This window comes from Pseudobutyrivibrio ruminis (genome assembly GCF_015057245.1).
GTDB classification, from domain to species: domain Bacteria; phylum Bacillota; class Clostridia; order Lachnospirales; family Lachnospiraceae; genus Pseudobutyrivibrio; species Pseudobutyrivibrio ruminis_E.
Window position 1 is genome coordinate 1 of record NZ_SVET01000002.1, and the last position, 57671, is coordinate 57671.

Consider the following 57671-nt stretch of genomic DNA (forward strand, 5'->3'; position numbering starts at 1 on the left):
GTAGATGTACGGATGCACACTGCTGGGAATGGCTTGCCGATGCTTGTAAAGAAGCTTGACTCCTCAGGAAGTGTACCTGAATCTGAAACAACTGCGAATGCATTCATCTGCAAGTGGTTGTAGTCGTGGAAGCCAAGTGGCTCGTGCATGCGAACACGTGGGTCGAGCTTGAAGCCGGTAGCTTCGAGACGCTTGCGTGAACGTGGGTGGCAGCTGTAAAGGATTGGCATGTCGTACTTTTCTGCCAATGCATTGATAGCTGTGAAAAGGCTTGTGAAGTTCTTTTCTGTGTCGATGTTTTCCTCGCGGTGAGCTGAAAGAAGGATGTACTTCTTTGGCTCAAGGCCAAGTGTCTCAAGAACGTTGCTAGCCTCGATTTGCTCAAGGTTTGCATGAAGAACCTCTGCCATAGGAGAGCCTGTTACGTATGTGCGCTCCTTTGGAAGTCCGCACTCTGCCAAGTAGCGGCGAGCGTGCTCTGAGTATGCCATATTTACATCTGAAATAATATCTACGATACGACGGTTTGTCTCCTCTGGGAGGCACTCATCCTTACATCTGTTTCCAGCTTCCATGTGGAAGATTGGAATGTGAAGACGCTTTGCAGCAATAGCTGAAAGGCATGAGTTTGTGTCGCCAAGAATCAAAAGGGCATCTGGCTGAATTTCAACCATGAGCTCGTATGATTTTGCAATGATGTTACCAACTGTCTGACCAAGATTGTCACCAACAGCTTCCATATAAACATCAGGATCATCAAGCTGTAAATCCTTGAAAAATACTCCGTTTAGATTGTAGTCATAGTTCTGACCAGTGTGAGCTAACACACAGTCGAAATACTTGCGGCATTTCTTGATTACAGCTGCAAGTCTGATAATCTCAGGTCTTGTACCTACTATAATTAATAACTTTAATTTTCCATTATTCTTAAACATTTATACATCCTCTCTATATGTATCTGGTCTGTCTGATTCTAACAGTTCGTTGGCCCACATAAGGGTTACCAAATCCTGAGAATCGGAAAGATTGATGATATTGTGGGTGTAGCCAGGAAGCATGTGTACTGCCTGAATCTTTTCCCCTGAAACTTCGTATTCAATCACTGGGAATGAGTTGCCGTTTTCATCCACACCCACGCGGCGCTGCTGGATAAGACCATGGCCGCTGACAACGATGAAGAACTCCCATTTTGTGTGATGCCAATGCTGGCCCTTTGTTATGCCAGGCTTGCTGATATTTACCGAAAACTGACCGTGGTCAGTAGTCTTTAAAAGCTCTGTGAATGAGCCGCGGTTGTCCACGTTCATCTTTAAATCGAAGCACGCCTTTTCCTTTGGAAGGTATGAAAGGTATGTGCTGTAAAGCTTCTTTGCAAAGCTGCCATTTGGAATGGCTGGCATGATGAGTGAATGAGGCTCTTCCACAAAGCTATCAAGAAGCTCCACGATTTCGCCGAGTGTCACTGTGTGTGTGACTGGCACGTGGCAATAGCGACCGTCTGCCGCCTCTACCACCTGGCCCTGATCATCGTAATTGCAACGATGCTCCTGGCCGCGAAGTGCTGCAACCATTTCGTTAACCAAATCATCAATGTAAACAAGTGTAAGCTCTGTGGCTGGGTCGTTTACTGTGATGTCCAAGCCGTTTGCCTTGTTGTGGCAGAATGTGGCAACTGCTGAGTTGTAGTTTGGACGGCACCATTTTCCAAAAAGATTTGGGAAGCGGTAAACCAAAACCTTTGCTCCAGTCTCCTGCTGATATTTGAAGAAAAGCTCCTCACCTGCAAGCTTGCTTTTTCCGTAATCACTGCCGGCATATCTGCCAAGAAGTGTGGCCTGGATAGATGATGAAAGCATAACCGGGCAAGTGTTGCCGTGCTTTTTCAAAGTATCCAAAAGAGTGCTGGCAAAGCCGAAGTTGCCTTCCATAAATTCCTCTGTGTTCTGAGGACGATTGACACCTGCAAGATTGAAAACGAAATCGCAATCGCTGCAGAATCGATTCAACTCCTCTAATGAAGAATTTCTGTCATATTCATAAATTGTCAGGTCCTCATCAACAAAATGGAACCTATCTCTTCCATCTGCTGCACACTTAAGAGTCTCTACAAGATTCTTTCCAACAAAGCCTGCAGCCCCTGTAATTAATATTTTCAAAATTGTTCTCCATTTTTACATAATTAAACTCATTAATTATAGCACAACAATAAAATAAGTGCATTAAACTAAAAAGAGTTCGAAGACAAACTTAATCTGCCCTCGAACTCATGTAAATTAGATTGTAAAGAACTGTACGCTTTCGTTGATTGAATCTGCTGCAACCGCAACTGATGAAGCTGCGTTTGAAACAGTGTTACTTGATTCTGCAACGTTTCTTGAGCTTTCAGTTAACTGGTTAACTGTCGCTGTGATTTCCTGGCTTGTAGCTGACTGTTCTTCTGATACGGCTGCCATGTTTGCTGCCACATCGTTTACAGTTCCCATTCGCTCAGCCATCTTTGATAATGTGTCACTTGCATCTGACAGTGCAGCTGTGATGGTCTGGAATGTTGTTGCCGCATTATCAACTGCCTCTGAGCTATCATGAATCATCTTTGTGTTAGATTCTGAACGCTCTGCAAGGTCGCGAACCTTCATAGTCATCTCATCGATGATTTCACCGATTTTTCTAGTTGCCTCGGCACTATCATTTGCAAGCTGACCGATTTCGGAAGCAACTACTGCAAAGCCTCGGCCGTATTCTCCTGCACGGGCTGCCTCGATTGAAGCGTTCAATGAAAGAAGATTTGTCTGGGATGCAATACCGCTAATCATATCGATAATCTGATTGATTTCTGCTGCTGCCGCATCTACGGACTGAACTGCCTCATTCATACCGTTCATAGAAACAACTACATCTTCCATTCCCTTGCGAACATTTGTCATGTCCTCTGCGCCAACATTTGCTTTATCAACAAGCTCAACCATGCTTGTCTCAATCTGATTTTCAGACTCTGTAAGCTCTGAAACAGTCATTGAGAGAGATGTGGCATTTTCAGCTACCTCTGTAACTGACTCTGCCATGCTTTCCATGTTTGCAAGAATTGTTTCCATGGATCTAGACTGCTCGTTTGCTTCTGTATTTAAAACTCCAGCTGTGGACTGAGAATTCTTTGAATCAGTTTCAAGCTGAGTTGAAATGCCCTGAATGTTGCTGATAATTCCGCGCATGCTTTCGATGAATTTGTTCATGGACTTGTTCATGTAAGCAATTTCGTCGTTACCTCTGTCATCGATTGTAACTGTGAAATCACCCTGGCTGATATGCTCGATATTATCTGTCAAAGCAGCCACTGGCTTACGAATCATTTTATTCAAAGTTACATTGAATAAAACTGCTAGGATAATCATCATTGCTACTACTGCCCCGATGACAATAAGAAGCATGTATAACACATCTGCTAAAACATCTGTTGCCTTAGCATAATTTATAACTTTCCAATCAGTGCCTTCTACTGTGTAAGTTGAAACGAAGTATTGTCCGTCTGCACCATTCACCTTGGCAACCTGACCATCCTCATTTTCAAGGACAGCTGTCATGTTGTTAAATAATTTATTATCAACATCTGCTAAATTCTGACCGCACATCGCTGTATCCTCAGCACTTAGAATCAAGCCCTGTGAAGTAGCCATCATGGCACGGCCGGTGTTGTATAATGTGACGCTGTTTAAGTAATCCTGAGATGCAGACATCATAAGATCTGCGGCGATTACACCTTCTCTTCCGTCTTTTAAATGAACATGACGAAGAACCGTTGCACACAAGTTTCCTGTGTTCAAATCGAAATATGGAACATCATAGAAATAATAGTATGAATCCGTATATGCGATACCTTCTTGATACCATGGCTTTTCACGGATATCCATTCCTGGATCCCAACCTGTCAATTCAATGAAGGCGCCATCTGATAAAGATAGATATGCACCAGTTGGAATCATATCGTAGCGTCCCTTTGTCTGCTGCAAAAAGGCGCGAATCTCAGTATCGTCCTCGAATTGCTGAACCTCAATTGAATCTGCAATAGCATTCAAATAATAGAAGGTCGATTTTAACTCGCTGTTGATTGCCACAGCATCTGATTTGACGGATTTTTCAAATGATGTGTAAAGAAGCTCATGGATGAGTTTCGTATCAAAAACACCTACAAGTAGTACTAGTAATGCAATTCCGCCTGCCACAACAGGTAGAAAGATTGAAATCAACTTCGTACTTAGTCGTTTAATTTTGTTGCCTTTTCCTATACCATTCGTTTTCAAGTTCTTTCCTCCAGTCAGTAAATCTTGATGTCTCACGAACTCCCCGGTATAAAAAACTAGTTGATTATTCTACAGTTTCCACACAAAAAATTAAGTTACCACTTTAGTTTTCAAATTTCAACAGCAATTGCTCTATAAATTTATATGTACTGGCTTTTGTTCATAATCTGCCACGTTGATTGTGTAAGTTCTGTTGCCTTCAGCGTCCTCGCTTTCTAGAGTGAAGCCATAGTCTCCATAGAAATTCTTCACCATTGAGTTTTTAGCAGTTGGATAATAGTGGGCCACAATTTTATCAACGCCTTTTCCCTTGCAGCGGCTGACAAATTCGTTCATCATCAAATCTTCCATGCCACGCTTTAAAACTCGACAGCTCATAAGCCACAATTTGATATCTACAGTGCTGCCATCAATCTCTCCTGCAACAACTGTGACGATACCGTTGTCGGCGAACTTATCAACAAGCTTGCCTGCCATGCAGATGTGTTTTCCACCATCCTGCATCTGACGGATGTCGTCCTCGCTGCAGCGAAGTGTGGTGAGATTGAACTGGTTGGATTTATTTGTAAGCTGTGCCACGCGCTGAATCATGATTGGCTCGAAGCCTGTGATGTAGGCTGTCATATCCAGGCTATCAAGATACTGGCCATAGTCGGCGAAAGCTGCCTGAGCTTTCTTAGCCTCAGCCTTGGCGTGGTACATCTGAGTCTTTTTCATATCCTCGCCGGAGAAGTTGGTAACCTCGAAATATCCGCCGTGGTCAAGAACCTTGATGTAGTTTTCTGCCCCATCCATAGCAGGAGTCTCCACACCAAGCTGACTGTGGACAATCTCTCGCTCCGCAGGATTGTCATCCGCAAATACGAAGCTATCCACACCAAGTGTGAGCTCATCAGCCATCTGAGAAAGATTCAAATCCTTTGGGTCCCAGTTGGCCTTGATTGAAACGAAATCATCTGGGCGAAGAATGCCGTCTGGATGATTGAGGCCGGCGATTGCATTTGCCTCGTCGTTTTTAGAATCGATGGCAAGGACTACACCGATGTCCTTGAGATTCTTGCAGTAGCTTTGGAACTCGGCATACACCTGTCCTGCTGGAACCTCTGGGCCGATGGCAATTCCTTCCACTCCGTCGTCACCTACAATGCCGCCCCAAAGGGTGTTGTCCAAATCAAGGGCAAGAACCTTTTTGTTGCGTCCGTAGATGGACTTTATAATAGAAGCAACGGACTGAGCCACGTAAGGAATGGCGTCCATATTCATGGCGCACTTGTACATGTGCCAGTATTTGGCGTCATTCCACTGAGAAAGGCCGTAGTCCTGTGCCAGATAATCAATATCGTTGATATAAAAGCCAGTGTGATTATTTGCATAATCATAGAAACGCTGATTCAATCTTGAGATGAAATTGCTGCGACCTCTGTAGTCCCAGATGTCACGGTTGCCCATCAATCTGTAGTTTGGTCTATCGAAATTGTTCTGGATGATTGGACAATGGAACTTCTCCTCAAGGGCTGTCCACATAGCCTCAAAATGCTGATACTGATTCTCAAGCAAATCATCAACTGTGGATTTGTCCATATCCATCTGTGGAAAATCAGTGATATTTCTCCAGCTTGTGTGGATATATATGATGTCCGGATTCATTGCATCAAGCTCAGGGCTGCCAAACATGGCATCCTGCCAGTACTGACCGTACTCAGACTGATAGAAGCTGGCCTTGATTCCATGATTCAACAAAAAAATAGAAAGCATATCTACCACATCGTTTGTAGTGGAACCGCCCAGCACTGCAACCTTCTTTTCGATGAGTCCTGGCTTTTCAGATAGCTCTCTGTAAATCTTGGCGCGCTTTCTGCGCAATGTTTTTGTATCTAAAGGATAATTAAAACAATCCATTTTTACTCCTTTGTTTATACACCTGTTTATTAACGGCTAGCCACCACATCCACAATGCTGCCTACATTTTTAAGACCAGCAACTTCGTCCATTGTGAACTGGAATTCAAATTCATCCTCGATCATTTCGATGAGGTTCATCTGCATAAGTGAATCCCATCCTTCGATGTCGTTTGCTGTAGTAGATTCACTGATTTCAAGGCTTTCGTCATCGAAGGCATCCTGAAAGATTTCGTTTATTTTAGATAAGATTTCTTCTCTGTTCATGGTAATCTCCTTTATTCTAATCCTTTTACTTCGTAAGGAAGGGTCTTTGGCTTTGACCAGTCCAAGGTGTAGTTTTCGAATTTCAATGTGTTGGCACCATCGGCACGCATATCTGCAACGATGACTGGATAAGCTGCACCAAGGTCGCAAACGCAAAGGCCAAGGCTGTGGCTTTCGCCGGCTTTTGCTACACCATTTGAAACAAGCCATTCGTTGGTGATGCTGATTTCCTGGATGACGTCCAAATCACGGACGTACATGCAGTAGCAACGCTTTTCTGTGACGCCATTTTTATCTGTGTAGTCCCCAAAGAAATACTTTGGATGACGATAAGGAACATCAACGCACTGCTCTACATAGTGACCAAAAGTGATACCCTGGTGGGCTTCAATATCAAAGAACAGCTGCTTGCCGCCGTTGTCACGAAGATAGGTGAATGGGCCTGCATCGCCCCAGGCATCCTGATTGCTCATAGCTGCAAGACGATGTGCGTTCTTGCCCCAAACCATGAAGGAATACATTGGGTGCTTGGTGCGGATAAAGTCGGTTCTGTTTTTAAGAATCCAATTGTTTAGAGCGCCAACCTCACCTGGTGTGTTTAGATAATCGAAGCCATTGCCTCGGCAAAAGTCCCAGGAGAAAACTGGAAACAGAAGTGTGCCTTCCTCTCCAACTAAATCCTGTAACGTATTTACGAATTCATTTAAGAAATCATTTCTCTGCTTAACCTTAACCTGGCATTCGTTTTTGGCAACGAATAAAAGGTTTGTGATATCGCTGGCAACGTAAACCATGTCGCCACGGGCAATGCCAAGAGATGCGATTTCATTTTTTATATCATTTAATAATTCTTGTGATGTCATTTTATCCTCTTATTTTACTTCTACCAAGCCATTTTCATGAAGCTTGTGGGCGATGTCGATTAGCTCTTTTACTGGAACTCCTGTGATTTCGGAAATGCCAATCAAATCGTTGCGACCATCGGCGTAAGTCATGAAATACATCATGGCCATGACTGCATCGTAGCTTCCCTTTTTGCTGACTGTTGGGAAGAGACCACGCTTGCCAAGCTGTGGTTCGCAAGGTACTGTCATGACAAAAGTCTTGTTGTTTTCAAGAGCATCTACCACCTGAGTGACAACATCGTATGCTCCCTGAAATCCCTCTGGGCTAACGAGAGTCATATCATCAGCACTGGTGTGGTACTCTGGGTACTCGCCAAACTTACTGCGGCAGAAGCAAACCACTGGAAGGTCCACGCCTGCGGAATTGTACTGACGCTCGTCTGAACCGCGCTTCAAAAAGCTATAGTCGCTATATTTTCCTTCTGTATGAGTTTTTAGAACATTCGTAAGAACTCTGTCAGCAAGGGTATCTGCGTATTTACTATGTACAATTGAATAATCTCTGTCGTCGCCAACGCAAGAAAGATTAAATCCTGCAACGATATGCTGCTTCATGTGCTGCAAATGGTCGTCTGTGGCGATGTATGTGATGGAACCGATTGTCTCTGGAATGATTATGAATCGGTATGTGTAATGACGATTCTGTATCGTTTTTACGTATTTGATAAGCTCACACATCAGCACTGGGCCAGAGACCTCGTTGTTGGCCATAGATGGGTGGCAGTCATATGTGGAGAAGAAAATCTCCTCATCTGATTCACCTGGAAGGACCAGCTCTGCGTATGTAAGGTTGCCTTCGAAAAGCTCAGAATCGATGTACATGTGATACTTGCCAGGCTTGAGGCTATCCAGCTGATTCTGGCTCATGCAAAATCCGTAACGCTCCTTGTAGTAGCTGGTTACGTATGGAACGATGTCCGGCTGATCTGGCAAAGTGAAAATGTGCTGCTTTAATTCTTCCAAATCAACCCACTCATCAATTGGGGTAGAATAGCCCATCACGTGGAGATTGCTAACAGCCATATCTACGATGTGATTGCCTGCCTCATCCTCGATGTAGGCTGCGTTTATCTTCCATTCCTTTGGCACATTCCAGTCGAAAACCTGGGTGCCGCTGGCAACATTTTTTATTTCGAAGGTGATGCCATCATCGCCTGCAATCCTATCGGAACACATCTTTAAAGTCTGGCGAACGCCCTCGCCGGTGATGCTTCTGTTGATAGGAAAAAGCTCTGTGGCAAAATCATACATGCTCTGTCCGATTGAACTCATGAATTACTCTCCTAGCTTAACAATTACTTTTCCGTCAATCACTGCGATTGAACCGTCATTTGGATATGTTGGCATAGCCTGAACCTCAGCACTATCAGCGTATGTGCCGTCGTCCTCAATGAGGAGGTCGTTGCCAAATCCAAGGTGCTCCTGCATGAAATATCTTGAGCCGCCGTAAGTGATGATGTCGGTGAAGCGAGGATATTTTTCAAGCTGAACTGTCTCAAGCTGGTCTACTGGATCCACCTTTGCATTGGTGCCGTCGGAAAGATTTTCCCAACCAACGAAGACGATTTCCATATCATCGGAAAAGCCCTCTGTAGCTTTGATGTTTGCTACAAGCTCTGTGTAGTAGGCAGTGGCCTGCTCCTCTGCGATTTCTGCCTTCATGTAGGCAGCGTTATCAAGATATATATAACCCACAGTGAGAACTGCAAGTGAAAGAATCTGAATCCATGTGGCGATTGATGTAATGCTGCGGATGACGCCTGCCTTAAACTCCTGGGCATCCAGCATCTCAATCAAAAATACTGGAAGAAGGAATACGAAAATGTTGCCGTAAACCATAAGTGAATCTACGTGATATTCCTCACTAGTAGAAAGAAGGTAAACCACGTTCATTCCAATTGGAAGGAAAATGAGACCTACTAATGAGACGATTTTTACGGCTGCTTTGTTGGAGCTACGAACAAGCATCACTACAAGCTGGATGATAGTTACGACAACAACTAGTGCTGTGAAAGCTCTGAGATAAAGGAGCGCGTTGATGCCAGCCTGACGGAATCCAAAGAAAGCTGAAATGCTTTTGATAATCTGGTTTGGAAGAAGTGAGAGGCTATAGCCATCGTCCATTCCCTTGTAATTAACAGCTTCGATGCCCTTGATGTGCTGAGTGATGAAGCGCATTACGCCCCAGATACCAAGTCCTGCTATGAGCTCTGCCAAATATGTGAAACCGCGTTTTGCATACTCACCGATGGAAGTGATTTCATTTTTCAAAACGCCAAGTGTAAGTGACACAAGAAATGCTGCGATTGTAACAGCAAAAAATGCCTGGTAGATACCAAGGCTAAGTGATAAAACAACAGCGGAAAGGATGAAGTTTTTCACCGATAAAGACTTAAGCAAGATTTTTGCTGCAAGAACCGCAAGAAGGAGCGCCAGGAAGTATTCCCATGCTGTAAACATGAATGAGAAGATGCTGGTGACTACCGGATATACGGACATGATTGCGCCGATGAAAGCAGCTGCAACCTTTGACTTAATCTGGAACATATCCACAATAAGCATCGCTGCAAAACCGATGAAAATCAAAGACAAAATGCCATTGAATACAGGCACTGAGAAAAGCTTTGTGGTCATCATCTGAATGTCGTAGATGAATCCAAGAACCCATCTACCGGATTCGTATGTGCCGCCAAGTGAAAACAGGCAGGCTGCATTGTCATGATATGAAATGCGGTTGAACAAAACATATCCATGGGCCACAAGACCAGCCACCAAAACTGAGATTAGGGCTGTGATTTGTGTGCCAGTGAAATGATTTTTGATTTTCGAAAATGCTGTCTCTATCTGAGATGTGAAATTCATATTATTGCAATTCCTCTCCATCTTTTGTGATTATGCTATCAACGATATAAATTGGACGATTCTTCACCTCGGCAAAAATGATTGCAAGGTACTCTGAAACAAATCCAAGAATGATGAACAATACACCAAACATAAAGCAAAGTAAAACGATGATTGTTGAGTATCCATCAGGTGCAGTGCCAAGGAAGTACTGAACGATGGAATAAATCATAAGGATGAACGCAGCCACAAGTGATATAAGGCCTGCGTAAATTCCCATCTTAAGTGGCGCATCTGAAAAGTTGCAGATAGCATTAAGTGAAAGGGCGATGAGCGACTTAATGTTGTAGTTGCTTTCGCCGGCGATACGTGATGACGCCTCAAACTCAAGTGTTGTCTTTCTAAAGCCAACATTCTGAACATATCCACGAAGGAAGCGAACTCGCTCGCGGTAATCCTTCTTTAAAACAAGGGCAACTCTGCGGGAGATGCCGAAGAAATCTGATGAGTTGTTTTCGAACTTTGTCTTGCCTGAAAGCATATTCATGACTTTGTAGAAGCCCCAAGATGTGACGCGCTTGATAAGACCTGCGTCCTGGCGGGCTGTACGAATCATAGAAATAACATCATATCCCTCATCAAACTTGCGAGCCATATCTGCAAGAGATTCTGGTGGATGCTGCAAATCTGCATCCATGCAAACAACTGCATCGCCGGTAGAATAATCGATGCCGGCAATCATAGCAGCTTCATGGCCACGGTTGGCTGCAAAATTTACAACCTTCACATGATCATCCTGGGCAGCAAAATCACGAAGGATATTGATGCTGTCGTCACGACTGCCATCGTTTACAAAAATGAGCTCGTAGTCCCAGCCAGTCTGAGCAAAATCAGTGGCAAGGACCTGATTGGTATGCTCATAAAACTGATGCAAACCAAGGGCCTCATTATATACTGAAACAACAATTGATAATTTCTTAGCCATTTTGGATTAATCCTTTCAGCCTTTGAATGTAGGCACTGTTTCTCTAATCTTCTGTACAACCTCTGGAGCCTCGTTGCTGTATGCAAGAGTCATGAGGCACTGAAGATTCTTTATGAATTCCTCTGAATCAAACTTGATTGGCTCTGCCACGTGAATCAGATGATTTTCTGTTTCTTTAAGACCTTCCTCGCTCATAAGCTTTTCTTCGTAAAGCTTCTCGCCTGGGCGAAGGCCGATTTCTTCGATTTCAATATCAACGTCTGGACGAAGACCTGCAAGCTCAATCATGTTGCGGGCAAGGTCCAAAATCTTTACAGGCTCACCCATATCAAGGACGAAGATTTCGCCGCCTGATGCATTGGCGCCTGCCTTAAGTACAAGGCTGACAGCCTCTGGGATAGTCATGAAGTAGCGGATGATGTCACGGTGTGTAAGAGTGACAGGGCCGCCCTCTGCTATCTGCTTTTTGAAAAGAGGCACAACGGAACCGTTGGAACCAAGCACGTTTCCAAAACGTACTGCAACGTACTCTGTGTGGCCGCTGCCTGCTGGCACCTTTTCAGAATCTGCTGTATCGATATCAACCTGGTGAGTGATAAGTGTTGGAAGCATATCCTCGTGGTTGTTGCGAACCATGTTGTCAAAGGTCTGGATGATCATTTCGCATATACGTTTTGTAGCACCCATTACGTTTGTAGGGTTAACAGCCTTGTCTGTGCTGATAAGAACAAAACGGTCGCATCCATATTTCATGGCAGCATAAGCTGTCTTGTAAGTACCAACTGCATTGTTTTTGATTGCCTCGCAAGGGCTGTCCTCCATGAGAGGCACGTGCTTGTGAGCTGCAGCGTGGTAGCAGATGTTTGGTCTGTATGTTTCAAAAACTGACTCGATACGACGGGCGTCGCGAACCGAACCGATAAGTGTAACTAAATCAAGCTGTGGATATTTGTGCTTGAGCTCAAGCTGGATATCGTAAGCGTTGTTTTCATAAACATCAAAAATGATAAGCTGCTTTGGACCGTACTTTGCAATCTGGCGGCAAAGCTCTGAACCGATGGAACCGCCACCACCTGTAACAAGAACAACCTTTCCCTGAAGCTGAGCTGCAACATCCTCCTGGTGAAGGCTGATTGGATCACGGCCAAGGACATCCTCGATGGTGATGTTCTGAAGATTGCCAGCGCTGATGATGCCGGCCTTTTCAGCGTACATATTTGGAAGCTGCTTGATGCGGCAGTTTGTTTCCTTGCAAAGATTGATAAGGTTACGCTTTTCGCTAGGTGCAAGTGTTGCGATGGCGATGTAGATTTCCTTTATCTCGTACTTTTCAACGGCATAAAGGATTTTGTCGCGGCCACCGATAACCTCTACTCCATCGATGTAGCGTCCCCATTTGTTAGGGTTGTCGTCGATGATGCAAACAACCTTGGCAGAACCATTTGCTCCGCCATTTACAAAATTGACGTCGCGAAGAATCATACGGCCTGCTGAGCCAGCGCCGATAAGAAGTACGTTTGTATCAGCATTGCCTGCCTCGCGGCTGTCGCGAAGAAGCAAGATAAATCGATATGAGAAACGGATAACCACGCCAAAGAAGAACTGGAATCCGATTCCGAATACGTAGTATGAAATTGGCATTCTGTAGATGAATGCTGTGACGATAACTGCGTTTGCTATAAGTGTTACGGCTGTAGAAAGAACCAATTTCTTGAGCTCGTAGAAGCTAGCGAAACGCCAAATGCTTCGATACAAACCAAAGAGCTGGTAAATCACAACTGTAAAGATAGCGTATGGAATGATGATAAGATAATACTTTTCAAGATAATATGGTTCGATATGAGAAAACTGACAATCGAATCTAAGCCATAGCGCAAGAAAATACGAAAGCACAACGGTTATAAAATCGTAGGCAAGTAAGAAATATGCCACCTTGTGCCAATGCTTCATTTTATTCATAATCTCCATTTAAGATTAATCCTCCAGTAAATAAAAAATACGATATCTGGGCTCTAAGCCCATGATATCGTATTATAACATAAATCGAATTTAATAATATAGGTAATGACTATTATTTCAAACCAGTTACTTCGTATTCCTGAGTCACAGGATCTGGAATCATTCCGTAGTTCTGTGCACAGTATGTCTGAAGGTCCTTACCAAAGTTTGGACCGTATGTAACTGTAATCTTATCTCCATTTGAAAGACCAGATGATGTATCTGCACGGAATGTGATTCCTTCGTAAATATCATCATCGGATGTGATTTCAAGCTCTACAACACCCTCTCCATCGTTTCCTGAGAATGTAACCTTTAGGTCGTCGAAAGGATTGAATGTAACAACATCTGCAAGGCCAACTACTGAAAGCTCCTGAGCATCTGCCTCAAGCTTGATGCCGTAGTGCTCTGCGATGTAGTCCTCATCGATGCTCCATGAAAGCACAACCTCATCACCGTTTGAAAGGTCTGTAGATGTGTTGAGCTCGTATGTGATACGTGACTGCAAATCAAGATCTGCAAATAAGCCTTCCTTAAAGATATCCTGTGTGTCTGTAAGGCCAAGCTTGTCAGCCTCGCGCTGAATCTTTGAATCAAGCTTTGCATTCTGTGAGAAATCATACAAGAACTCATCATTATCAAATGTGACTGTAGCTGTTCCCATTGAATCGTAACCTGTAAATTCAACTGTAACATAGTCGTTGATATTCATCTTCTTTGGAGCGTTGAGGAAATAGAATACACCACCTGCAACTGCTGCAATTACAACTAATATCGCAATTATAATAAATTTCTTACTTCCCTTTTTCTGTTCATTTTCTGCCATAATAAACCTCCTTAAATTTGGTTTTAGCACTTCAAGAATGATACTACAAATCCACGGGTGAATGCAAACTTATTATGTGGGCTTTAGAAAGTTTTAGAATTGGATTTTAGTGCTGGTGCTCGCTGCCAGGCATTGGGCGGCGCTTTGCTGTGAGCTCCTCCACGTCAATTCGCATAACCGTTACAATAGAAACCATTCGCTCGTCAAACTGGAAATCATCCTTGCCAGTTTGTGTCTTCATGAGGGCTACCAGGGCATCAATTTTTTCCTGTGGGTCTTCTACTATTTTCACCTTGCCAAAGCCCATGGCACATTCGTAAACCATGCCATACTGACAAGCCATGCGCCCCTCGAATGGAGCTACATTGCACTCCATTGTGAAGCAGCAGTTTGGGTTCTTCCTAATTATATCCAGCTTGCGGCCTTCGTGAGCACCGTGAAGATAGATGATGTAATGGCCATCTGCCGGGTCCTTCACCACTCCATAGTTGAGTGGTACCACGTATGGCATGCCGTCATCCACCAGCCCCAGGTGAAGGTACTGGCTTGTGTTTAGGATTGCGTCTATTTCTGCTGGATCTGTGATTTCTCTTTCTCTACGTCTCATTGTGGGTCTCCTTTTTGTGTTTTTTGGTTGGTACGTTGGCTAGTTTTTTGGTTTGAATCTTGCGGGTGTTGGTTTTGGGTCTTAGTTTGGGGGCTTTTTCCCGGGATTTGTATGGGAATTAGGTGTTTTTGAATGATTCCCATACAGGTAGTTTTTGAAAATGTATGGGTTTGGGATAGTTTAGGTCATTTCCCATACAGCTTGTTTTTGGAAGTGTATGGGTTTTGGGCTGTTTAGTGCATTTCCCATACAGTCAATTTTTTTCATTGTATGGGTTTTGTAGTTTTTGAGCTATTTCCCATACACTTAGAAAAATTAGGTGTATGGGTTTTGAACAGTTTTAGTCGATTCCCATACAGTTCTAAAATCTAGGTGTATGGGTTTTCAGTAATTTGAGTTCATTCCCATACAGTTTGAAAATCTAGGTGTATGGGTTTTCAGTAATTTGAGTCCATTCCCATACACTTTGAAAATCTAGGTGTATGGGTTTTCAGTAATTTTAGCTGTTTCCCATACATATTATTCATTATTTGATAATTCAGAAGAGCTTTCTACCGGCTTAATCATGAGATTATCAGCTATCGCAGACTTCTTTGAAAACTTCAATGTAGTGTAACCAATAATGCTAAAAGCTACCGCCCCAACTAGATTAACTAGCAAGTCCTTCATGGTGTCTATGATGCCTATGTCGAGATAGCCACCAAGTACTGTGTAGGATTGGCCATCGGCTGTGTTGATTACTGTATCTGTGATGTTATTAATGACAAATGGCATGCCGCTGTCGTTTGGATCAAGTGTGACTGAGCCGATGGTCTGGACGACGAAGTCCTTTTGCATATCAACATAGAAAAGCTGATCCATGGCGAACTCAAAGAATTCCCAGATTACACCTACAGTCATAGAGAAGCAAAAGGCGACAAGCGTCAAATAGAATGGAGACAGATTGAAGTGCTTACTACCTCGGTTCAGCAAATAAATCAAGGAGAATCCTATAGCAGCACACAGGAATCCATTCATTGTATGAAGCATTGTGTCCCAGCCAGGAATGATTACATAATAGTGATTCACTTCACCAAGGATTTCTGCAGCGTAGATAAAGCCAAAGATGATAGCCTGGAACACAGCAGGAAATTCAATCTTCATCTGCTTCTGCAGCACTGCTGGCATCAAAAACAGAAGTAATGACAAGATACAGATTGCAGCGCTTTCATAGTTCTGTGTGATGATGCATCTGATGAGAGTAAGTATAACCAGCCCACGTAAAATCAAATAAAAGATGAAAGTTCGCTTATTCTTTTTATAGCTATCCACTAGGGAATTCTTATAATCGATTATCTTCATGCTGCCGCCTTTCTCCTTGTTTATATATTAAAGTAAGGATAGCAAACTGGGTGGGCAATATCAATCGAAGAAATCATCTCCCAATCCCATAATCCTAGAAAGTATTTCTATGTTCTTCTCACTTTTCCCTTCGATAAAACGAATGTCTTCTTCCGCCATTTGATACATTATTGAAGCCGGGCGAATCTGTACTTCCAAATCCTCATAATGCTCTTTCCAAGGTCTTGACATCACCTCATATAAAGCTTCAATATGAAAATCAGTTCCGTTTTCTAATTCAACTCCAAATCTTAAATCATTGTTCCTGATGGCATTTTTTAATTCTTTAATTTCTTTCTTTGTAAAGCCCTTTTTCCTTAAGATTTCGCTATTTATTGTATAACCCCCTTTTGTATTATCAGCTCTTATTAAATCGAGAACAACATCCCAGAACAATAATACTTCCCTTATTGTATTCTGTATTAGATGCTTAGAATTCCATTCCTTTTTCTTTATATACTCATCCCAAGTTGGCATTTCAATAGCCACATAATCATACCTATGAATTCTGTAATAAAGAACTTTTTTATCTTTAGAATTAAGCAATGAGTAGAAGCTTTCCATCTCAGATTCTACATTGATTTGATCATACAACTCTTCCGCATCACCATCATAGTTTTCAATATATTTCATATAAATTACATCAGCAATTTTTAGTATTTATTTTGCATTCTCAAATTCTTGATATTCATCGGTTTCGCCATATGAAACATCTTCCCAAAATCTCCTTTCTATTTCATTTTTTAATACTTTTTCATACTGATATTTTGCTTTCGCCATAAGAAATTCTCTAAGTGCTGCATCTGATGATTCCGCACTAACAAATATCATGTCATCCGCTTTTGTATTGAACGAATCAAAATCATAATCCCAATCGTGTAGTTTCAAATCATATTTTTCCGCTATCATAAAGCTCTTATTTTTAGGATAATATCGTTCATGTTTTTCTCTAAAGTGTGATACTCCTTTATAGGTTGCTTTTTTCTGTAGACGTGGATATCCTTCTCTCCTATACGCTTCATCCGCCATTGCAAACCTCACTTCATCAATTGTGTTTGAAATACTAATTCCTTTTATTGCTTTAAAATATTTTCTGTCATAATAGTTTATGTCCTTAATCTTCAATCCATTTTTATTGAGTGTTTCAATAACCATATCCTTGATATAATTGTTGCGTTTTTCTTCCTCAACACATTTCTCAATAATTTGTACGGCTAAATAAATTGTGTCTTTATATTTTTTCTCCATTTAAAGCCTCCTTTCATTCTTGCAACGAATATACTATGTATTAACGCCAAAAACTTGTTTTTATTAATTATTTTTTTGGAAATCTAAAAGAAACGATGTCAAAGAAGGCTAAACAATCACCTGCGATTAAGTGAATACTTAATGACTGGATTTTCTCACTTAACTTTTTATAAGTGAGGATAGAGGAAGCTGATTTTACACTTAACTTTGCAAAATCTAGTTAAGTGGATTTTGCAAACACTATTTTTTCACTTATATGATTTGCGAAAATGTTAAGTGTAAATCACTGTTTTCATATTTTCACGCAACAATTTGAGGATTTTTGTTAAGTGGCTTTTCCAACTCAGAAATTCCCACTTAAAAGTGTTAAGTGTTTTCATTTTTTTCTTTTTTTACACTTAACTATTCTCCAAAAAAGTGCGTTTTTCTGGAGATTTTTGAAATACACTTAACTATTTTCAAAAATTGGTAAGTGTATTATTGAAAGTAAGTTTTTCCACTTAACTTCTTTAGCCAAGATACAGAGGAATCATTTTTACACTTAACTACTCTATCCAGGAAACAGAGTAAACACCTTAACAGCAATAAGCCCTGTCTATTTTTTTACTCTCAGTTAAGTGAAAATCACAGGCTTCTGGTTTGCCACTTAACTTTTTATAAGTGGGGATAGAGGAATCTGATTTTACACTTAACTTTGCAAAATCCAGTTAAGTGGATTTTGCAAACACTATTTTTTCACTTATATGTTTTGCCAAAAAGTTAAGTGTAAATCACTGTTTTCACATTTCCACGCAACAATTTTGGGATTTTTGTTAAGTGAATTTTCCAGTCCTAGATTTCCCACTTAAGAATGTTAAGTTTTTAAAAAATTTCTTTTATTACACTTAACTCTCCTCCCCAAAATTGCGTTTTTCTTAGCATTTCAAAATTTCACTTAACTATTCCACATAAAAAAGGCCATGCCGGCGGAGCCGGGCATGGCCTTGATAGTCCAAGAACTGTGTCAGTTCAAAGACTATGGTTATTCAAAAACTTATTTTATTCAAAGCAAGCACGGATAACTTCGATGATTCTATCCTGCTGCTCTGGAGTCATTTTGTTGTCGCTAGGGAGGCAGAGGCCGCGGGCGAAGATGTCGCTGCCCATGTCAAGTGGCTGGCCGTCGGTGCCGAGGGCGCCGCCTGCGATGTAGGCGTTGGTAACGGCGCGGCCGTTGCCTTCGCGAGTGATGAATGGGTTCAAGCGGTAGATTGGCTGCATGTGCATTGGCTTCCAGATTGGGCGGCCTTCTGCGTTGATGCTTGCGATGGCATCAAGAATTTCAGTTGGGCAGCTCTTGCCGTGCTCTGGTGTGTAGAGTACATCCTGCTCACCGCGAACCTGTGGGCACATTGCTTTCTTATCGATGATCATGCATGACAACCAGTAGTTTGGCTCAGACTTTTCAAAGTCGATAGGGTTCATCTGAACTGGAAGTCCCTTGAAGCCATCGCGGTATCTTTCGTAAATAGCCTTCTTCTGAGCGATGTGTTCCTCAAGGTGAGGGAACTGACCACGGACAACACCTGCGATTACGTTGCTCATGCGGTAGTTGTAGCCAAGCTCCTCATGCTGGTACCAAGCTGCAGCTTCGCGGGCCTGAGTAGACCACTTGCGAACCTTTTCAGCAGCCTCCTTACTATCTGTAAGGAAGCATCCACCAGCTGAGCCAGTGATGATTTTATTTCCGTTGAATGAGATGGTGTTGAACTGACCGAATGAACCAGTCTGGACACCCTTGTATGTAGCGCCAAGAGATTCGGCAGCATCCTCAACAAGGATAGCGCCGTGCTTTTTGATGATAGCGTTTAATTCATCAAGCTTACCAGGTGTGCCGTAAAGGTGAGCGCAAACTACAACCTTTACCTCTGGGTAGATTTCGAATGCCTTTTCAAGGGCAACTGGATCCATGTTCCAAGTGTCAGCCTCAGTGTCGATGAACACTGGAATACCTCCCTCGTAAACCACTGGGTTTACAGTTGCATCGAAGGTCATATCTGTACAGAAAACGTGGTGGCCTTCGAGAGCGCCGTGGCCTACCTGTGGCATGCCATATGCTTCAATACCTGCGAGCTTGCAAGAAAGATGAAGTGATGCTGTGCCGGCTGAAAGAGCAACGGCATATTTTACTCCTACCTTTTCTGCAGCAAGGCGCTCAACCTCTGTGAGGTTTGCTCCTACTGTGGACATCCAGTTTGTATCGTAAGCTTCCTGCACGTATTTGATTTCCTCACCGTGCATTGTTGGCGATGAAAGCCAAACCTTATCTTCGAATTTATCAAATGATTTTGTAAGCATTTTTATCTCCTTGTTCAAAAACAAAAAATAGCTGTGGCGAACCACAGCTATCATTATACTACAAAATATTTATTTTTCGAGTAGCTTATCCTTTGACTGCACCACCGGTTACACCCTCAACGTAGAATTTCTGCATGATGATGAACAAAATAGAGATTGGTACGGCAATCATAAGTCCACCGCAGCAGAAGTATGTGAAGTACTGGTTAACAAGTGCTCTCTGGAGCAAATTGAAAAGACCGAGGGCCATTGTCCAGTCTGATGCATCCTTTGACTTAATCATCAAACGAACCATGACGAAATCCATCCATGGATTCAGGAAGGAATTGATTACGGTGTAAACAATCATTGGCTTTGAAAGTGGCACAACAATCTTTGCGAAGATAGTAGCTTCCGATGCGCCCTCAAGCTTAGCAGCTTCGTGCAATGACACTGGAATGGTGTCGAAAAAGCCTTTCAAAATCAGATAGCCAAGTCCTGATGCTCCTGAGTAAAGGATAATCAAACCTACCACGCTATCTGTCAGGCCAAGCATCTTCAGGATGAAGTACATGGCAATCATTGAAAGTACACCTGGGAACATGCCGAGGATCAATGAAAAGCTCATGAGTTTCTTTCTACCTTTGAACTCGATGAATGAAAACGCATATGCGGTCATGATTACAAAGATAGATGAAACAAGGCAGCTGAATACACCGATTATCATGGAGTTTTTGAACCATGCTGGGAAGTTAGCAGTTGAGTCTGGTTCGAAAAACAGCTGGTGATAGTTGGCAAGTGTCCAGTGAGCAGGGAAAAAGTGGTTTGTGTTGATTCCCTTTTGTGTGCTGAAAGTGGTGACAACCAGCCAGAAAACTGGTATCAACCAAATGAAAGCCAAGATAGCTAAAAATACGTGTCTTCCGATAATTTTACCTGTTTTTTTCATTATCTATATACCCCCTCTTTATCTCCACCTATCATTCTTGAGAAAGTAAGAAGTGAAAGGGCTGCACAAACTATGAATGTTATGATACCGATAACTGATGCCATCTTGAAGTTTGAGTACTCGTTTGTCAGTCTGAATAGCCAGGTGATGAGCAGGTCGACTTCGGTGGCATGTGAGTTTGCCATAGACATGTTTGTTGTCTTGTAGTTGTATGTAAGCAAATAAATAACATTGAAGTTGTTAATATTTGCAATTACTGACTGGATCAATGATGGGCCGGTGATGAACATTACGTATGGCATTGTAATCTTCCAGAAAATCTGGAATTTGTTGGCGCCATCGATTTTTGCTGATTCAATCTGGTCTGATGGGATGTTCATAAGGATACCTGTTGCAACAAGCATCTGATATGGAATACCAACCCAGATATTTACCAGGATGATGGTCACGTGAGCCCAGCCTGGTCGTGACAAGAATGGGATGAAGGCATCGCCTGCGTTAAGAAGTCCGATATTCTTGAAGAAATCGAGAATACCTACGTTTGCACAAAACGTATTTACGATACCATAATCACCAAACATCTTACTGATAAGAAGCAATGTTACGAACTGTGGAATACCGATTGTGATAACAAAAAGTGTTCTCCACATGCCCTTAAACTTTGTGTCGTCGTGATTGATGAACTGAGCTAAAAGAATTCCACCAAGGAATGTTGTAGCTGTTGCAAGAACGGCCCAGATTAATGTCCAAATCAAAACTCTTACAAACGCGTAGCCAAATGTGATGGTCTGGCTGGTTGTAAAGAGGTTTACAAAGTTCTTAAATCCAACCCATGTGAAAAGATATGTTGGTGGCTGGTGATTCTCATCGTAATTCGTAAATGCGATACCTACCATGAATAGGATTGGAATAATGTTGATGAGAATTACTCCAATACTTGGCAATGTAAGAAGAGTGATGTGGAAGCGCTCGTTTTTGAAGCTCGCGATATCTTCCTTAAATGTACTTAAGTGTTCTCCCTCTTCCTGCATCTTTTGAAGGCGATAAACGGCCTTGATATTTGCAATATATAGTGCCAGAAATGCTATGATAACAAGGATTCCGATGATTCCGTAAAGTAGAATCAAAAGAGAATTATCATAATCATTTACTGTTTTTTGCATAGTTAATGGATCAAAGATTTCCTCTCTTTGGACTGTACCAAGAGTTGAAAGCTTTGACATGTATGGTGCGAAAACGCGAAAAATTGAGGCTAGCACTCCTACCTCAAGTAAAGTCATAAGTATTCCGCGGATGAATTGTTTTCTCCCAAAATATCCAGCACCCATAATCAAAAGGGAGAGCTTGACCCAGATGTCACCTTTGGCTATGGATGTGAAAAAGTCTTTGAAATATACGCCAATTTTCTTCATAGAATTATTCCTCTGATTTATAAAAGCTCATGAGCTTGAGTTTCAAACCCATGAGCTTATTTATAAGGACAGTCGCAGCCATTAGAAGTTTGCTTTCAGCAAAGGCTGCTCCAGTAATACTTGTTCATGAACTTACAGTTCAGAACAAGCATTATTTTTATTCAACAGGTTGAGTGATTCCAGCTACTGCATCATCAAGAACTTCCTGGCTTACTTTGCCATCAAGGATGTTCTTTCCAAGTGACTCTGCTGGTGTCCAGTAGTTTCCGCCAACTCTCTGAAGCTCTGCGAATTCTGACTGAGCTGCAAGAGCGTCAAGTGCTACTGAAGAAGCCTGTGCAAGTGCCTCTGTGTTTGAAGGGCCTTCGCCTGTAGCTTCGTATACAGCTTCCTGTGTCTCAGCGTTTGTAAGGTACTCAGCAAGAAGCATTGACCAACCTGTGTTCTCTGCGTATGCGTTAACACCTACGAACTTGTATCCTGAGTATGAAGCCATCTGCTTGTCTTCGCCGTTAACCTGGAATGTAGGAAGCTTTGTAGCTGCATAGCCATCGCCATAAGCCTCTGAGAATGCGTTAACATTCCATGTACCAGAAACGTATGCTACAACCTTGCCATCGTTAAGGTTTGCAAGAAGATCATCGTTGCCATAGCTCTTGAATGCGCTTGAAGATGCGATGCTCTGAAGTGATTCTGCAGCTGCAAGACCTGTCTCAGAGTTCCAGTCGCAGTTGTTTGACTGATCTTCATTTTCTGTAAGTGTACATCCAGCGCCCTGGAAGAAACCGTAGAGATACCAGCCGTTTGCTACCTCACATCCAACTTCCTTGCCAAGCTCCTCAGCCTTAGCTGTAAGTGCTTCCCAAGAAGCTACATCTTCCTCTGAAAGCTGTGTTGAATCATAGTATAAGAAATAGCCGTTTGAAGCTGTGAATGGATAGCCATACTGCTTGCCGTCGTACTGTCCAGCCTCAACTGTTGCTGGTGTGTCTGTTTCGTTCATGTCATATGTGTACTGAGCTGCTACTTCATTAAGAGCGCCTGCCTTAACAAGTGCCTCAAGCTGATCATCTGGGAATACATAAACATCAGCTGCTGCCTCAACATCCTCAAGTACACGGTCCTTCATATCAGCTTCTGATACAGCACCGATTGTGATGTTGAAATCTACGTCAGGGTACTCTGCTTCGAAAGCGTCGCAGCGTTCCTTCATAACTGTCTGGTACTCTTCTGTCTCTGAGCACCAAAGCTCGATGTTTACTGTACCTTCTGTTGAAGCGATAAGATTTGCGATAGCATCATCAGATGATGCTTCCTCTGTAGCTTCTGTAGATTCCTCTGTTGTTGAACCTGTCTCAGCTGTAGTCTCTTCTGCTGCCCCCCCGCATCCAACAAAAGCTGATGTAGCCATTGCTGAAACAAGAAGTGCTGATAATAACTTCTTCTTCATTATTACTTCCTCCATTTTCTTCATTTTTTATACTCCGGTGATTGCGACTTTGCGCAATCGGTTGTTCTTCATACATAATCGTAATGCTTATATCGTTTTTCGTCAATTAAGCATTTCCGACAACTATTTTATGACATTTTTGTGAATATTACTAATTTGTGCTGTCTCTCATTTGGATATTAAAGTCGCTTAAGGTGAGATTTGTGACATCTTCCCCATCTAAGTTGCGCATAAGCATAGACAAGCCTTCGGCGCCCAGCTTCTTTGCATCGAAATACAAGCTAGTGATAGATGGTTTTGATGTAGAAAGTAAATTTGAATCGTAAAAGCTGCACAGCTTGATGTCCTCTGGAACAGATAGACCATCGTTGTGCAAACAATTAAGAACTGAATTGCAGAGCATGTCATCCATGCAAACAATGCACTCGGCCCCCTCTGCGATGGCAGTCTTCAAGACTTTGTCCATGCGGTCGCTTTTGTGCATATTGAGATAAATCTGATTTTCGTCAGCCTTCATTCCACGATTAATAAAGCCCTGGCGGAAACCTGCCAAACGGCTGTGAGTAACGTTGATATTTTCACCACCGCCAATAAGGGCCATGCGAGTGATGCCCTTGTCGATAAGTGTTTCAATCATGCGTGTGGCTGCCCCCTCATTATCGTGATCGATAAAAGGAACACCTGGCTCCATTGGGTCGCCCACTACGATGTATGGAATTGATGCTTCTTTTAGGAAATTGATAACCTTAGAATCCTGCTCGCAACGGCTGACCATAACAGCGTCGATTTTTTTGTTCCGCACTGCGTGCTTCAACGCTGATATGCCGTCGTTATCTGCAAGAATGATAAGAACGTCGTATTCGTATTCCATGGCTCTGTCGCAGACACCTGTCATGAGAGTCTGGAAATATGGCATCTCGCCGAGAGCTGAATCGGCAGGAAAAACCAGCCCCACGTTGAATGTGCGGCTAGCTGCCAAAGACCTGGCAACGGCGCTAGGTCTGTAATTTATTTCTTTTATGAAGGCATTAACTTTTGCCCTGGTTTCCTCGGAAATTCTGCCTTTGCCAGAGATAGCTCTGGATACTGTTGTTTTGGAAAGCCCCAATTCTTTTGCTATTTTATCTAATGTATAACCCATAGTTTCCCCCTAATACTGTGGTCTTCTATCAAGCTATCACAATAGAATCAGTTTTGCAAACGGTTGCGCACATTTTGTTAAATAGTAACAAAATTGCATGCCACTATTCGAACAATGCGTCATAATCATAGTTGCCGTAGAAGTCTTCCATGAAGTCGAAGTAGTCCTGGACGTTGTCCTCAGTGAGCTCGTCCTTGCCGGCCGCAATCATTTCCAAAATCTCTGTATTGTATTCTGGAACGAAGTGGCTCATATCCTTGAACATATCCAGATTTTCTGCAACATCTGTTTCCTGAAGGAATGAGTAAAGGTGGACATTGTCGTAGCCAAGGAGCATGCCGATTGTGTAGCGCTCAGCTGCCATGTATCGCTCCAGGTTGCCCTGCTGATTTAGGTAGTCGAAATAGTACATGCTGAATGGTGGGAAGAAAATGTAGAAATCCACATCAGGGTGCTCTTCTATCTGTCTGATGAAATTTGTATTTATGTTCTCTTCCACGATGGCCTTATCTTCGTCTGTGAACTCCAGAGTCTCTTCGCTTTTTTCCTCGCGGATGTAGCTGTCATCCAAAACATCCTTGCCGAACTCAGAGTACATGCCCCAGTTTGAATAGTCGTCAAAGGATGTGCCGGAATAGCCAGCGCGTGTAAGACGCAGGTCGTCGTAGGCATCCTGGATTGTGTATTTGTTTAAAAGATATTCCACATCATCGAATGGATCATTGTCGTAGAGATATGTTGGGTAGAGGCTTTCGTCGTAGCGCATCTGCTCCGCAGTGTTGAGAAGTCCCAGGTAATCCACGGATCTAAAAACCATTTTGATGTCGTTGCCACTTTCAAAAACTGCATCTAAAGTGTCACTGATTTCCTTGTTGGAACCGCCCAGGTATGTGAGCTTGATAGAGTTGGTCCCAAAAAGGCGGTCGATGTCGCTGGTCTTGTAGTTTGATGCCATGGATGTGCCCACAAGTACGGCATCGTATTGAAAATGCTTTGCGATACCATTATTCTGGTAGCGCTCCTTGCTAAGGATGTAGGAAATGTGCTGATTCTGTCCGTGATAGTGAAAATATGGGTCGATGTAAATAACGACGGCACTAACCGCAACAAGTCCCAATATTATTACAGCCAAATAGGCGATTATCCATTTTTTAAATTTCCCTTCCATTATTACTTCCCCTAAAAATTGAAATATAAAAATGTGCTGATTCCTGAGAATGAAAGAATACACCAAATCATCAGGCACGACATGACAAGCATGTTGATGACATTTGGCTTGAACTCCTTCATCTTTTCAAAGCCGTTCTTTGGAATCAATGCGATAAATAGCGCAACTGCAAACATGCCTACCACATCGATGTAGGCGAAGTTTTTGATTACTGGCAGCTTGTCTAGAATCAGGTGAAGCTCCCAGAATGTAAACTGAGATGTAAGCTCCGCGCCAATTGGATCAAAGTGTCCGCCGAAGGCACGGCGGATAAGCTCTGTGGCAGTGGCGATGGAATCTGCTCTGAAGAAGACCCACATGATGTTTACAAAGAAAAATGTAACGGCCCAGCCAATAATCTTTGGAACCTTGTCGAAAAACCTGCGTCCCATTCTGTGGATGATGGATGCGATGCCGTGGCCCACGCCCCAAAGGATGAAGGTGAAGCCGGCGCCGTGCCAGAATCCGCTGACAAGGAATACGATGAATATATTCACATAGGTGCGTACCTTGCCCTTGCGATTTCCACCAAGTGGGATGTAGATGTAGCGTGTCAAAAATCTGGTGAGGGTCATGTGCCATCTGTCCCAGAAATCGTCAATTGAAACAGCTTTGTATGGGCTGTTGAAATTCAGTGGCAGGTCGATGTTGAACATCTGGCCAATACCGATGGCCATGTCGCAGTAGCCACTGAAATCAAAGTAAATCTGAAGTGTGTAAGCCAGAATCACAACAATTGCCTCGGTAGAGTTGATATTTAAAATCTCGTCGTAGCCGTAGTTTACTGCGCAGCCGAGGGTGTCGGCGATTAGCACCTTTTTCGCCATACCGATGGTGAAAAGATAGATGCCGCGAGCAAAGTTTTCAGCATTGATGTGCTTTTTACTGTCGTCCATAAGCTGTGGAACCAACTCGTCGTGTGTGACGATTGGTCCAGCAATCAGCTGTGGGAAAAAGATGACATAGCAGGCATACTCCAAAAATGAGTAGCAGGCCACATCTCCCTTGTAGCTATCCACAATGAATGAAATCTGCTGAAATGTGAAAAAGCTGATGCCAAGAGGCAACACGATGTAGAGCAAATTGAACTCTGTCTTGAAGATCATGTTTACAGTGCTGATGAAGAAGTCCATGTATTTGAAATAGAAAAGGATCGCAACATTGAGGCATACACCAATAACCATAAGGACTTTTTTCTTGTCCTTATGGCTATGCATTAAGCGGTATATTAAATAATTAAAACATACACTGGAAATGATAATTATGAGATACCATGGATTGAAATATCCGTAAAACCAAAGTGACATGCCAAGCAAAAAGACATTTGCCAGCCTGTACTTCTGGAAAAATCCCAGTCCATAATAGCCTGCCAAGCAGAGTGGTAGGAAAAGTAAAACAAAAATATAAGAATTGAATAACATTATAAACCCCTAATACTACCCTTATTTCTTTTCTATAGAGATGTGCTGCACCCGAGCCTCCGGCTGATCCGGATTTTCCAGAACAATGCAAAAATCCTCTACAGTATTATTTAATTTTAAATGCCAAACCTGTTTATCCGCATCAGTGCTGACATTTTTGCTGACTATGTCGTGAGCATTTTCCTCTGAAGTGAAGCTTGCCTGCATAGTCGAAATATTCTCACCCTCGATGGTGATTGTGTATTCGCCCTTCTCAGCAATGGAATATGGACCTTTGATGAGTCCGCCTGGATAGAATGTGAATTCATCCTTTTCATCGTCCGCCATAACAAGACCATTGTTGAAAGTATCCTTGGCAGAAAGTCTACCGTCCACAATACCATCATTTATTTTCTTTGCTAAGTCAAAATCGTAGCAGTAAACAACAAGATTTGTCAATTCATATGTGAATGAAAATCCGTCAAAATCGTAAACTTCTGGAATGATGAAGCTGTCGTATGCCTGAGGTAGGTAGCCAGTCAATAGTTCCTGGGCTGCCTCGTTTTCATCTGCTGTAAAAATCAAAGCTGTCTTGCAGTGATCATCCTTGTATCTATCCCGGTCATTGTTCCACATCCAAGCGTCCAGCTTGATTCCGTGGGCATCGATTTCTCCAAACTTGATATCGCCATTTGAATAAGCTTCGAACATGTATGATGTCCAGTAGGTACCGTAGCCCTTGTGGATATCGTGGTTTTCGAGCTCAGCAACCACGCGCTGATGTGATGCAATGATATCCTTGTAGCCAACTGTGAGGCGAAGGATGAATGCTGATTCGATGATTACCGCAATTACGAAGCAAGCTGCGACAATGGCCGTAAGCTTGCTTTTGTTTTCAATCCAATAAGTCCAAATGTATCTGCTGGAAATGATGATGCAGACATAGATGGTGCTAAGGCAGTAGCGCTCCTGGCACTTGCCGAAAAGGATTACTACGGACATAAGTGCAACGTTGTGAGCAAGACCAAAGAGGCTGAAGAACTTTACAGCCTTTGATTCATGCGGCATCTTTATAAGCTGAAGCACCGGAATCACGAAGCAGATGAGTGTGCATGTAACGATGGATACTATGTTTCTAGCATTTGTAAGGCCTAGCATGCTGACGCCACCTGTGTAACCAAAACAACGATAGATGGTGATGAGCGCTGACTGGATGAGTGTTGGAAGCAAATCAAATCCTACAAAGTGAAGAGAATCGGTTCTGCCTGAATTCATCAAATGCCAGCTGCAAATCCATTTGTAAGTGACGTAGCCTGCAATGGATGGTGCGACGATGATGGCGCATGTGATAGCAAGGCGCTTTAAGGCTTCCTTGAATGATAGCTCATGACGCAAAATCCAATCAAAGAAAAGAATGCCTGCGCATGCACAAATCATTGGAAGAACCTGCTCTGCAAAATAGCGGGAGCCGCCAAGTGTCATGATGAAAATCACGATAGCGTAAGCGATAGTTTCTTTAATGGCAAGCTTTCTGTTTATTGATTCGTATATGCGATACATCAATGTAGCACCAAGTGTGATGCCTAGCATCTCGCTCATGTATGTACCTTCGGTGAGAATCATATTGCGAGATTCTGTACCAGTTAGGAACAAGATGAACAGTGGTGCAGCAATGAAAAAGAAATTGCTTTTAAACATCTTTCTGCTGCAAAATGCAATGCCTGCAAGAACAATTAGCATGAAAATAAAAGTGGCAAGCATTCTGGCAAAAATCTGATTGTGGAAAAATGGCGTGATAAATGCAGCCAGAGACGTAACTCGAAATGCGTAAATTTCCGAATTTACAAAGTTCCATGTACGAGGAAACAGGTTTTTATTTTCCACCATGGACCAGCCATAGCGATTTGCGATGGCGGTGTCGGAATGGACATAGGCCTGCCCATAAGTGAATATAAAAATAGTAACTGCAATCAGCGAAACTGCAGCACACAGAATAAATAAAATGTTTATTTTTTTGCTTTTCATATATCTCTCTATCCTCAATATTGCAATTTGTCTCATCAAAATTGCAATTTCATTCGTCCCAAATTGCAATTAATTGCAATTTCTGGTTAAGCCCTTATAATGGTGTAAAATTGAAAATCAACTAAAAAGAGCCATGTGCTCTGCCTTTAGGTATAATGTAATTGCTACAAAACATAATACTAAGGAGGCTCACACAAATGGCTCAACTCAATATTACATTAAATCAAGAAGAAATCCTACAATTACTTTCAGCAGATCGGGATGAAGCATTTAAGTCTTTGCTTCAAAATAGTCTTAATTCTATCTTAAAGGCTGAATCAACCGCCCAGCTAAAGGCTGAACCCTACGAAAGAACTGAGGCTCGCGAAGGAAGCCGAAACGGTTTCCGTGAGCGTCAATTAAGTACTCGCATAGGCACAATCACTTTATCTGTTCCAAAGCATAGAGATGGTGAACCATTCTCTACGCTGATTTTTGATAATTATTCGCGAAGCGAAGCTGCGCTAATCGCTTGCATGGCTGAAATGGTTGTTGAAGGTGTATCAACAAGAAAAGTATCAAATGTAATTGAAACACTTTGTGGTACATCATACTCAAAATCTACTGTTTCAGAAGCTTGCAAGGAACTCGATAAAGCGGTTGATGAATTTCGTAATCGCAAACTCGATGATAGCTATCCATTCCTTACCGTTGATGCAACATATTTCAAAGCCAGGGAAAATCATAGAGTTATTTCCAAAGCATTCATGGTTGCTTATGGCACTAATAGTACTGGGCTACGCGAAATAATAGGTTTCGGTGTTTATAAATGTGAATCATTTGAAACCTGGAAAGCTTTCCTTCAGAGCCTTAAAGATCGAGGCCTGAAAGATGTATTGATGATTACATCAGATGCTCATGAGGGCTTAAAGCAAGCATTAAATAAAGTCTTTCCTGATTCGCCATGGCAAAGGTGTCAGTTTCACTTTGCTAAAAATATTTCTGAACAAGCTCCTAAAAAATATCAGGCCGGTTTACGTTCAGAGTTAAATCAAATGTTCAACTGTGAGACAATCGAAGATGCCCGTCGTAAGCGCGATGAAATAATCGCTGATTACCAAGATATAGCTGAAGCATCAATGAAGTGTCTTGATGAAGGCTTTGAAAGTGCCATGACAGTAATGACTTTGCCTAAGCGACTTCGTCTTTATTTCAGGACTTCAAATCATCTTGAGCGTATTAACAAAGAGTTGAAGCGCCGATCAAAAGTAATTGGAGTCTTTCCAAACGAAGACTCAATCATTAGATTAATGGGCTCAGTTCTAATTGAACTTAATGATTTAAGATCATCTCATCAATCAATTTTTACTAGCAAAGGCTATCAAAAACTTTTGAATTCTGACACTCCTAAAAAGCTAGTAAATATAGCAATAGAACAAAGAAATATGTTGGCTGCTTAATAAAAAGTTCTATAGACATCTTTAATCAGTTATAGGGATAGTATGCGCTCTTTTAGCTGCTAGACAATAATATAACTGGCATAAAGGATGTCACTTTATATTCATCAGCAACTACATCATCTTCCTAAAGGAATTTACACCTAAATTTGGACTTTACTCAATTTCTTATTGAAGTATAGCAAAAAATTGCAATTTCGTTAACCGAAATTGCAATTTATCCTTAGTCATCTATTATATTACACCCAGAGACTCAATATACTTTTTTACACCCTTGTCGGTGTTTAACTTATATTTACTATCTACTTTTTCAAAATAATCTTTTATAGATTCGTGAGTGATTTGTTCTTCGCATCTTTCATCTAGTGCATATCCCTTGTGCGCATCTATCCATGGTGATTCAGCATGTGTCAGTTCTTTTAGTGTAAATCCATTGAAAATAGCAAAATGTTTCAGAACATAATCAACTAGATTTCTGTGTTTTTCATCAAGAATTTCAGATGTATCACTTTTATCTATAACTATTTGGCCACTTCCAAAAACCTTATATTTCTCATAAATATCTCTATATACTGGGCCCAGCTTCCACGCCTCACATCTATTGTTAAAAAGCTGCTCACCAAGGAGCACTTGGCCAAAGGCCTCAATGTAATATAGGATTTTCTGTAAAGATAGATTTGTTATCTCATAACTAGAATTTAAGATATAAACTGCATATCTTTCGATTGATGAATTATATTCATTAATTGATTTATAGTACTCAAGCTTTTCCTTTATTTTTTCAAGTCCTTTTGGAGTAAGCTTTTCTTTATTCAATTCATAATAATATAGCATTACTCGATAGTCTCGATTTGCTTTTCTTAATAAATCTGAGTACTCTCGGTTAGGCAATTGACCATCAAGATATTTTTCTATAGTATGCTCGCCAAATCCAAGTAATTTAGATAAAGGGCGTTTTTCTATGTTATATTTATCAATTATTTCTTTTATTTCTTCAATCTGTATATAGTCATTTTCTTTTCTAAATATATATTCAAATGATGCTTCGTTCTCATCCTCCATACCAGGAACCATTACTTCGCATCCACATTTCTTACAATAAGCCACGCGCTTATTAAACTCATAATCCTTCCCATTAACTCTTCGAATTTCACGTTCCGTCTTAACATAAAACTCCTGTAAGCCTCTACAATTGGCGCACAGGACTTTGTCATAACGTTCTCCCCCACGTGTTTTCGTACTCATATTAAAATCCTCATTATTCAAATTTATCTATTCTAACTCTAATTAATAGTGAAAGATATTCACTAATTGACATCATTTTTATATTAGTATTCTTTTTCATGAAATGAAATAATAAATAACAGGTTATTGCTTTTCTTATCCCATGAAACTTTGATGTATAAATCTACATCTGTTTCTGAAGCATCTTCAACGTATCTAGGTATCAATTTAACTGTCTTTTCAAAAAAATATACTAGTGAATCATAATCCGGATTATCACTAGGCTCCCATCTTTTATAATCATTAATTGTTAATGACTTAAGAATTTCTCTACGTTTTGCTGAATTGATAACGTAATCTTTAAACAGTTTTTCATTCTTATCTCTTGGAATAACTGTATAATTAATTCCTTCACAGCCCGATGAAATACAATTAACTAATCTATTAACTATATCACTCGGGCTATATCCATTAGGATCTCTCATCATATCTTCCATAACGATACGCCTCCACTTTTATGTAAGACCATAATATCAAAAGAGTACACTTATGTCAATAAGTGTACTCTTTCCTTTTCAATATTAAATTCTCATGGCTGCATAGCCTACAGTCATTATGTACATGAAGATCATTATCAGGCCTTCGCGCCTTGATATTTTCTGCTCTGTGAATGCGTAGCCCCAGGAGACTATGGTTATTACAAGTAGAATCAGAATGTCATATACTGAGGCGACATTGACAGCTACTGGTGAAATAATCGCTGAGACTCCGAGGATGAATAGCAAGTTGAAAAAATTTGAGCCGAGGACATTTCCCAGGGCGATACCTAGCTGGCCTTTTCGGGTGGCGATGATGGAAGTGACCAGCTCAGGGAGGGATGTTCCGATGGCTACAATTGTTAGGCCTACTAAGGTTTCTGACATGCCAGCCTGAAGAGCTAGCGTCTTGGCGCTGTATACTACAAGCTTGCCTCCGGCGATTATCATGATAAGGCCTGCGATTATAAATACTGCACACTGCTTGTTGGAGTATGTTTTGACACCGGTCATATCCTCCAAAGCACTATTCTTTTCTTTCATAAATATCCAGGCGACGTATAGGATGTATGAAAGTAAAAGCCCAGCTCCGCCAAGGCCTGAAATAGTTGCAACATTTTCTGTTACAACCTGGCCAGTAGATTTAAAATTGCTGATTATCGATAGGCCTCCAATAGCTACAAACAGTGCAAGCGTTGACACTGCTGCAATAGTAAAATCTCTTTTTATGATTCCTTTCTCTACCACCAGTGGGGACATTACAGCGCAGATGCCAAGGATTACAAGCATGTTGAACATATTGGAGCCTATGATATTGCTCAGTGCTATCTCGCTAGAGTGCTCCGCCGCAGCTGTGACACTTACTGCTAGCTCTGGAGCACTGGTTCCACAAGCCACAATTGTAAGGCCTATAATCAAACCTGATACTTTAAAATTCTTCGCCAGTGCTGCGCTGCCATCTACAAATTTGTTGGCGCCGAACACAAGTAGTGCGAATCCTACTAATAAAATTAAAATTGTAATTATCATCATGCTGGCATTATAGAATGACAAACTAAAGTTTATGTAAGATGTCTAAAATCAATACCACTTTACATAGCTTATACCTGACAAGTTCATATTAGAACTGTACCTATTAATGCAAAAACTAGGAGGTTTTTATGAATGAGGAATTAACTTGCCCACAAAAAATATTAAGATTTGTTCCTATGGTTGCTTTGCCGCTGATTGTAGGAGGGATCAGCGCATTACTTACAGGAAATGCCATGGATTCGTATCAAGTGATGATACAACCGCCTCTTGCGCCCCCTGCCTGGCTATTTCCAATAGCATGGACAATTCTTTATATACTGATGGGGCTCGGGAGCTATTTTTTGTTGCTTGCACCTGCAGATACTACAGAAAAGAAAAGCGCCAAGTGCATTGCCATGATAGTTTACTTTATCCAGCTCTGCTTCAACTTTGTATGGTCGCTGATATTTTTCAACGCAGCGCAGTATACACTAGCATTCATATGGCTGATGATTCTTTGGGTGATGATTATCGTGATGATATGGAAAACTTCTAAAGTATGTTGGAAAGCCACATTGATGTTTCTCCCTTATCTACTGTGGTGCACCTTTGCAGCTTATCTTAATCTGATGATTGCAATACTAAACTAAAGAAAAGTGGGAGCCTTTTGGCTCCCACGTCCTTGTTACATCAACACAGTAACCTTAGTTCCTACGCCCAGTTCACTTTCGATTTGGATTTTGGCGTCGTGGATTTCCACGATGTGCTTTACGATGGCAAGGCCAAGGCCTGTGCCGCCGGAGGCTTTGGAGCGGCTTTTGTCGACGCGGTAGAATCGTTCGAAAACGCGGTCTAGGTCGCCAGCAGGGATGCCGATGCCGTCATCTTCTACGATGAGCTTTTTGTAGCCGTATTCTTCCAATACTGAGACCGCCACATGTCCACCATCATTGCCGTAGCGGATGGAGTTTTGCACAAGGTTGTCGATTAGCTCGCGGATAAGATCTGGGCGGCATCGTACCGTGGTGGCGCCGCCAGATAAAGTGATATCGATATTTCGCTGGCTAGCCGCCATAGCTAAGGAATCAAGCTCTTCGCTAGCAAGCTGATACAAATCCACCGTTTCAAACTGCTCATCATTGTCGTCACTATCCAGCTCGGAAAGCTTGATGATGTCCTCTATCAGCGCCAACAAGCGATTTGCATTCTTGTCTATCTCGTCAGCAAAGTGCTTTCTCTTTTCTGCAGGTGTATCATCTGAGCCTAGTAGCTGGGCGTAGCCAGAGATGGCAGTAAGTGGAGTCTTTAGCTCATGGCTGACATTGGCTGAAAAATCCTGGCGCACCTTTGCGGCCGCCAACACTTCCTCATGCTGCTTGCGGATTTTGCTGATGAAGGGATAAAGCTCAGGATATGGCGAGTCTACAAAATCATCGTTGAGCTTGACAGCTACATCCTCGATTGGCTTCATTAGCTGACGTGTAAGGATTCGGGAAGCCAGCACGCATACAAATGATATAAGCAAAATCAGGCCGAGGCAAAGTGGCAAGCCGCTGGCAAACACCACCCACACCGCGTCCACTTCCTGGGCGATGCGAAGGATTCGACCGTCGTTTAGGCGAAGGGCATAGTAATAGTCCTTTAAGCCCATGGTGTCGGACTGCCTTTCAATCTCTCCGGAACCAATCTCCATGGCGCTGACAATCTCCGGCCTGTTGGCATGATTATCCATCTGCTCCGCATTTACGGTATTGTCAAAAAGCACTGTACCGTCAACATCTATCAAGGTAACACGCAGATTTGCGTCCATCAGCTTTGGATTGTCCTCCAAAGCTGCCACATCTGCGGTGTCAAAAAATTCTGTATCTTTAAAAATCTGAGCAGTGACCTGCATATCCTGGTGAACCTGCCGCTCGAACAAAGCGTAATAGGCCAAGGTCACGCAGAGGGATGTGCAAAGCACCGTGGCGATAATCAGCGCCAAAAATCTAAGGTAAATTTTCTGTGCCATGATACCTCCCTATCAATCAATGACGTATCCAACGTTTCGTACTGTGCGAATCAGGCTGCCGCAGCTGCCAAGCTTGGTTCTGAGAGTTTTGATGTGCATGTCCAGGGTGCGGGATTCCAGCTCGTAATCTATGCCCCAGATTTTGTCCATTATCTGAGTACGTTTCAAGACGATACCACGGTTCAACGCCAAATATTTCAGTAGCTCGTACTCTTTGTATGTGAGCTCGATAGTCTGGCCAGCCACAGTCACCTGGTGCCTCTGGTCATTTATGGTAAGGTCTTCGATGGTAATGATTTCCTGAGAAGCCTCCATAGTGCGGCGAAGAAGAGCCTTCACCCGAGATGTGAGCTCCATCACCGAAAATGGCTTTTTGATGTAGTCGTCGGCTCCAGTTTCCAGGCCGCGAACCAAATCGATTTCGCCAGTTTTTGCGGTGACCATAATCACCGGAATGGCGGCAGTAATTTCGCTGGAGCGAAGCTGCCTTACTATTTCAAACCCGTTTTCATCAGGAAGCATGATGTCCAGCAGGACAAGGTCGGGCAGATTATGTTCCAAAATATCAAAAAAGTCTGCCCCATTGGCAAAGCTTTCTACATCGTAGCCAGCGTTTGTCAGAGCAAACTCCTCTATCTCTCTAATATTTTCATCATCTTCAACAATGTAAACAAGAGCCATAGTGACCTCCTTCATATGTACATAAACAATCAATCTATGTGATACTATAGTATGATTATCTAAATTTTATGTAAAGAGGAATAACCATTGCTCACACGATCATCGGGGACCGTATATTCCGCCAGGCGCACCAGATGCTTCGAGAATGGATAAATTATAATGGTGCTTCCTACATTGAAAACTGAATGAATAACCGCAATGGCCACCGGGCCAACAGCCGCCGTTAAGAATTCAAAATTAAAAATCATGTTTAATCCATAAAAAGCTAACGTAAATACGGTAACACCGACTACATTGAAGTATAGGTGAATCATGGATGCGCGCCTTGCATTTTTGCTAGCTCCCACTGAGGATAGCAACGCTGTAGAGCATGTTCCGATATTCTGCCCCAGGATGATAGGAAAGGCTGCGCCAAAGCTGACTGCTCCAGTCAATGAAAGAGCCTGCAGTATTCCCACCGATGCCGATGAGCTTTGGATGATGGCCGTAAATACCATACCCACAATAATTCCAAAGAATGGATTGGAAACTGCTACCAGCATATTTTCAAAAAATGGGCTGTGTGCAAGTGGCTCCATAGAAGCGCTCATTGCGTCCATTCCAAATATCAACACCGAAAAACCAATTAGCAGATGTGCAATGTTGGTCTGCTTCGCATTTTCCTTTGCCTTCATGTAAAGCACAACGCCAATCATAGCAAGTATAGGCGCAAAAGATGTAGGCTTTAGCATTTTGATGAGCACCGCATCGCTTTCGATTCCCACCATGGATAACATCCAGGATGTGACTGTGGTGCCGATATTGGCGCCCATGATTACGCCAACCGCCTGACGCAAGCTCATGATTCCCGAATTCACAAAGCTTATAACCATTACTGTGGTGGCCGATGATGACTGAATCACCGCAGTGACGCCAGCGCCTAACAGCACACCATAAATAGTTTTGTTGGTAAGACGCTCCAGTATCTGAGCCATCTTCCCCGAAGCTAGCGCCTGTAGGCCATCACCCATGAGCTTCATGCCGTACAGAAAGAGGGCCAGCCCACCCAGCAGCTTCAGAATCATAAAAATGTCCATTTCATGCCTCCTTAATACAAGAAATTTTCCAAATGTTTGCACTTGTATTATGGAGGGGAAATGTAAAGGGTGGGTAAAGTGGGGAATTCAATAAAAATGCCACTTTATTCTCTTGCCTTTCCTGCTTTTCCCACGTAGGCAAGTCTCACTCCAGATAACATTTTATCTGCCACATCTTCAATTGCCATTTTTTCAAAAGTGTTCTGTACTAGGTTATCCTCCAGCGAAAGTACTACGATAGATGGAGCCATTGTTTTTCTTAGCACCTCAATCAGAGCTTCCTTATCAGTTATATTGCCTTGCTCCACCATATAATTGACAAATGTGAAAAAGGAAACAGCCTTTATTGATACTGTCATTTCATCAAAGCTAGTTTTGCTTACCTTATTCAATCTATCAATTGCTGGCAAATCGTGTGAACAAAAGAATACTGCATTTCTGTTTGAATCTTTTATTAGCTCCATTATAAAAAACAATGACACCGCCACCAATTCTTCTGCAAGACTATCCTTATCACTTTTTCTTTCTTTTATGGAGCCTATCAAATTAACTATAAAACTGGTATCTCGATTGTTCTTTACACGACCATCGTATATAGCCTCCTGCAGCGCATCACCACTATTAGCCATAACAGAAAATAGTTTGCTTAGATTTGCTTTGTTTTCGATTAATCTATTGGTAAGTAGAGCATTCCACTCTACTTTAGTTTTTCCCAAATAATTATTAATGTTTTCACAGACCAACTCTTCATCAATGACAACAAGTGTGAATCCATTTGTATTCATACTTTCAAATAGTTCTAGATTTTTGCTTTGTAGTTTGGACTCTCTTGAATCTTTTAATTCATATAACACCAGTCCTGTTAAAACAAATACAATATGCCATTCATCGCGTCCTTGAGCCATAGTTTCGAAAGCTTTATATATATCAAATTTCTCTGCAAGAGTAATCAGCCTTGTTATGAAACATGTATCTAAAAAGCAAATATTATTTGCCCTCAATATTTTTTTGTAGCACTCTTCTTGATTAACAACAAAAAATCCAGGCAACGAATTTTTTATTCCATTGATAGCCTCATTAATCAATCTGCTGCACCTCCACGACTTCTTGATATGCAGCCTTTAGGCCATTCAAGCGATATTCTAGATCATCTTTTGTTATCCAACCAAGTTTTAATGAATGCTCACCTTCCTGCTTCGCCTCTTCATATAGCATCTGAAAATCATCAATATATGATGGTTCCATTTGAACGCTAACTGGGATACGAGTAGATACAAGACGAAAGATTGTACCAATTTCCTTCTCTTTATTATGTTTTAATAAGAAATCCATCTTCTTGACATCTTTTATATCAAATAATCCACATTCGTAACATCTAATTAAAACTGACATGTACGTAGTTTTGTAATTATTTACAAGAGTTAGAACTGTCAGCAAATCATTTGCATATTCATGAATTCTCGTAATATCATCTGAATTCATCCCTGTCACAAGTTTACTTGTTACAATGAAGTCTTCCTTGGGCATCAAAATTGAGCCTGAAAAGGCATTAGCTTTCTTCTCAATTGGATTGTCTTCATAGTTTTCCATATAAACTTCTGCACTATTATATTCTTCGTTCCTCTGAATCAATGTATGATATAGTTCGTGTCCAAGTGCAAAATTATTATTAGCACAGCTTTTAGAAGTATTGAGAACAACATACTTTGCATTATTTAATTTGAGTAAAAATGCTCCAATTTCTTTATTCTTCAATGGCAATCTAATCAATTTATATCCTGCATTTTCAAATAGTACTCTAGAGATGGTCTGTATATCTGATAACACTACAGCAGAATTTCTCCCCATCATTTCGTAAAACAAATTACAATCCATTTGTATTTCTCTGGCATTCTCCTCATTAAATTTAATAATATTTAATAACTGCTCTCTCTCCATATTTTCATACTCCTATATATTAAAAGTGCTCCACTCTATTTATGAGTGGAGCCACTTAAAAGTTTTTTGTTGTCAATGCATCATAAAATCTGAACATTTCTATCAATTTATCCGCTGTCTTTTTATCGTCCGAGCTCAAATGTCCCGCAAAAAATGATATTGAACCATGTGCTTTATTCTTCACACGCATCTGTTCTTTATCTCCCAAGAAGAATATAACATCCTGTCCGAGAGCCTTGGCTAGTTGCTCCATATCATCATACTTAATATCCGTTTCACCATTTAACAATCTACTTATTCTGCTTTTTTCCCAACCAGTCATCAATTCGACATAGCTTTGTTTAATGCCTCGCTCTTTTAAGTATAAACGAACATTTTCTATATAATTTCCCATTTTATTACACCTCTAATTTCCGTCACAATATAAATATATACTACATCGCAGATTAATTAGCAAGCGCAATTCCCATTTTTTGCATTTTTTCTTCCTCTTATATGTAAATAATACTATTTTTTACTAATTTAGACAATAATATTCTCAGTTTTTGCAGTTTTAAGAGTCATCTTTAATTAATACCTGTATAGAGGGTCAATTGAAAATATAAACTTTTTATCTCCCACAGCACTTCTTATACTTTTTTCCAGAACCACATGGGCATGGATCATTTGGATAAACTTTCTTGCCCAATTCTACAGGAATACCCATGGCAGATAATTGAGGTTGAAGCTCCCCAAGTATAGATGCTGCCTTAGAACTACCAGGAACAATTGTTGGAATTCCTGTGAAGTTATTCGAATGAAGCTCCACCGGTTTGTGACCACGATTTTCGATGAGGCGAGTGTTGTTGTGGGCATCCATTAGGAGATTCATAAATTCACCTATCTGGTCTTCCCCATCAAAAACTTCATCATGCTCATTTAAATCTTTTATAATCTCGCTTGGGCTGTCTCCATTGTAGCTATTCATCCATACATTAAGGCACCATGTTGTAGCTAACTCATTTTCCATATGTAGTTTCTTCATGAAAAATGTGTGCAGCTTCTTATATGCCAGTGAACTAGATTCATAGCAATCGTGTGTGATTTCCTCTATTTGAGCAGCAGATGGAATATAGAAATCCTTGCCAACCTGGCTACGTAGCAGAGGATAGACTTCTCCACTTTCAAATATATCAAAATGTACTAGTAGCCCATACTCTGTATGTAAATACTTATCTATTCCAGCTTCATTATCCTGCAATTCATCTTCCTGAAAAACAGTGCAGCCTCGGATATCCAGTGGAATCTCTAAGATAATTCCGAGCATGTCCTTTATGCTATCTTTCACTTTGAGATGATATAGTTTATAGATTACCTCCAGCGGTGCCACACCATAGTACTCTCTGAAGAATCGAAGGCACTTTATGAACCAGCCCTTTTTCTTTCGCTCTGAAAGGAAATTTTCATCTTCAACTTTGGCATATACTTCCTTGATTTCATCATAGATTACAAGATTGTCTGTCTCTTCCTCGAACTCTCCAAGGAAGTACATATACAGCTGAAAGCTGTCCATAATTCTATCAATCCCTGTATCCTGAGACGATTTGATTGCCTTTTTAAGCAATGCTAATTCTGAATCGGTGAGACAAGCCAAACGTGGACGCATTATTTCTGGATTGCTCATCCCAGCAACCAGTTTATCAATCATCTCTGCCTTCTTAAGCCTAGAACTAAGTTTGATTTTGAAATTGTCTGCCAGCACTAACAAATCATCTTTGGTGTATTCGTTTAGACGTGATTCTAGTTTCATTGGTTCTCCCTTTTGTATTTATTTAAAAGTCGCTCCTATACAAAAGAGCCAGCTGCATAAATAACAGCTAGCCCCTTTAAAAAGACAAATTTTAATTTCCTAAATTATAGTTTAAATTCAATATGTTTGCAATAGCGTCCTGAAGAACTCTGGAGTAATTTAGTCGACATCTACCATTGTTTGCAAACCATCGGAATAGTCAAAAATATCATTATTTTTTTTGGCTTTTTTTACAGCCTCTTTATATGTAGAAGCTTCAGGTAAATTGTTTTCCTGCCCCATGCAAGCTAAGCCAATATAATCTCTAGCCATTTCTATAGCGTCTGCTAAATCTGCCCCCTCAGTGTAGCCATCTAAATCAGGAATATAAACCAAAAAATCATCGCCAGATTGTTTAATTAATACCGGATATGCAACCTTCATAATAGCCCCTTTCCACTCTTCCCCTACATCTCTTCCTCAAAATCCTTCTCATAAAACAGATACTTACGGCAAGCCAACAGAATCGCAATACAAACTATACGTATCAATGTTTCTAACGGAGCTTCGTGGCCAACCACTAGTCCCCTGGCGATGGCAAATATCAAGACTTAGACTATGGTGTTCATGGAATGCTTTATAAGCATCCTGATAAACTCGATAACAATCACTGCATTAAATGCTGTGACTAAAATATCTTCGATATATTCATCAAATGCCAGCTCAGTCAGGGACACCACATGTATTCCCAATTGGATGCAGCTGTACGCAACACCCACTAACAATATGGCTGCCACTATCTTTTCTAGGAAGCTTGGCATTTTTAGGATGAAACCATGTGCTTTTTCTATGATAGATTTTTTCATGTTGATTCTTTTACCTTTGCTCTATTTTCTCAAAGTCTGCCTTAGGGTGTTTGCAGATAGGGCAGATGAAATCGTCTGGTAGTTCCTCTCCAACCCACTCGTATCCACAAATGCGGCAACGCCAGATTGTCTCTCCTTTTGGAGTGGTTCCAACTGCCTCAGGCTTTGGTTTAATGTTGCTTTGATAATATTCATATGTTGCAGACGCTGCATTCGAAAGAACTTCCATAGCTACTGGCTCGCAGATAAATAGAGTATGAGACCCCAGGTCTACAGTCTTTTCTACCTTCAGTGAAAAGTACGCGTTGGTTCCTGCTGTAATATATGGAATGCCATTTTCTGAGGTCTGGTAATTCGCGATTGGATAGGCAGCAAACTTATCTACATCTCTACCGGATTGGAAGCCGAAATGCTTGAATAAATCAAAGGTAGCATCCTGGCTAATGACTGAGATATTGCACTGGCCTGTGGCTTTCACCATATCGTGAGTATAGTTTGCCTTGTTGATAGCTACTGAAATACGGTTTGGCTCTGATGCAATTTGAATAGCTGTGTTGACAATACAGCCATTGATCTTGTCGCCTTGTACTGCCGTACACACAAACAGCCCATAAGATAATTTGTACATTGCCTTTGTGTTCATTTCACTCATACACTGCCTCCTTTTACATTAAAGAATATGTAATTAATATAGTTATCTAGTGTAAAGTTGATGTAATAATAAACCCTAATTCTCCCACAACACATTCTCACCATGTCTCAGCGGATATGTACTCAGCTTTGTTCCATCCAAATCCGCTTTATGCATATCCACTGCAGTAATCTGGTGGTTTTCATATGTGTTGTAATAATAGATTCCCTTATCCAAATTACAGCAAGATGTGTAGATGGTGATTTCATACGCATCATCACCTAGGTGTACGCATCCTCTCTGCTGGTCCACTGAACCAAGGATATGAAAGAATTGGCTTACACTTTCCAGCTCTGATTCACCTGATACAGAATTCATTCGAGTGAAAGCCGCTTTTACAAAGCGAGATGTGGATGATAAATCCCCAGGCAAGCCAATGGCTCCCATGCCACGGCTATACTGTTGCAAGGATAAGTTTTTAGCAAAAGTATTTTGAGCCGGCTCAGTAGAAAGAGACATGTATTTGTTCAGCTCAAATAACTGAATATCAAAGGTAGGATTGTTAGTCATTACACCAACAGGATTATCGTAAATGCGAAGTCCCTCTTTAGTTTGTTCCACTACTATAGACTCTGTTTTATCAGATATCATCCAGTGAAGTGGCGATAGAGGAAGCTGTTCGCTAAAGTTCTCATTAATGAGATTGATTCTTTCAAGTAACGCTCTAGCTTCATTCACAGAAGCACACTGCCCCAATATCCATGGAATAAACTCGAATGGAGCAACGTTATCTTTATCAGGATTCATTTCCTTGTAGTCTGCATTGCCAGGGAAGTTCAGCCCAGCCATACCAACACCTTTTTCATTGATAGCATCATAGAAAAGAGGATAGTCGTCCACCACAAATGCCATTCCTATTAGCGCATAATGGCTATCCAAATCATTCTGATGCCTAATAGGGAACCTGTAGTTCCTAGGCATGATGGTTACTGTCTCGTGATATGAAAACTCCAAATCAAGGTTTCTACCAAAGTAATGATCTTTGCTATAGTATGTTGCTGCAGTACACATAATAACCTCCCCAAATATTGTTATTCTATCTCTACCTAGGTGCCTTCCACTGGCTCACCACCCCATCCGGTGTGCCCATGAACTCTTCCATGGTGGCAGATGTTTCAGAGCTGATTCCATCACGTTTCACAACAGCCTTTACTGTGTCTACGATGATTTGGCAATCCAGCGCAAATGAAATGTTGCGGGCGTACCAAACGTCCATAGCGAATTTGTCTTCCCAACTAACTGAGTTGCGGCCGTGGGCCTGAGCGTAGCCAGTGAGGCCCGGACGGACGTCGTGACGGTGACGCTGTTCTTCGTTGTAACGTGGAAGATATTTTACAAGAAGTGGGCGAGGGCCGATAAGGGCCATATCTCCTACTAGGATGTTGAAAAGCTCTGGAAGCTCATCAAGCGATGTGCCTCGCAAGAAACGGCCATATTTGTTCAAGCGAACATCATCCGGTAATAGATTGCCATCGGCATCCTTACGGTTATCCATGGTTCTAAATTTCACCAGCTTGAATACTTTTTCGTGCCAACCAGGACGCGCCTGTGTGAAAAATGGATTGCCTCCCATAAAAATAGCACCAAGTATGATTAGAACAAGCAATAATGGAGATAGCACCACAATTCCCACTAACGCTAAAATAAAATCAATTAATCTTTTTACAAATTTCTCGTACATAATTTTCATTCCCTTACAAAAATAAAATAGACAGCCCAAATGGACTGTCTAAAGTATATCATATTATTCAGCGAGTTCACCCTGCTTTTTGATTACTACGCTATCATACATCATCATTACGACGCCTTCTTCGTATTCGCCGATGATGGATTTATTTTCATTGCCTTTAAGGTTATTATCGATAAGTTTGATGAAGTCCACTCCTGCACCATATGCATGAAGATATGCTCCACCAAAACGTGGGTTTACTTCTGATAGATAGTACTGACCATCTCTATAGAAGAAGTCAGCATCGAGTGGTCCATTAAACTTGAATAAAGGCAAAGCTTTCTGGATAAAATCAAATAGCTTGTCATCCTTAAATGAAATTGTCTTATTTGCTCCGCCGATTGTTGTAGAAATCTTTTTCTTAGAGAAGATAGCTACTGGAAGATGAGTCTTTGTATCTACATATACATCTGCATCCAAGTCGAGGCAATCCATCATTTCCTGCGCAATAAGTGTTGGCTCTTGCTCAAATGCTGAACATAATGTTTCCTTATCGAAAACCTTTCTTGCTCCGACGCTACCGCTTCCGCATCTAGGCTTTACAAATACAGGGAATGATACTTCACCAGCTTCAACAGCTGCCATTGTTTCTTCGTATGTTCCCCATGTCATTGGTGTATTGATTCCATTCTTCTTTAAGAACTTGAACATCTCATACTTATCAAAGCAAAGCTTTGCTGTCTCCAAATATGGAGCTAAAACCTCTACCCCAAGAGCCTCAAACTTTTCACGATTCTCAGCCAATATCATGATTTCTGGATCGATAAAAGTTGTAACCGCGTTAATCTGTTCCTTCTTGCAAATATCAAGCAATGTATCGATATATGTTGGATCATCGATTCTAGGTACAAGATATGTTTTGTCTGCAAAATACAAAGCAGGTGCGTAAGTACTATTGTCCGTTGCAATAATTCTTGATCCTTCTTCCATTGAAGCTCTGAAATCTTTCATGAGCTCTCCACGTCTACCAACACTACACATTAAATAATTCATTTTTATTACCTCGAATTCACTAATTATATGTTTAAATATTTTATTGTGTCTGCCACAACTGCCTTTTTCTCAAAGATGCGAATCATTCTTTCGCGGCCCTTCAAACCCATTTCACGTCTTTCCTCTGTAGACAGCTGTAAAAACTGTTTCATGACTTGATATACGCTTTCAGGATTCTTGCATTCTACCAGATAGCCTGTGACACCGTCTTCTACTGCTTCCAAACATCCATGGATGTTTGATGTGATAACCGGTCTGCCTGATGATGCTGACTCTAGATTGGTATTGGCCATTCCTTCATGCCAAGATGGCAAAACAAAGCAGCTACTTTCTGCAATGAATGGACGCACATCAAGCTGATAACCATGATAATGTAGCCAACCTTCAGCCTCGTATGCATCAATCATGTCCTTGTATGATTCCTCATATCCACCAAGCACATGAAGCTCAACCTTTTCTCCGTCTGCAATCAATCGCTTCATGGAATCCAGAAGCTCATCAATACCTTTTTCCTTCATGATACGACCGATGAAAAGAAACTTAGTAACATCATTTTCAGGATAATCCTGTAAAGCAAAGTATTCTGTGTTTACTCCTGCTCCACTAAGAACATGGGTCTTTTCCATATCTACGATTTTATTATCGATGAAGATGTCTCTGTTACCAACATTTTCAAAGAATACAATCTTAGCTTTTTTACAAGCAATGCTATAAAGAGCTGTGGCAATCTTCTTTACCATGCCATCATTCTGGAACGCTGTTCCTAGGCCAGTGATATTGATAGCATATGGTACCTTGCAGAGTCTGCAGGCCATACCACCATAAACGTTTGGCTTGATAGTGTAAGTGATCACCAAATCTGGCTTTTCACTTTTTACAATTGATATGCACTTCATAAGAAGCTTTAAATCCTTAAAAGGATTGAGCCCGCGTCGGTCAACCGGCAACTCTCTCAAATCCACACCTAATGCTTTCAAATCCTCAATGTTTGTATCAAAAGGTGTATATGCTATTACATCATTATTTTTTGCTATTAATTCAGAGATAAGGTTATTTCTAAAATCGTATAGCCCACCTGAATTGTTTGCAAGTATTATTATTTTTCCCATTTATTTTTCCTATATCTACAGACAATCAAAAACTCTACAGAAGCCCGCCTGTAGAGTTTTCATAACAATATTTGTATTATATAACAATTAGTTTGATTGTGGTAGTGCATATATCTTTATAGCTCTAAAAATAAGCCACCTATATCGAATTAAAATTTTGTAAAACATATTGATTTTCTCTTGACTTATGTGTAATATGACACATATTAAATTTTAGGAGGTATTATATCTTATGTCAAATATTATCGACATCATTAGCAACATTGATCCCACTAACATTTTTACAATTATGCCATTTGTAATAATCGCATTAACACTTAGTCCTCGTTTACTGTATATGTTTAAACCCAGCTGGGAAGTAATTATACTAGGTAAAAAAGCACAAAACACCCAGTATATTGCAACTGTTATTTTTTTGTATCTTGTTATGCTGTTATATAATTTTTCGCCTATTTTCATAGCAGATAGCAATTATATCAAGTTTTTAGCAGGTGCTATATTAATCTTATTTATACTATTACTCATCTCGTTATCTTTCTGCTTTTACTTTATGCGCAAAGGTTTAGAGCCACAAAATAAATTTACTATATTTTTTGTCAAAAAATACCCACTTTTTTTATTCCTTATTGCTTTCCTTCTTTGCACTGTTGCTATAAGTCAATTAGATGAAACCAACACAAATGGCTTCCTTTACACCATCATCTTATTAGTATCTCTTGCAGAATTATTTTTTACGTGCTTAATATTAGAAGTTTATATGCCATCAAAAAGTCATGTTAAAATACACTACTATGTTGACCCCAAGAGTATCCCAGAAGAAGGCCTATATATTCTTTCCTCTGAACACGATGAGTTGTTATTATGTGGAAATAATCCATCTCATATAGATGCTACAGAAATATATTTCATTAAAAAAGCGGACATCATTGATAACCCTGAACATTATTCATTAGAGAAATGTTAAAAATCACAAATACAAAAGGTAGCAATCTATGCTACCTTTATTTAAAGTAATCCATATATATTTCATCCATCATCTCAATAAACTTCCCCCACGGTGGATTAGTCATTTTTTCTCGCTTTGTCAGGTAATATTGATATTTATATAAATTCCTTAATCCATCGCTTTCGTAGCCCTTTTTATAAAGTACATATATTATCTCATACATTTGGATTACTGACATGTCGTCAAGTCCTGTTCCTAATTTATTCGCATTCTTTATTAATCTAATTGGCAAAGCGTCATTTGCACCAAAATATGTAAACCCTTTTACAGCCATATATGAGAGGCTAAAGACCTCCCCTCTATCACTACTACAATCCATAAAAGAATCATATTTTGAATATATCGATAATCGATTCTTCATATCTTCCATAAGAAGTACTTCCTGCTCGGATAAGTCATTATCACTACATACAATAAGATTTCTGCATTTTACTTTTTCATCCGTAAATGCCCTAACTTTTTCATTGATTAACTCTTCGTCAACAGATTCATGTATATATAGCTTATCAAAAAGATTAAAAATCGGATTTAGCCATACTTTTTTAAACGATTCAAACGTATATGTCCTGCACCCTAATTTACTTCTATCTGGTGGTATAAAAAAATTAGCATCAAGAAATAAATCCATGTTAGCATTTTGAATAATATCTATCAAAGCTGAATTTTCGCATTCTATATCAACTTTCAATCTCTTCCTCCCCCGGCGCAATGAATTCTAAAAAATCTTCATCGTCCACATCGTTCCAATCAAGTAAATCAAATCCGTAGTCTTCTGGTTTTTTACCAAAAAGCTCTAATGTTTCTACAAATTCATCATCATCTATTATTCCATCCTCATAATTCTGAATTAGATATTCTATTCCTCTATTTGATATTCCTATAGTCTCAGTTCTTCTATTTAAAATATTTGCAACATCCTCATTCAAGGCTTTTAAAATAGTATAATAAATACCATCTTCAGATCTTGCATCAATTGAGTACAGCCATTCATAATCTTCATGTGAAATATATTTTTCCTCTTTTAATCTTTTTACGATTGACTTATACGGAATCCAGTAATCACATTGGATAGATGCAATAAATCTTAACATTCTAGTCTGAGGAACACCTCTTAATTTATCAGTTCCAAACTCTGATACAACTAAATGTTTCAATTCCTCTTCAGGTAATAGTAATTCCGCCGCAAATCGATCCGCACATCGTTCTACTCTTTCATCTTCTTTATCTGATTCAAACGAATACGCCAATCCAGTCTTAGTCTCTATGTGGTACAACTCATGTGCTAAAGCAAATAATTGTTCATCATAAGCTATCGACGTATTTAATCCAATATAAGTATATTCTTCAGTACCAACTGTAATTATAGTTAAATAGGCATATGTTTTATTTTTTTCTATATCATTAAAGGGATATTCACAAATAAGAATATCCCTTCGTTCTAAAATTCTTCTTATATCGCTAGCTACAGATGTTGAAACCACACCAAAGCTCATTCTTACTTGCTTTGCTAAACTTTTTATAGCATCTAATTCTGCCAGTGTTAACTCTATATCTTTCTTACTCATTTTTCATTGCCTTTCTCAAAACAATTTGCTGCTTTGAGGCCATCATCATCTCTAACAGTTTATCAATTGCATTTTCTCTAACCCAATTTTCTGAATCTCTTCTAAAAGCGGTTCTAACATTAGGTGTGCTTTCTTCAAACAATTCTGTAACATCAAACTCTAATGCTTCTGCCAAATTCTGTAATTGAATTATTGAAGGTAATACTTCACTCTTTTCTATTCGTCCAATTATTTGTCTATTTATTCCCGTTTTCTGTCCTAGTTGTTCTTGAGTAAGTCGCTTTGCTTTTCTTTGCGAACTAATCTTATCCGCTATCATTTTCTTCGATAATAATTTCATGAAATGTTCCTCGCTTCCCCCATAGCTTTTAAATGATACTAAATATATCGTAACATTTCAATATTTATTTATATTGTACCATCAATTATTTTAAAATGATACTAAAAATACCTATTTTCTATTAACTCACCAACTATTCAGTCCTATTTAACAAGCACTATGCCTCCCTTTACAAATGCTTTTTCAATGTTAACTTTCATATATTGTATGCGCTTTCAACCTCAATCCCATAATCCTTTGCAAACTGCACCGTTGTATTAGTCCCACTATTCCTAGCAGCTTCTACAACATATACCTTTTCACTTAAACCAGCGATTAATCTGTTTCGCACGGGGAACTGATACTGTCTAGGTGATGCTCCCGGAAGAAATTGGGATATCACTAATCCCTTTTCTATTATTGTTTCCATAAGTTCCTCATGCTCTGTAGGATAGCAAATATCTATTCCATTACCAAGTACAGCGATAGTCGTTCCACCAGCTTTAAGTGCAGCTGTATGAGCATAAGAATCTATTCCCTTTGCCATACCGCTAACAATTACTTTTCCGTTCGAAACTTCTTTGGAAGCAATATCAATTGCTTTCTCCTTTCCATCTCTTGTGCATCTCCTAGCCCCTATAACAGCCACGCGGGCAACCTTCTCTTTCAATAAATCAATATTTCCTCTATAAAATAGAACTGGCGGCATGACATAAAAATTTTCTTGCAGACTTTTTGATATATTGTCCGTCTGCAGCAATATACCTATATTTTTCTTTTCGCAGTAATCCTGGTATTCTTTTGCCTTTTCATTAATATAATCACTGTTGTCTTTATAGTAATCTATTATTTTTTTCTTACGTGACTCAGTCCATGACAATCTATCTAGATTTCCTAGTTTTAGTGCCTCTATAAAATCTTCTATGGCATAGACCGAGTTAACATCTCTTAATGCTTTATCCCCAACTCCCTTTAATTGCATGGCCGCTAACCAAGCAGTTTCTTCATCACATCTTTCCAACGACATACATCTTTCCATTACTTTTATCTAAATCTCTACAATTCAAAACTTTTCGCACATGATTAATTGTTATGTTCTCCATTCCATCCAAATCTGCAGCTGTTCGCGCCATCCTTAATAGCTTATGTATTACACGAGCACTGTATCCTCTGTCCTCGCATACCTTTTTCATTAATGTTTTGCTCTCAGCATCCAAAATGCAATATTGCTTTATCTGGCCAGTAGTCATCTGTGCATTACAAGAGACTTTATCATCATCCTTATATCTTTCATTTTGAATAGCTCTGGCTTTTTCTACCATCAATCTAAGCTCTGCCGATGAAGGAGCAACATCCTCATCCCCGAGTTCAAAATAGTTAATGTTCTTTACATCCTTTTGAATATCTATACGCTCTAAAATTGGCCCAGATATTTTTCCTCTATAATGCAACACTTCATAATCAGAACATCTACATTTGCTTGTTGGATAATAACCACATGGACATGGATTCATTGCTGATACCAACATAAAATTTGCAGGATAGCTATTTGTTCCATTAACACGTGAAATAGTGACCTTCTTATCCTCCAATGGCTGCCTCAATGCATCAAGGGTTCCTCTAGTGAACTCCGCTAGTTCATCAAGAAATAACACTCCATTGTGCGCCAATGAAACCTCACCTGGCTGAGCATAGGTGCCACCACCAATTAATGCATTCAATGAAACATTGTGGTGTGGAGATCTGAAAGGCCTTTTCTTTATCAAATCGTGTCCTGCTTCTATTGTGCCTGCTATACTGTGTAGCTTTGTCACCTCTAGCGATTCCTGCTCAGTCATAGTAGGCAAAATTGTTGGAATTCTACTTGCTATCATTGTCTTTCCACAACCTGGCGTTCCAACCATTAAAATGTTGTGGCCTCCAGCGGCAGCAAGCACTATTGCCTCTATCAATTCATTCTGCCCTCGCACATCAGCAAAGTCGATGTCTGAAGTACTCTTTATTTCACCTACTTCGACATTATCGTCTTTCCTTTCTGGAACAACTCCAGATTCCAAATATTTGACAACATCTTTTAACTTTTCAAATCCAATAACATCTATACCGGATATTTTTGATGCCTCCGAACAGTTTGCTTCAGGCAAAACTATTGTTTTTACGCCTACACGTTTTGCCTCGGTAACCATCGGCAATATACCATTACATGGTCTAAGTTTTCCATTAAGTGATATTTCCCCTATGAATGCCACGTCTTCTAAATTCTTTGCAGCAATTTGGTCTGTTTGTTGAAGCAATCCAATAATCATTCCTAAATCATAATGGGAGCCTCGTTTTCTTTTATCTCCCGGTGCAAGTGAGATTACAACTTTATCCTTTGGAATATCATATCCACAATGTTCTAATGCAGCCTGTATCCTTTCTCCAGATTCTTTTACAGCCTGGTCTCCTAATCCAATAATTGAAATTGCTTGTTGCTGACCTCTAATTGTTGTTGCCTCAATTTCTACAAAAAATCCATTGATGCCTTCGACAGCAAAGCTTTTTACCACGGTAGCCATAACTCATTTTCTCCTATGTCTTTCATAATTAATAATTCTTGTTCTTCATGTGATATCTTCCCCTCAACAAACATCCTATAACCTTCTTTCCCCCGATTTTTAAACATATTCAATACACGATTTGTTTCTATCTCCTCAGTGTTTACAAGTAATCTGTTTCTTTCATAGTCCATATAATTGCGATAGCTACTATACTTATATTCCAAAGGGTCCCTGACCATCATTGCCTTCACCGGATTAAGGTGTATATACCTGCTTACTTCTAAGAAATATGTATCATCCTCTATAAGCCTGGATGCATAACGTCCCTGAAATACGTGGCCAATATATTTATACTTACAATTGAAATCGCATGAGTATAACGATAGCAATTTCTGCATTATCTTCCATATCTCATCATTTTCCGTTTCAATTTCCAAATGAAAATGGTTTGTCATTAAACAAAATGCATGTAGCTTAAATGGATGCTTTTCCTTTACAAAAGCTAAGTAATTCATGAATTGCTTATAATCGCTATTATCATTAAATATAGGCATTTGCCTATTTCCTCTACTCATTACATGGTATACCGCTCCTGGATACCACTCCCTTTTCTTTCTTGCCATCTTTCCTCTTTTTAATTATTCCTATTATACGGATTTTAATTCGAAAAATAATCGCTCCTATATTCCTAGGAGCGCTTTTGCATATCCCATTAATCTGTTTCGCATACTTGTGTCCATATCGCTATATGCTGCCATTAATTCGCCTAAATCAGACTCTTTATCTATTACATAATAGTCCGTTCTATTACCTCTGGAACCATCCTCTTCTATTCCAGATAATAACCATTCTGGTGTTACATTAAGCACTTTGCATATAATCATTATTTTATCTGATGCCGGATTGGTTTTCTTTTTTCTCCAATCACTAATTGTGCTCTGAGGAATCCCTGTTTTATCCGAAAAATCCTTTTGACTGATTTTTCTTTCGTCCAATAATTGAAGTATTCGCTCACTTGCTGTCATAGCAATCCCTCCAATGATTACATCACTTTTAAATTTCTACTATTTTACGTATTTTAACAATGAATTTTAAAGCTGTCAATTACCTTTTACATTAATCAACAGCTTTTCATTTCCATCCATTTGTAACATTTTCGTAATGGGGTCAGGCACCTAGTTTTCTAGTAATCTAAGCTCTACACAGCACTTTTCTTTTTACTTTTATCTATAATCTAAGATTCCTTATACAACGTCTATGAATGCCGTATTTATAGGCATTTTCACCATTTTTACCTTTTCCAAAATTCGTCATAATCCCTTGATTTTGATATAATTAATACATAATTAAGGAGAAACGTAATGATGCAATTAACCGATGAACAACTTAACAATCTTAATAAAGAAGCATTGGTCATCATTGCATCTTCTTTACAAAGTCAGCTTGGTTTCATGCAAGAGCAACTTGATACTGCTAATGCTCAGCTAGCTGACACTAATCGTCAAATTGAACTTCTTACTGAGCAAATTCGAATCATGAATCAGCGTCAGTTCGGAAAGAAATCTGAAGCTTCTTCTGAGATAGAAGGACAGATGTCTCTTTTTGATTCCTTTAATGAGGTCGATGCAACCGCAGATTCGTCAACTCCAGAACCTGAGATCACTGAGGTTATTATCTCTTCTTATAAGCGTTCTAAAACTAAAGGCAAACGTGATATAGACCTCGACGGACTTCCTGCTCGAATTATTGAGCACAAGCTTTCCGACGAAGAGCTTGCTGAAAAGTTCCCTAATGGTTACAAAGAACTTCCTGCAGAGATTTATAAACGCCTACAGATAATTCCTGAAACATTTATCGTTGATGAACACCACGTTCATGTCTACGCTTCTAAGGACAATGATGGAACAATCATAAGAGCGCCTCGTTCTGTTGACTTGTTCAAAAACAGTATTGCGACACCCTCATTAGTCGCATCTCTTATAAATGGTAAATATGTAAATGCGTTACCTATTGATCGTCAAAAGAAAGCCTTCAAGGATAACGGTATTAACCTTGAAACCAATACCATGTGCAACTGGATTATTAATGCTACTGAAAGATATCTCTCATTGGTGTATGACCGTATGCATGAGCTCATCTATGACAGCAAAGTAATCCATGCCGATGAAACACCCGTTAAGGTAATGCAGATTGATAAAACTAAAATTAAAAATGGCAAGAAGACTTACATGTGGGTTTATAGAAATAACCCACACTGCTCTGAGCATCCAATCGTTTTATACGATTGGCAGCCATCTAGAAGAACTGATCACCCAAGAGAATTCTTGAAGGACTTCTCCGGTACTGTGGTCACTGATGGTTATCAGGTCTACCATAAGCTTGGTAAAGAACGGCACGACCTACAAATCGCTGGCTGTTGGATTCATGCGAGAAGACCTTTTGCTGAATTCATTAAGTCTGTTGGCACTGAAGCCGCAAAAGGTTCGATAGCCGCCGAAGCATACTCGATGATTACCGAGATTATGCACATCGACAACTCTTTCGATGACCTAACAAATAGAGATCGTAAAAAGCAGCGTCAACTTGTTCTCAAAGAGAAAGTCGATGCTTACTTCGAGTGGGCAAAATTAAAATACACTCAAGTTACTCATAACAGTACCATAGGACGAGCACTTGCCTATAGTCTTAACCAGGAAGAATACCTTCGAACATTTTTGAACGATGGAAAAGTTCCAATGGACAACAACTATGCTGAGCAAGCAATCAGGCCATTCACTATTGCGCGTAAAAACTTTGTTTTAATCGATTCCTCAAAAGGTGCCACTGCAAGCGCCATGCTCTTCAGCTTAGCTGAAACAGCAAAAGCTAACGGATTAAACACCTACCAATACTTTGAACTTCTGCTCACAGAGATTCCAAAGCACATGGAGGATAAGAATACTAATTTTCTCAATGACTTAATGCCTTGGTCAAAACCAGTTCAACAGAAATGCCCTAGCAAGTATAAAAAATCTTAAATTTTCAAGTTGCATGATTTATATCTAAACCCAGCAGAAATGCTGGGTATTTTGATATCTGGTACTCATGATTGAGGGCTTACGTATTTACCAAGCTTGTAATCGAGCCTTTTATATAAAAGCACAAAACCATCTTTTTCATGATACAGTGCTTTTATCCTGTCATTACGCTTACCGCAAAAGAGGTAAAGCGATTTGGTATTTTCTGCATCGAGTTCGAGCAGATCCTTAATTACGGCACACAGTCCATCTATTGACTTGCGCATATCTGTGTAACCACAGATGATATATATGTTATCTGCCATGGAGATATCACCAATCATAGGCAACCTCCTAGGCAGGTCATAACCTGAGATAATAACTTTGGATTAACATCATTGAAAACTTTTATCGATGCCTGTCCTATAGTTATTTCGATGGCACAATTGTTTGATGGAAGCTGCTGAACCACTTGTGGTTTTTCAGCAGGAAGTTCATCGACAATTTCAAGTTTCACGATATCTGGTTTTGAATCAAGATGATAATCTTCGGCATATGTTCTTTCTGGAACATTAGCTCCATCTCGTTTCAACTGTTTTACCCAGCTATAAAAGGTGCTGCTTTGGATATCGTGCTTCTTGCACCACATGTAATCGGATAAGCCGCTGTTGCGACATTCCATTACCATGTCAAACTTTTGTTGCTTAGTAAATTTGCTTCGCATAATAACAACCTCCATGTGTAGTGAAACACTCCACTTTGAATATCCTATTCGATATGGAGTAAAACGCTCCATATGAACGAACTATAACGAATAGTAATTGGAGTGAAATGCTCCATATGTTTAGTTGTTATTATTATTTCAAAAGTACCGCTGTCAGTCACGACGGTGGATTACTAAGCGCTTACAATATATACGTGAGCTTTTCTCTTATCTACCATTATTTAATCAGGCACCTTTTCCCGATTTCTCCTCTTGGGTTGCTATAGCTGAATTGTATTCTTTGGTTACTCGATACAATGCTATTTCAAAATCCTGTCTATTTTTATGATTAATTGTCTTTAGTATTAGTCCAGAAAAGAACGACTGAATCGCCGCTATCGCAACAAATCCACATACAATAAGGGTTGGGAAGCGCAAGACTTGCCCTGTAAGACTATACTCCAAGAACACTGGAATAAAAAACGCTGTTGCAATAACTATCAAAATAGCCGCAATCCATCCGAAGAATTCCATAGGTTTGTATGTTCTATATAATCTGAGGATTGTTCTTATAACTTTAAATCCATCGGAAAATGTATTTAACTTTGAGACGCTTCCATATGGTCGATCACGATACTCTATTATGACATTCTCAACAAACATATTTTTATCTACAGCATGGATACTCATTTCTGTTTCAATCTCAAAACCTTTTGATAGTACAGGAAATGTTTTCACAAATCTATAACTGAAAGCTCTGTACCCCGTCATAATATCTTTAATATCATTATCGAATATTATATTAATACTTCTACGAACTATGCTATTTCCGAAATTATGAAACGGTCTTTTGTTTTCCTCAAAGTATGTAGATGATAATCTATCCCCCACAATCATATCTGCACCATCATTTAGTATTTTATCTACCATTTCGCGAGCAGCCTCTGCCGGATAGGTATCGTCTCCATCAACCATTACATAACATTCTGCGTCAATCTCCCCAAACATTCGACGAATAACATTTCCTTTTCCCTGTTGATGAACATATCTCACAACAGCACCTGCATTCTTTGCTTTCACGTCTGTTTGATCTATTGAATTATTGTCATATACATAGATAGTAGCTTCTGGTAATACTCTTTTAAAATCTTTGACAACTTTTTCAATTGTTTCACTTTCGTTATAACAGGGAACTAAAACAGCAATTTTATCCATCTATCTTCTCCTTAATTAGTATTTGTAAATGTAAGGCAATGCAAATCCCATCCAGATTTACTGTATATTTGATCACTAACTATATTAAAGTTGTTACGAATATAATTTGCCATTTCTATACCAGCATAACTAGTATACAAATAATAGCCATATGTACCATCAGGCATACTAATTCTATAATTATTAGATATTACATGAATTTCAAATGGAATATTTTCATCCAAATTTGTATCTGTCATGCGTGTTTGATGCCTTGTATTCCATTGTTCTGTAATAACTATTTCTGCATCATCCTCTATTATTATATAAGTTCCCATTGCATCAAAATACCATGGGTTATTATATAATGCAGGCATATATATAATTCCATTAGGAGAATCCATAATGTCAGCAATCGCTTCATCCACGATATATCCATAATTTTGATATTGCCTGTTATAAACCATAGCATCGGATAATATCTGTCCCGATGTAATTACACTTGTTCTTCCAACATCTATCTCTTGATACACTGCTCGACTAATAGGGTCTAATGTGTAAAAACTTGATAGTATCGATACACTTAGACTCAAAATATATGTAACTATCTTAATTTTTTTCTTTGTAACTAATACCAATGGAAAAAAGCTAGCAAGTATATATATTTCTGCATACAAAGCATCAATATATCTCTGATGATTAACCCCTGTATTAATTATTCCAGAAAACACTATATATACTATACCCGAGAACACAATAGGCACTATTTTTCCCAGATATTGTTTATATCTGTTTCTAAATGCTTCAACCACACAAAATACGCCTAGTATTCCTAGTAGCCAATTAAAATTTATACAATAAAAAGATTTTAGTTTAGCTATAAAATATTCAATACTAAGTATTAAACCTCCTCCACCATCCCAATGACTAATATTATAATAAGAAAATAACCACAAAAAACAAGGAAGTAACAGGACAAAAAATCTTTCTATTGAATGAATAACTTTTCTTTTTTCCCAAGCTTCGACGACATATATTCCTAACAATAAGAACGAATACATAACCACACTACTTTCCTTACAGAAAACAAAATAGAATGCCGTTAGGAATGCATAGATATCTTTTTTTG

Annotated in this window: 56 protein-coding genes (1 of these 56 running past the window's edge); 5 read left to right on the forward strand and 51 right to left on the reverse strand. The window is 40.1% G+C overall.

Annotation, left to right across the window (positions count from 1 at the left end):
* From E7274_RS02075 to E7274_RS02160, 18 genes are all read right to left on the reverse strand, one after another.
* Nucleotides 1-935, reverse strand: a 935-nt coding sequence (locus E7274_RS02075; RefSeq protein WP_304173313.1) for a UDP-N-acetyl glucosamine 2-epimerase, incomplete at its 3' end; no start/stop codon positions are given.
* Nucleotides 936-2156 carry a polysaccharide biosynthesis C-terminal domain-containing protein gene (locus tag E7274_RS02080; RefSeq protein WP_304173315.1) on the reverse strand — a complete coding sequence of 407 codons (1221 nt, stop codon included), beginning with the start codon at nucleotides 2154-2156 and terminating at the stop codon, nucleotides 936-938.
* A gap of 117 nt (nucleotides 2157-2273) precedes the next feature.
* Nucleotides 2274-4295, reverse strand: coding sequence for a methyl-accepting chemotaxis protein (locus tag E7274_RS02085; protein WP_304173317.1), 2022 nt, complete (start codon nucleotides 4293-4295; stop codon nucleotides 2274-2276).
* A gap of 132 nt (nucleotides 4296-4427) precedes the next feature.
* Nucleotides 4428-6194: an HAD-IIIC family phosphatase gene (locus E7274_RS02090; RefSeq protein ID WP_304173319.1), complete on the reverse strand. Its 1767-nt coding sequence runs from the start codon at nucleotides 6192-6194 to the stop codon at nucleotides 4428-4430.
* A 29-nt stretch (nucleotides 6195-6223) separates the two neighbouring features.
* Complete coding sequence (locus E7274_RS02095; RefSeq protein ID WP_304173321.1) at nucleotides 6224-6460, reverse strand: acyl carrier protein; 237 nt, start codon at nucleotides 6458-6460, stop codon at nucleotides 6224-6226.
* A gap of 11 nt (nucleotides 6461-6471) precedes the next feature.
* The gene (locus E7274_RS02100) at nucleotides 6472-7323 is read right to left on the reverse strand and encodes an AAC(3) family N-acetyltransferase (protein WP_304173323.1); all 852 of its coding nucleotides are present in this window, start codon (nucleotides 7321-7323) and stop codon (nucleotides 6472-6474) included.
* Nucleotides 7324-7332: 9 nt separating this feature from the next.
* Nucleotides 7333-8637: a DUF4910 domain-containing protein gene (locus E7274_RS02105; RefSeq protein ID WP_304173325.1), complete on the reverse strand. Its 1305-nt coding sequence runs from the start codon at nucleotides 8635-8637 to the stop codon at nucleotides 7333-7335.
* 3 nt (nucleotides 8638-8640) lie between these two features.
* Entirely contained in the window at nucleotides 8641-10227 is a 1587-nt protein-coding gene (locus E7274_RS02110; protein WP_304173327.1) for a glucosyltransferase domain-containing protein, read from the reverse strand.
* A 1-nt stretch (nucleotide 10228) separates the two neighbouring features.
* Nucleotides 10229-11191: a glycosyltransferase family 2 protein gene (locus E7274_RS02115; protein ID WP_304173329.1), complete on the reverse strand. Its 963-nt coding sequence runs from the start codon at nucleotides 11189-11191 to the stop codon at nucleotides 10229-10231.
* Between the two features lie 15 nt (nucleotides 11192-11206).
* Entirely contained in the window at nucleotides 11207-13159 is a 1953-nt protein-coding gene (locus E7274_RS02120) for a polysaccharide biosynthesis protein (protein ID WP_304173331.1), read from the reverse strand.
* Nucleotides 13160-13262: 103 nt separating this feature from the next.
* Complete coding sequence (locus E7274_RS02125; protein ID WP_304173333.1) at nucleotides 13263-14015, reverse strand: hypothetical protein; 753 nt, start codon at nucleotides 14013-14015, stop codon at nucleotides 13263-13265.
* Nucleotides 14016-14121: 106 nt separating this feature from the next.
* Nucleotides 14122-14622: a pyridoxamine 5'-phosphate oxidase family protein gene (locus E7274_RS02130; protein WP_304173335.1), complete on the reverse strand. Its 501-nt coding sequence runs from the start codon at nucleotides 14620-14622 to the stop codon at nucleotides 14122-14124.
* 519 nt (nucleotides 14623-15141) lie between these two features.
* Nucleotides 15142-15963 (reverse strand): hypothetical protein, encoded by an 822-nt coding sequence (locus E7274_RS02135; RefSeq protein WP_304173337.1) that lies wholly within the window; start codon nucleotides 15961-15963, stop codon nucleotides 15142-15144.
* Between the two features lie 60 nt (nucleotides 15964-16023).
* A complete protein-coding gene (locus tag E7274_RS02140; RefSeq protein ID WP_304173339.1) occupies nucleotides 16024-16635 on the reverse strand; it encodes a hypothetical protein in 612 nt (203 codons plus the stop codon).
* Between the two features lie 27 nt (nucleotides 16636-16662).
* A complete protein-coding gene (locus E7274_RS02145; RefSeq protein WP_304173341.1) occupies nucleotides 16663-17250 on the reverse strand; it encodes a hypothetical protein in 588 nt (195 codons plus the stop codon).
* A gap of 1038 nt (nucleotides 17251-18288) precedes the next feature.
* Nucleotides 18289-19587 carry a DegT/DnrJ/EryC1/StrS family aminotransferase gene (locus E7274_RS02150; protein WP_304173343.1) on the reverse strand — a complete coding sequence of 433 codons (1299 nt, stop codon included), beginning with the start codon at nucleotides 19585-19587 and terminating at the stop codon, nucleotides 18289-18291.
* A gap of 85 nt (nucleotides 19588-19672) precedes the next feature.
* The gene (locus tag E7274_RS02155; protein WP_033151948.1) at nucleotides 19673-20515 is read right to left on the reverse strand and encodes a sugar ABC transporter permease; all 843 of its coding nucleotides are present in this window, start codon (nucleotides 20513-20515) and stop codon (nucleotides 19673-19675) included.
* Nucleotides 20515-21927, reverse strand: a complete 1413-nt coding sequence (locus tag E7274_RS02160; RefSeq protein WP_304173345.1) for a carbohydrate ABC transporter permease — start codon at nucleotides 21925-21927, stop codon at nucleotides 20515-20517. Before E7274_RS02160 ends, E7274_RS02155 begins: the two co-directional genes overlap by 1 nt.
* A 50-nt stretch (nucleotides 21928-21977) precedes the next feature.
* Here E7274_RS02160 and E7274_RS02165 point away from each other — a divergent pair, with 50 nt between their 5' ends.
* Nucleotides 21978-22100, forward strand: coding sequence for a hypothetical protein (locus tag E7274_RS02165; protein WP_304173347.1), 123 nt, complete (start codon nucleotides 21978-21980; stop codon nucleotides 22098-22100).
* On the opposite strand, the gene E7274_RS02170 is transcribed toward E7274_RS02165, so the two are convergent.
* From E7274_RS02170 to E7274_RS02190, 5 genes are all read right to left on the reverse strand, one after another.
* A complete protein-coding gene (locus E7274_RS02170; protein WP_304173348.1) occupies nucleotides 22085-23377 on the reverse strand; it encodes an extracellular solute-binding protein in 1293 nt (430 codons plus the stop codon). The genes E7274_RS02165 and E7274_RS02170 overlap by 16 nt on opposite strands.
* A gap of 151 nt (nucleotides 23378-23528) precedes the next feature.
* On the reverse strand, nucleotides 23529-24518 hold the full coding sequence (locus tag E7274_RS02175) for a LacI family DNA-binding transcriptional regulator (RefSeq protein WP_304173350.1): 990 nt from the start codon (nucleotides 24516-24518) through the stop codon (nucleotides 23529-23531).
* 103 nt (nucleotides 24519-24621) lie between these two features.
* Nucleotides 24622-25686 carry a hypothetical protein gene (locus E7274_RS02180; protein ID WP_304173352.1) on the reverse strand — a complete coding sequence of 355 codons (1065 nt, stop codon included), beginning with the start codon at nucleotides 25684-25686 and terminating at the stop codon, nucleotides 24622-24624.
* An 11-nt stretch (nucleotides 25687-25697) separates the two neighbouring features.
* A complete protein-coding gene (locus E7274_RS02185; protein ID WP_304173353.1) occupies nucleotides 25698-27146 on the reverse strand; it encodes an MBOAT family O-acyltransferase in 1449 nt (482 codons plus the stop codon).
* 21 nt (nucleotides 27147-27167) lie between these two features.
* Complete coding sequence (locus E7274_RS02190; protein WP_304173355.1) at nucleotides 27168-29150, reverse strand: hypothetical protein; 1983 nt, start codon at nucleotides 29148-29150, stop codon at nucleotides 27168-27170.
* Nucleotides 29151-29347: 197 nt separating this feature from the next.
* On the opposite strand from E7274_RS02190, the gene E7274_RS02195 reads away from it, so the two are divergent.
* Nucleotides 29348-30589 carry an IS256 family transposase gene (locus tag E7274_RS02195; RefSeq protein ID WP_304173357.1) on the forward strand — a complete coding sequence of 414 codons (1242 nt, stop codon included), beginning with the start codon at nucleotides 29348-29350 and terminating at the stop codon, nucleotides 30587-30589.
* Nucleotides 30590-30820: 231 nt separating this feature from the next.
* Here E7274_RS02195 and E7274_RS02200 read toward each other — a convergent pair whose 3' ends face one another.
* The 3 genes from E7274_RS02200 to E7274_RS02210 all read right to left on the reverse strand — a co-directional run bounded on the left by E7274_RS02200 (nucleotide 30821) and on the right by E7274_RS02210 (nucleotide 33378).
* On the reverse strand, nucleotides 30821-31831 hold the full coding sequence (locus E7274_RS02200; RefSeq protein WP_304173359.1) for a type II toxin-antitoxin system antitoxin SocA domain-containing protein: 1011 nt from the start codon (nucleotides 31829-31831) through the stop codon (nucleotides 30821-30823).
* An 83-nt stretch (nucleotides 31832-31914) separates the two neighbouring features.
* Nucleotides 31915-32307: a hypothetical protein gene (locus E7274_RS02205; RefSeq protein WP_090477698.1), complete on the reverse strand. Its 393-nt coding sequence runs from the start codon at nucleotides 32305-32307 to the stop codon at nucleotides 31915-31917.
* Between the two features lie 84 nt (nucleotides 32308-32391).
* Nucleotides 32392-33378 carry a calcium/sodium antiporter gene (locus E7274_RS02210; protein WP_304173361.1) on the reverse strand — a complete coding sequence of 329 codons (987 nt, stop codon included), beginning with the start codon at nucleotides 33376-33378 and terminating at the stop codon, nucleotides 32392-32394.
* A gap of 128 nt (nucleotides 33379-33506) precedes the next feature.
* Between E7274_RS02210 and E7274_RS02215 the strand changes: the two genes are divergently transcribed.
* Entirely contained in the window at nucleotides 33507-34007 is a 501-nt protein-coding gene (locus E7274_RS02215; protein ID WP_304173363.1) for a TspO/MBR family protein, read from the forward strand.
* A 35-nt stretch (nucleotides 34008-34042) separates the two neighbouring features.
* On the opposite strand, the gene E7274_RS02220 is transcribed toward E7274_RS02215, so the two are convergent.
* The 14 genes from E7274_RS02220 to E7274_RS02285 all read right to left on the reverse strand — a co-directional run bounded on the left by E7274_RS02220 (nucleotide 34043) and on the right by E7274_RS02285 (nucleotide 46219).
* Nucleotides 34043-35368 carry a sensor histidine kinase gene (locus tag E7274_RS02220; RefSeq protein WP_304173365.1) on the reverse strand — a complete coding sequence of 442 codons (1326 nt, stop codon included), beginning with the start codon at nucleotides 35366-35368 and terminating at the stop codon, nucleotides 34043-34045.
* A gap of 12 nt (nucleotides 35369-35380) precedes the next feature.
* The gene (locus E7274_RS02225) at nucleotides 35381-36049 is read right to left on the reverse strand and encodes a response regulator transcription factor (RefSeq protein WP_304173367.1); all 669 of its coding nucleotides are present in this window, start codon (nucleotides 36047-36049) and stop codon (nucleotides 35381-35383) included.
* 59 nt (nucleotides 36050-36108) lie between these two features.
* A complete protein-coding gene (locus E7274_RS02230) occupies nucleotides 36109-37125 on the reverse strand; it encodes a Na/Pi cotransporter family protein (protein WP_330598803.1) in 1017 nt (338 codons plus the stop codon).
* Nucleotides 37126-37229: 104 nt separating this feature from the next.
* A complete protein-coding gene (locus E7274_RS02235) occupies nucleotides 37230-38210 on the reverse strand; it encodes a hypothetical protein (protein WP_304173369.1) in 981 nt (326 codons plus the stop codon).
* Complete coding sequence (locus E7274_RS02240; RefSeq protein ID WP_304173371.1) at nucleotides 38203-39063, reverse strand: ImmA/IrrE family metallo-endopeptidase; 861 nt, start codon at nucleotides 39061-39063, stop codon at nucleotides 38203-38205. Before E7274_RS02240 ends, E7274_RS02235 begins: the two co-directional genes overlap by 8 nt.
* Nucleotides 39064-39118: 55 nt before the next feature.
* Nucleotides 39119-39457 carry a helix-turn-helix domain-containing protein gene (locus E7274_RS02245; protein ID WP_304173372.1) on the reverse strand — a complete coding sequence of 113 codons (339 nt, stop codon included), beginning with the start codon at nucleotides 39455-39457 and terminating at the stop codon, nucleotides 39119-39121.
* A 216-nt stretch (nucleotides 39458-39673) separates the two neighbouring features.
* Nucleotides 39674-40852, reverse strand: a complete 1179-nt coding sequence (locus E7274_RS02250; protein WP_304173374.1) for a YecA family protein — start codon at nucleotides 40850-40852, stop codon at nucleotides 39674-39676.
* Nucleotides 40853-41011: 159 nt separating this feature from the next.
* Nucleotides 41012-41275 (reverse strand): hypothetical protein, encoded by a 264-nt coding sequence (locus E7274_RS02255; protein ID WP_304173375.1) that lies wholly within the window; start codon nucleotides 41273-41275, stop codon nucleotides 41012-41014.
* Nucleotides 41276-41442: 167 nt separating this feature from the next.
* Nucleotides 41443-41697, reverse strand: coding sequence for a hypothetical protein (locus tag E7274_RS02260; RefSeq protein ID WP_304173377.1), 255 nt, complete (start codon nucleotides 41695-41697; stop codon nucleotides 41443-41445).
* Between the two features lie 10 nt (nucleotides 41698-41707).
* Complete coding sequence (locus tag E7274_RS02265) at nucleotides 41708-42340, reverse strand: flavin reductase (RefSeq protein WP_304173836.1); 633 nt, start codon at nucleotides 42338-42340, stop codon at nucleotides 41708-41710.
* A gap of 84 nt (nucleotides 42341-42424) precedes the next feature.
* Nucleotides 42425-43399, reverse strand: coding sequence for a choloylglycine hydrolase (gene bsh, locus E7274_RS02270; protein WP_304173379.1), 975 nt, complete (start codon nucleotides 43397-43399; stop codon nucleotides 42425-42427).
* A gap of 31 nt (nucleotides 43400-43430) precedes the next feature.
* On the reverse strand, nucleotides 43431-44069 hold the full coding sequence (locus E7274_RS02275) for a sugar transferase (protein ID WP_304173381.1): 639 nt from the start codon (nucleotides 44067-44069) through the stop codon (nucleotides 43431-43433).
* A 63-nt stretch (nucleotides 44070-44132) separates the two neighbouring features.
* On the reverse strand, nucleotides 44133-45110 hold the full coding sequence (locus tag E7274_RS02280) for an ATP-grasp domain-containing protein (RefSeq protein ID WP_304173383.1): 978 nt from the start codon (nucleotides 45108-45110) through the stop codon (nucleotides 44133-44135).
* A gap of 23 nt (nucleotides 45111-45133) precedes the next feature.
* Nucleotides 45134-46219, reverse strand: a complete 1086-nt coding sequence (locus E7274_RS02285) for a glycosyltransferase family 4 protein (RefSeq protein WP_304173385.1) — start codon at nucleotides 46217-46219, stop codon at nucleotides 45134-45136.
* A 232-nt stretch (nucleotides 46220-46451) separates the two neighbouring features.
* On the opposite strand from E7274_RS02285, the gene E7274_RS02290 reads away from it, so the two are divergent.
* Nucleotides 46452-47183, forward strand: coding sequence for a hypothetical protein (locus E7274_RS02290; RefSeq protein ID WP_304173387.1), 732 nt, complete (start codon nucleotides 46452-46454; stop codon nucleotides 47181-47183).
* Between the two features lie 37 nt (nucleotides 47184-47220).
* On the opposite strand, the gene E7274_RS02295 is transcribed toward E7274_RS02290, so the two are convergent.
* From E7274_RS02295 to E7274_RS02325, 7 genes are all read right to left on the reverse strand, one after another.
* Nucleotides 47221-47913: a hypothetical protein gene (locus E7274_RS02295; protein ID WP_304173388.1), complete on the reverse strand. Its 693-nt coding sequence runs from the start codon at nucleotides 47911-47913 to the stop codon at nucleotides 47221-47223.
* Nucleotides 47903-48790, reverse strand: a complete 888-nt coding sequence (locus tag E7274_RS02300; protein WP_304173390.1) for an ImmA/IrrE family metallo-endopeptidase — start codon at nucleotides 48788-48790, stop codon at nucleotides 47903-47905. The genes E7274_RS02295 and E7274_RS02300 overlap by 11 nt, the downstream gene beginning before the upstream one ends.
* Entirely contained in the window at nucleotides 48783-49130 is a 348-nt protein-coding gene (locus tag E7274_RS02305) for a helix-turn-helix domain-containing protein (RefSeq protein ID WP_304173391.1), read from the reverse strand. The genes E7274_RS02300 and E7274_RS02305 overlap by 8 nt, the downstream gene beginning before the upstream one ends.
* A gap of 196 nt (nucleotides 49131-49326) precedes the next feature.
* Nucleotides 49327-50130, reverse strand: a complete 804-nt coding sequence (locus E7274_RS02310) for a DNA-processing protein DprA (protein ID WP_304173393.1) — start codon at nucleotides 50128-50130, stop codon at nucleotides 49327-49329.
* The gene (locus E7274_RS02315) at nucleotides 50117-51667 is read right to left on the reverse strand and encodes a YifB family Mg chelatase-like AAA ATPase (protein ID WP_304173395.1); all 1551 of its coding nucleotides are present in this window, start codon (nucleotides 51665-51667) and stop codon (nucleotides 50117-50119) included. Before E7274_RS02315 ends, E7274_RS02310 begins: the two co-directional genes overlap by 14 nt.
* Nucleotides 51652-52272, reverse strand: coding sequence for a transposase (locus tag E7274_RS02320; RefSeq protein ID WP_304173396.1), 621 nt, complete (start codon nucleotides 52270-52272; stop codon nucleotides 51652-51654). The genes E7274_RS02315 and E7274_RS02320 overlap by 16 nt, the downstream gene beginning before the upstream one ends.
* Before the next feature lie 57 nt (nucleotides 52273-52329).
* Complete coding sequence (locus E7274_RS02325; protein ID WP_304173398.1) at nucleotides 52330-52674, reverse strand: helix-turn-helix domain-containing protein; 345 nt, start codon at nucleotides 52672-52674, stop codon at nucleotides 52330-52332.
* Nucleotides 52675-53010: 336 nt separating this feature from the next.
* Between E7274_RS02325 and tnpC the strand changes: the two genes are divergently transcribed.
* Nucleotides 53011-54666 carry an IS66 family transposase gene (gene tnpC / locus E7274_RS02330; RefSeq protein ID WP_304173399.1) on the forward strand — a complete coding sequence of 552 codons (1656 nt, stop codon included), beginning with the start codon at nucleotides 53011-53013 and terminating at the stop codon, nucleotides 54664-54666.
* Between the two features lie 65 nt (nucleotides 54667-54731).
* Here the strand turns inward: tnpC and tnpB are convergent, their stop codons facing one another.
* From tnpB to E7274_RS02350, 4 genes are all read right to left on the reverse strand, one after another.
* Complete coding sequence (tnpB, locus tag E7274_RS02335) at nucleotides 54732-54989, reverse strand: IS66 family insertion sequence element accessory protein TnpB (protein ID WP_304173401.1); 258 nt, start codon at nucleotides 54987-54989, stop codon at nucleotides 54732-54734.
* Nucleotides 54986-55369 carry an IS66 family insertion sequence element accessory protein TnpA gene (gene tnpA / locus E7274_RS02340; protein ID WP_304173403.1) on the reverse strand — a complete coding sequence of 128 codons (384 nt, stop codon included), beginning with the start codon at nucleotides 55367-55369 and terminating at the stop codon, nucleotides 54986-54988. Before tnpA ends, tnpB begins: the two co-directional genes overlap by 4 nt.
* Before the next feature lie 225 nt (nucleotides 55370-55594).
* A complete protein-coding gene (locus E7274_RS02345; protein ID WP_304173405.1) occupies nucleotides 55595-56563 on the reverse strand; it encodes a glycosyltransferase family 2 protein in 969 nt (322 codons plus the stop codon).
* An 11-nt stretch (nucleotides 56564-56574) separates the two neighbouring features.
* Nucleotides 56575-57671, reverse strand: partial view of a hypothetical protein gene (locus tag E7274_RS02350; protein WP_304173407.1) — the 3' portion only. It continues 355 nt past the right edge of the window; the window shows 1097 of its 1452 coding nt (coding positions 356-1452); the start codon falls outside the window, past its right edge; it ends in the stop codon at nucleotides 56575-56577.

Bases quoted from the DNA above. Each gene is read 5' to 3' on its own strand.
- E7274_RS02195 (WP_304173357.1), top strand. From the start codon at position 29,348: ATGGCTCAACTCAATATTACATTAAATCAAGAAGAAATCCTACAATTA.
- E7274_RS02180 (WP_304173352.1), bottom strand. From the start codon at position 25,686: ATGGAAGGGAAATTTAAAAAATGGATAATCGCCTATTTGGCTGTAATA.
- E7274_RS02170 (WP_304173348.1), bottom strand. From the start codon at position 23,377: ATGAAGAAGAAGTTATTATCAGCACTTCTTGTTTCAGCAATGGCTACA.
- E7274_RS02120 (WP_304173331.1), bottom strand. From the start codon at position 13,159: ATGGAGATTATGAATAAAATGAAGCATTGGCACAAGGTGGCATATTTC.
- E7274_RS02210 (WP_304173361.1), bottom strand. From the start codon at position 33,378: ATGATGATAATTACAATTTTAATTTTATTAGTAGGATTCGCACTACTT.
- E7274_RS02140 (WP_304173339.1), bottom strand. From the start codon at position 16,635: ATGAAATATATTGAAAACTATGATGGTGATGCGGAAGAGTTGTATGAT.
- E7274_RS02285 (WP_304173385.1), bottom strand. From the start codon at position 46,219: ATGGGAAAAATAATAATACTTGCAAACAATTCAGGTGGGCTATACGAT.
- bsh (WP_304173379.1), bottom strand. From the start codon at position 43,399: ATGTGTACTGCAGCAACATACTATAGCAAAGATCATTACTTTGGTAGA.
- E7274_RS02160 (WP_304173345.1), bottom strand. From the start codon at position 21,927: ATGAAGAAAATTGGCGTATATTTCAAAGACTTTTTCACATCCATAGCC.
- E7274_RS02095 (WP_304173321.1), bottom strand. From the start codon at position 6,460: ATGAACAGAGAAGAAATCTTATCTAAAATAAACGAAATCTTTCAGGAT.
- E7274_RS02205 (WP_090477698.1), bottom strand. From the start codon at position 32,307: ATGGAAGATATGATGAGAGATCCTAATGGATATAGCCCGAGTGATATA.
- tnpA (WP_304173403.1), bottom strand. From the start codon at position 55,369: ATGCGAAGCAAATTTACTAAGCAACAAAAGTTTGACATGGTAATGGAA.
- E7274_RS02325 (WP_304173398.1), bottom strand. From the start codon at position 52,674: ATGACAGCAAGTGAGCGAATACTTCAATTATTGGACGAAAGAAAAATC.
- E7274_RS02185 (WP_304173353.1), bottom strand. From the start codon at position 27,146: ATGTTATTCAATTCTTATATTTTTGTTTTACTTTTCCTACCACTCTGC.
- E7274_RS02200 (WP_304173359.1), bottom strand. From the start codon at position 31,831: ATGAGTACGAAAACACGTGGGGGAGAACGTTATGACAAAGTCCTGTGC.
- E7274_RS02165 (WP_304173347.1), top strand. From the start codon at position 21,978: ATGAGCTTATTTATAAGGACAGTCGCAGCCATTAGAAGTTTGCTTTCA.
- E7274_RS02345 (WP_304173405.1), bottom strand. From the start codon at position 56,563: ATGGATAAAATTGCTGTTTTAGTTCCCTGTTATAACGAAAGTGAAACA.
- E7274_RS02150 (WP_304173343.1), bottom strand. From the start codon at position 19,587: ATGCTTACAAAATCATTTGATAAATTCGAAGATAAGGTTTGGCTTTCA.
- E7274_RS02190 (WP_304173355.1), bottom strand. From the start codon at position 29,150: ATGAAAAGCAAAAAAATAAACATTTTATTTATTCTGTGTGCTGCAGTT.
- E7274_RS02250 (WP_304173374.1), bottom strand. From the start codon at position 40,852: ATGAAACTAGAATCACGTCTAAACGAATACACCAAAGATGATTTGTTA.
- E7274_RS02100 (WP_304173323.1), bottom strand. From the start codon at position 7,323: ATGACATCACAAGAATTATTAAATGATATAAAAAATGAAATCGCATCT.
- E7274_RS02130 (WP_304173335.1), bottom strand. From the start codon at position 14,622: ATGAGACGTAGAGAAAGAGAAATCACAGATCCAGCAGAAATAGACGCA.
- E7274_RS02265 (WP_304173836.1), bottom strand. From the start codon at position 42,340: ATGAACACAAAGGCAATGTACAAATTATCTTATGGGCTGTTTGTGTGT.
- E7274_RS02105 (WP_304173325.1), bottom strand. From the start codon at position 8,637: ATGAGTTCAATCGGACAGAGCATGTATGATTTTGCCACAGAGCTTTTT.
- E7274_RS02115 (WP_304173329.1), bottom strand. From the start codon at position 11,191: ATGGCTAAGAAATTATCAATTGTTGTTTCAGTATATAATGAGGCCCTT.
- E7274_RS02305 (WP_304173391.1), bottom strand. From the start codon at position 49,130: ATGAAATTATTATCGAAGAAAATGATAGCGGATAAGATTAGTTCGCAA.
- E7274_RS02225 (WP_304173367.1), bottom strand. From the start codon at position 36,049: ATGGCTCTTGTTTACATTGTTGAAGATGATGAAAATATTAGAGAGATA.
- E7274_RS02275 (WP_304173381.1), bottom strand. From the start codon at position 44,069: ATGTACGAGAAATTTGTAAAAAGATTAATTGATTTTATTTTAGCGTTA.
- E7274_RS02175 (WP_304173350.1), bottom strand. From the start codon at position 24,518: ATGGGTTATACATTAGATAAAATAGCAAAAGAATTGGGGCTTTCCAAA.
- E7274_RS02260 (WP_304173377.1), bottom strand. From the start codon at position 41,697: ATGAAAAAATCTATCATAGAAAAAGCACATGGTTTCATCCTAAAAATG.
- E7274_RS02240 (WP_304173371.1), bottom strand. From the start codon at position 39,063: ATGGAGAGAGAGCAGTTATTAAATATTATTAAATTTAATGAGGAGAAT.
- E7274_RS02290 (WP_304173387.1), top strand. From the start codon at position 46,452: ATGTCAAATATTATCGACATCATTAGCAACATTGATCCCACTAACATT.
- E7274_RS02280 (WP_304173383.1), bottom strand. From the start codon at position 45,110: ATGAATTATTTAATGTGTAGTGTTGGTAGACGTGGAGAGCTCATGAAA.
- tnpB (WP_304173401.1), bottom strand. From the start codon at position 54,989: ATGATTGGTGATATCTCCATGGCAGATAACATATATATCATCTGTGGT.
- E7274_RS02145 (WP_304173341.1), bottom strand. From the start codon at position 17,250: ATGGAGAAAAAATATAAAGACACAATTTATTTAGCCGTACAAATTATT.
- E7274_RS02090 (WP_304173319.1), bottom strand. From the start codon at position 6,194: ATGGATTGTTTTAATTATCCTTTAGATACAAAAACATTGCGCAGAAAG.
- E7274_RS02110 (WP_304173327.1), bottom strand. From the start codon at position 10,227: ATGAATTTCACATCTCAGATAGAGACAGCATTTTCGAAAATCAAAAAT.
- E7274_RS02300 (WP_304173390.1), bottom strand. From the start codon at position 48,790: ATGAGTAAGAAAGATATAGAGTTAACACTGGCAGAATTAGATGCTATA.
- E7274_RS02125 (WP_304173333.1), bottom strand. From the start codon at position 14,015: ATGGCAGAAAATGAACAGAAAAAGGGAAGTAAGAAATTTATTATAATT.
- E7274_RS02315 (WP_304173395.1), bottom strand. From the start codon at position 51,667: ATGGCTACCGTGGTAAAAAGCTTTGCTGTCGAAGGCATCAATGGATTT.
- E7274_RS02320 (WP_304173396.1), bottom strand. From the start codon at position 52,272: ATGGCAAGAAAGAAAAGGGAGTGGTATCCAGGAGCGGTATACCATGTA.
- E7274_RS02155 (WP_033151948.1), bottom strand. From the start codon at position 20,515: ATGAAAAAAACAGGTAAAATTATCGGAAGACACGTATTTTTAGCTATC.
- E7274_RS02215 (WP_304173363.1), top strand. From the start codon at position 33,507: ATGAATGAGGAATTAACTTGCCCACAAAAAATATTAAGATTTGTTCCT.
- E7274_RS02230 (WP_330598803.1), bottom strand. From the start codon at position 37,125: ATGGACATTTTTATGATTCTGAAGCTGCTGGGTGGGCTGGCCCTCTTT.
- tnpC (WP_304173399.1), top strand. From the start codon at position 53,011: ATGATGCAATTAACCGATGAACAACTTAACAATCTTAATAAAGAAGCA.
- E7274_RS02220 (WP_304173365.1), bottom strand. From the start codon at position 35,368: ATGGCACAGAAAATTTACCTTAGATTTTTGGCGCTGATTATCGCCACG.
- E7274_RS02245 (WP_304173372.1), bottom strand. From the start codon at position 39,457: ATGGGAAATTATATAGAAAATGTTCGTTTATACTTAAAAGAGCGAGGC.
- E7274_RS02255 (WP_304173375.1), bottom strand. From the start codon at position 41,275: ATGAAGGTTGCATATCCGGTATTAATTAAACAATCTGGCGATGATTTT.
- E7274_RS02135 (WP_304173337.1), bottom strand. From the start codon at position 15,963: ATGAAGATAATCGATTATAAGAATTCCCTAGTGGATAGCTATAAAAAG.